General features: G+C 65.1%; 48 protein-coding genes, 3 tRNA genes, 1 pseudogene and 1 riboswitch (1 of these 53 only partly in view). Of the genes and pseudogenes, 26 read left to right on the top strand and 26 right to left on the bottom strand.

Going from position 1 to position 56,979, the window contains the following annotated elements:
- The 4 genes in view from gspD to FVD38_RS12725 are tightly spaced (at most 29 nt apart) and all read left to right on the top strand, a layout consistent with a single transcriptional unit that may run on beyond the window.
- Positions 1-2,391 carry the 3' portion of a type II secretion system secretin GspD gene (gene gspD, locus FVD38_RS12740; protein WP_147935148.1) on the top strand. Its footprint begins 15 nt before the window's first position, so 2,391 of the gene's 2,406 nt are visible here — the last part of the coding sequence; its start codon lies beyond the left edge, outside the window; the stop codon is at positions 2,389-2,391.
- A gap of 11 nt (positions 2,392-2,402) precedes the next feature.
- Positions 2,403-3,824 carry a type II secretion system ATPase GspE gene (gspE, locus tag FVD38_RS12735; protein WP_147935147.1) on the top strand — a complete coding sequence of 474 codons (1,422 nt, stop codon included), beginning with the start codon at positions 2,403-2,405 and terminating at the stop codon, positions 3,822-3,824.
- A 29-nt stretch (positions 3,825-3,853) separates the two neighbouring features.
- Positions 3,854-5,074, top strand: coding sequence for a type II secretion system inner membrane protein GspF (gspF, locus tag FVD38_RS12730; protein ID WP_147935146.1), 1,221 nt, complete (start codon positions 3,854-3,856; stop codon positions 5,072-5,074).
- A 19-nt stretch (positions 5,075-5,093) separates the two neighbouring features.
- Positions 5,094-5,837, top strand: a complete 744-nt coding sequence (locus FVD38_RS12725; RefSeq protein WP_229493625.1) for a hypothetical protein — start codon at positions 5,094-5,096, stop codon at positions 5,835-5,837.
- A 37-nt stretch (positions 5,838-5,874) separates the two neighbouring features.
- Here FVD38_RS12725 and FVD38_RS12720 read toward each other — a convergent pair whose 3' ends face one another.
- The 12 genes and pseudogenes from FVD38_RS12720 to FVD38_RS12665 form a co-directional block, all read right to left on the bottom strand.
- Positions 5,875-6,606: a helix-turn-helix domain-containing protein gene (locus FVD38_RS12720; protein WP_147935144.1), complete on the bottom strand. Its 732-nt coding sequence runs from the start codon at positions 6,604-6,606 to the stop codon at positions 5,875-5,877.
- 185 nt (positions 6,607-6,791) lie between these two features.
- Positions 6,792-7,067: a type II toxin-antitoxin system HicB family antitoxin gene (locus tag FVD38_RS12715; RefSeq protein ID WP_187271574.1), complete on the bottom strand. Its 276-nt coding sequence runs from the start codon at positions 7,065-7,067 to the stop codon at positions 6,792-6,794.
- 132 nt (positions 7,068-7,199) lie between these two features.
- On the bottom strand, positions 7,200-7,403 hold the full coding sequence (locus FVD38_RS12710) for a hypothetical protein (protein ID WP_147935142.1): 204 nt from the start codon (positions 7,401-7,403) through the stop codon (positions 7,200-7,202).
- A 20-nt stretch (positions 7,404-7,423) separates the two neighbouring features.
- Positions 7,424-8,764, bottom strand: coding sequence for an ATP-dependent protease ATPase subunit HslU (gene hslU / locus FVD38_RS12705; protein ID WP_187271573.1), 1,341 nt, complete (start codon positions 8,762-8,764; stop codon positions 7,424-7,426).
- Between the two features lie 13 nt (positions 8,765-8,777).
- Positions 8,778-9,314, bottom strand: a complete 537-nt coding sequence (gene hslV / locus FVD38_RS12700) for an ATP-dependent protease subunit HslV (RefSeq protein WP_109345517.1) — start codon at positions 9,312-9,314, stop codon at positions 8,778-8,780.
- Between the two features lie 425 nt (positions 9,315-9,739).
- A complete protein-coding gene (locus tag FVD38_RS12695) occupies positions 9,740-10,999 on the bottom strand; it encodes an STAS domain-containing protein (protein WP_147935141.1) in 1,260 nt (419 codons plus the stop codon).
- Positions 11,000-11,213: 214 nt separating this feature from the next.
- On the bottom strand, positions 11,214-11,663 hold the full coding sequence (dksA, locus tag FVD38_RS12690; RefSeq protein WP_123068270.1) for an RNA polymerase-binding protein DksA: 450 nt from the start codon (positions 11,661-11,663) through the stop codon (positions 11,214-11,216).
- 263 nt (positions 11,664-11,926) lie between these two features.
- Positions 11,927-12,997: a CobW family GTP-binding protein gene (locus tag FVD38_RS12685; RefSeq protein ID WP_147935140.1), complete on the bottom strand. Its 1,071-nt coding sequence runs from the start codon at positions 12,995-12,997 to the stop codon at positions 11,927-11,929.
- A gap of 154 nt (positions 12,998-13,151) precedes the next feature.
- Positions 13,152-14,072: a tyrosine recombinase XerC gene (gene xerC / locus FVD38_RS12680; protein WP_147935139.1), complete on the bottom strand. Its 921-nt coding sequence runs from the start codon at positions 14,070-14,072 to the stop codon at positions 13,152-13,154.
- Positions 14,073-14,082: 10 nt separating this feature from the next.
- On the bottom strand, positions 14,083-14,748 hold the full coding sequence (locus tag FVD38_RS12675; protein WP_147935138.1) for a DUF484 family protein: 666 nt from the start codon (positions 14,746-14,748) through the stop codon (positions 14,083-14,085).
- A gap of 118 nt (positions 14,749-14,866) precedes the next feature.
- A pseudogene (locus FVD38_RS12670) lies at positions 14,867-16,147 on the bottom strand (porin).
- Between the two features lie 166 nt (positions 16,148-16,313).
- Complete coding sequence (locus FVD38_RS12665; protein WP_147935137.1) at positions 16,314-17,363, bottom strand: porin; 1,050 nt, start codon at positions 17,361-17,363, stop codon at positions 16,314-16,316.
- A 507-nt stretch (positions 17,364-17,870) separates the two neighbouring features.
- Here FVD38_RS12665 and FVD38_RS12660 point away from each other — a divergent pair.
- The gene (locus FVD38_RS12660) at positions 17,871-19,586 is read left to right on the top strand and encodes a tetratricopeptide repeat protein (RefSeq protein ID WP_147935136.1); all 1,716 of its coding nucleotides are present in this window, start codon (positions 17,871-17,873) and stop codon (positions 19,584-19,586) included.
- 86 nt (positions 19,587-19,672) lie between these two features.
- Here the strand turns inward: FVD38_RS12660 and dapF are convergent, their stop codons facing one another.
- The 3 genes from dapF to FVD38_RS12645 are packed head-to-tail and all read right to left on the bottom strand — an operon-like array spanning position 19,673 to position 22,268.
- Positions 19,673-20,533, bottom strand: a complete 861-nt coding sequence (gene dapF, locus FVD38_RS12655) for a diaminopimelate epimerase (protein WP_147935135.1) — start codon at positions 20,531-20,533, stop codon at positions 19,673-19,675.
- 17 nt (positions 20,534-20,550) lie between these two features.
- Entirely contained in the window at positions 20,551-21,414 is an 864-nt protein-coding gene (locus FVD38_RS12650) for an LpxL/LpxP family acyltransferase (protein WP_123068278.1), read from the bottom strand.
- Positions 21,411-22,268 (bottom strand): lysophospholipid acyltransferase family protein, encoded by an 858-nt coding sequence (locus FVD38_RS12645; protein WP_267874128.1) that lies wholly within the window; start codon positions 22,266-22,268, stop codon positions 21,411-21,413. Before FVD38_RS12645 ends, FVD38_RS12650 begins: the two co-directional genes overlap by 4 nt.
- A gap of 179 nt (positions 22,269-22,447) precedes the next feature.
- On the opposite strand from FVD38_RS12645, the gene metK reads away from it, so the two are divergent.
- From metK to metF, 4 genes are all read left to right on the top strand, one after another.
- The gene (gene metK, locus FVD38_RS12640) at positions 22,448-23,614 is read left to right on the top strand and encodes a methionine adenosyltransferase (RefSeq protein ID WP_123068280.1); all 1,167 of its coding nucleotides are present in this window, start codon (positions 22,448-22,450) and stop codon (positions 23,612-23,614) included.
- A gap of 212 nt (positions 23,615-23,826) precedes the next feature.
- Positions 23,827-23,901: riboswitch (S-adenosyl-L-homocysteine riboswitch) on the top strand.
- A 29-nt stretch (positions 23,902-23,930) separates the two neighbouring features.
- A complete protein-coding gene (ahcY, locus tag FVD38_RS12635) occupies positions 23,931-25,343 on the top strand; it encodes an adenosylhomocysteinase (protein ID WP_147935133.1) in 1,413 nt (470 codons plus the stop codon).
- 113 nt (positions 25,344-25,456) lie between these two features.
- A complete protein-coding gene (locus FVD38_RS12630) occupies positions 25,457-25,813 on the top strand; it encodes a phage holin family protein (RefSeq protein ID WP_147935132.1) in 357 nt (118 codons plus the stop codon).
- The gene (metF, locus tag FVD38_RS12625; RefSeq protein ID WP_123070541.1) at positions 25,800-26,630 is read left to right on the top strand and encodes a methylenetetrahydrofolate reductase [NAD(P)H]; all 831 of its coding nucleotides are present in this window, start codon (positions 25,800-25,802) and stop codon (positions 26,628-26,630) included. The genes FVD38_RS12630 and metF overlap by 14 nt, the downstream gene beginning before the upstream one ends.
- A 30-nt stretch (positions 26,631-26,660) precedes the next feature.
- On the opposite strand, the gene FVD38_RS12620 is transcribed toward metF, so the two are convergent.
- A complete protein-coding gene (locus FVD38_RS12620; RefSeq protein ID WP_147935131.1) occupies positions 26,661-27,269 on the bottom strand; it encodes a 5-formyltetrahydrofolate cyclo-ligase in 609 nt (202 codons plus the stop codon).
- Positions 27,270-27,382: 113 nt separating this feature from the next.
- On the opposite strand from FVD38_RS12620, the gene FVD38_RS12615 reads away from it, so the two are divergent.
- The 6 genes from FVD38_RS12615 (at position 27,383) to FVD38_RS12590 (ending at position 34,600) form a co-directional block, all read left to right on the top strand.
- Complete coding sequence (locus FVD38_RS12615) at positions 27,383-29,371, top strand: lytic transglycosylase domain-containing protein (protein WP_147935130.1); 1,989 nt, start codon at positions 27,383-27,385, stop codon at positions 29,369-29,371.
- Positions 29,372-29,386: 15 nt separating this feature from the next.
- Positions 29,387-30,355 carry a complex I NDUFA9 subunit family protein gene (locus FVD38_RS12610; RefSeq protein ID WP_147935129.1) on the top strand — a complete coding sequence of 323 codons (969 nt, stop codon included), beginning with the start codon at positions 29,387-29,389 and terminating at the stop codon, positions 30,353-30,355.
- A 17-nt stretch (positions 30,356-30,372) separates the two neighbouring features.
- Complete coding sequence (locus FVD38_RS12605) at positions 30,373-31,092, top strand: glutathione S-transferase family protein (RefSeq protein WP_147935128.1); 720 nt, start codon at positions 30,373-30,375, stop codon at positions 31,090-31,092.
- Positions 31,093-31,094: 2 nt separating this feature from the next.
- Positions 31,095-32,198, top strand: coding sequence for a tRNA nucleotidyltransferase/poly(A) polymerase-related protein (locus FVD38_RS12600; RefSeq protein WP_147935127.1), 1,104 nt, complete (start codon positions 31,095-31,097; stop codon positions 32,196-32,198).
- Positions 32,199-32,308: 110 nt separating this feature from the next.
- Complete coding sequence (locus tag FVD38_RS12595) at positions 32,309-33,916, top strand: diguanylate cyclase (protein ID WP_147935126.1); 1,608 nt, start codon at positions 32,309-32,311, stop codon at positions 33,914-33,916.
- A 33-nt stretch (positions 33,917-33,949) separates the two neighbouring features.
- A complete protein-coding gene (locus FVD38_RS12590) occupies positions 33,950-34,600 on the top strand; it encodes a GNAT family N-acetyltransferase (RefSeq protein ID WP_147935125.1) in 651 nt (216 codons plus the stop codon).
- A gap of 62 nt (positions 34,601-34,662) precedes the next feature.
- Here FVD38_RS12590 and FVD38_RS12585 read toward each other — a convergent pair whose 3' ends face one another.
- On the bottom strand, positions 34,663-35,172 hold the full coding sequence (locus tag FVD38_RS12585) for an Lrp/AsnC family transcriptional regulator (protein ID WP_147935124.1): 510 nt from the start codon (positions 35,170-35,172) through the stop codon (positions 34,663-34,665).
- 170 nt (positions 35,173-35,342) lie between these two features.
- On the opposite strand from FVD38_RS12585, the gene FVD38_RS12580 reads away from it, so the two are divergent.
- The 3 genes from FVD38_RS12580 to FVD38_RS12570 all read left to right on the top strand — a co-directional run bounded on the left by FVD38_RS12580 (position 35,343) and on the right by FVD38_RS12570 (position 42,615).
- On the top strand, positions 35,343-38,942 hold the full coding sequence (locus FVD38_RS12580) for an indolepyruvate ferredoxin oxidoreductase family protein (RefSeq protein ID WP_229493623.1): 3,600 nt from the start codon (positions 35,343-35,345) through the stop codon (positions 38,940-38,942).
- Between the two features lie 144 nt (positions 38,943-39,086).
- Entirely contained in the window at positions 39,087-40,712 is a 1,626-nt protein-coding gene (locus FVD38_RS12575; RefSeq protein ID WP_147935123.1) for a S41 family peptidase, read from the top strand.
- Positions 40,713-40,845: 133 nt separating this feature from the next.
- Positions 40,846-42,615 carry a M14 family metallopeptidase gene (locus tag FVD38_RS12570; RefSeq protein ID WP_147935122.1) on the top strand — a complete coding sequence of 590 codons (1,770 nt, stop codon included), beginning with the start codon at positions 40,846-40,848 and terminating at the stop codon, positions 42,613-42,615.
- 14 nt (positions 42,616-42,629) lie between these two features.
- Here the strand turns inward: FVD38_RS12570 and FVD38_RS12565 are convergent, their stop codons facing one another.
- The 9 genes from FVD38_RS12565 to FVD38_RS12525 form a co-directional block, all read right to left on the bottom strand.
- Positions 42,630-43,844, bottom strand: coding sequence for a helix-turn-helix transcriptional regulator (locus FVD38_RS12565; protein WP_147935121.1), 1,215 nt, complete (start codon positions 43,842-43,844; stop codon positions 42,630-42,632).
- Positions 43,845-43,982: 138 nt separating this feature from the next.
- On the bottom strand, positions 43,983-44,516 hold the full coding sequence (locus FVD38_RS12560) for a SixA phosphatase family protein (protein WP_229493621.1): 534 nt from the start codon (positions 44,514-44,516) through the stop codon (positions 43,983-43,985).
- A 70-nt stretch (positions 44,517-44,586) separates the two neighbouring features.
- On the bottom strand, positions 44,587-45,798 hold the full coding sequence (locus FVD38_RS12555; RefSeq protein ID WP_147935120.1) for an acetyltransferase domain-containing protein: 1,212 nt from the start codon (positions 45,796-45,798) through the stop codon (positions 44,587-44,589).
- Between the two features lie 206 nt (positions 45,799-46,004).
- A complete protein-coding gene (locus tag FVD38_RS12550) occupies positions 46,005-46,478 on the bottom strand; it encodes a hypothetical protein (protein WP_147935119.1) in 474 nt (157 codons plus the stop codon).
- Positions 46,479-46,490: 12 nt separating this feature from the next.
- The gene (locus tag FVD38_RS12545; RefSeq protein WP_147935118.1) at positions 46,491-47,201 is read right to left on the bottom strand and encodes a hypothetical protein; all 711 of its coding nucleotides are present in this window, start codon (positions 47,199-47,201) and stop codon (positions 46,491-46,493) included.
- A 176-nt stretch (positions 47,202-47,377) separates the two neighbouring features.
- On the bottom strand, positions 47,378-48,079 hold the full coding sequence (locus tag FVD38_RS12540; protein WP_147935117.1) for a 2'-5' RNA ligase family protein: 702 nt from the start codon (positions 48,077-48,079) through the stop codon (positions 47,378-47,380).
- A 78-nt stretch (positions 48,080-48,157) separates the two neighbouring features.
- A complete protein-coding gene (gene ttcA / locus FVD38_RS12535) occupies positions 48,158-49,105 on the bottom strand; it encodes a tRNA 2-thiocytidine(32) synthetase TtcA (RefSeq protein WP_123069481.1) in 948 nt (315 codons plus the stop codon).
- The gene (locus FVD38_RS12530; RefSeq protein ID WP_147935116.1) at positions 49,102-49,500 is read right to left on the bottom strand and encodes a dihydroneopterin aldolase; all 399 of its coding nucleotides are present in this window, start codon (positions 49,498-49,500) and stop codon (positions 49,102-49,104) included. The genes ttcA and FVD38_RS12530 overlap by 4 nt, the downstream gene beginning before the upstream one ends.
- 9 nt (positions 49,501-49,509) lie before the next feature.
- Entirely contained in the window at positions 49,510-50,307 is a 798-nt protein-coding gene (locus tag FVD38_RS12525; protein WP_183407413.1) for an SDR family oxidoreductase, read from the bottom strand.
- 57 nt (positions 50,308-50,364) lie between these two features.
- Here FVD38_RS12525 and FVD38_RS12520 point away from each other — a divergent pair, with 57 nt between their 5' ends.
- The 8 genes from FVD38_RS12520 to FVD38_RS12485 all read left to right on the top strand — a co-directional run.
- On the top strand, positions 50,365-51,513 hold the full coding sequence (locus tag FVD38_RS12520; protein WP_147935115.1) for a class I SAM-dependent methyltransferase: 1,149 nt from the start codon (positions 50,365-50,367) through the stop codon (positions 51,511-51,513).
- Between the two features lie 132 nt (positions 51,514-51,645).
- Entirely contained in the window at positions 51,646-52,608 is a 963-nt protein-coding gene (locus tag FVD38_RS12515; protein ID WP_147935114.1) for a J domain-containing protein, read from the top strand.
- A gap of 165 nt (positions 52,609-52,773) precedes the next feature.
- Entirely contained in the window at positions 52,774-54,420 is a 1,647-nt protein-coding gene (locus FVD38_RS12510) for a tetratricopeptide repeat-containing response regulator (RefSeq protein WP_147935113.1), read from the top strand.
- 14 nt (positions 54,421-54,434) lie between these two features.
- A complete protein-coding gene (locus FVD38_RS12505) occupies positions 54,435-55,979 on the top strand; it encodes an HDOD domain-containing protein (RefSeq protein ID WP_147935112.1) in 1,545 nt (514 codons plus the stop codon).
- Between the two features lie 321 nt (positions 55,980-56,300).
- A tRNA-Tyr gene (locus FVD38_RS12500) sits at positions 56,301-56,385 on the top strand.
- A 38-nt stretch (positions 56,386-56,423) separates the two neighbouring features.
- Positions 56,424-56,497 (top strand) — tRNA-Gly (locus FVD38_RS12495).
- 33 nt (positions 56,498-56,530) lie between these two features.
- Positions 56,531-56,605: transfer RNA gene (locus FVD38_RS12490), tRNA-Thr, on the top strand.
- 86 nt (positions 56,606-56,691) lie between these two features.
- Positions 56,692-56,979 (top strand): GTP-binding protein (locus tag FVD38_RS12485; RefSeq protein WP_229493619.1); only part of this gene is annotated, 288 nt, incomplete at its 3' end.

Below are 56,979 nucleotides of genomic sequence, written 5' to 3'. Positions count from 1 at the left end.
CGCTCCACCTCCGCGCACCTCGACCTGTCGGCCCTGCAGTTGCCGGCCCTGCAGTTGCGGGCCCAGCGCCTGGCCGCAGGCGCCATGCTGTGCTGTGCCGCCACCATGATCGCGCTGCCGCTGCCCGTGCTGGCGCAAGAAAGCGCGAACGCCGCCGCTTTGAGCTTCGTCAATGCCGACATCGAGTCGGTGATCAAAGCGATCGGCCACTACACGGGCATGACCTTCATCATCGATCCTCGGGTCAAGGGAACGCTCACCCTGGTGTCCGAGAAATCGCTGAGCAAGTCCGAAGCCTTCGGCCTGCTCACCTCGACCCTGCGCCTGCAGGGCTTCGCGGTGGTCACCAGCGGCGACGGCTACGCCAAGGTGGTGCCCGAGGCCGAGGCCAAGCTGCAGTCCTCGCCGACCCAGGTCGGCGGCGTGCGCTCCAGCAAGGCCACCGGCGACCAGATCGCGACCCAGGTGTTTTATCTGTCCTACGAGTCGGCCGCCAACCTCACCGCCGTGCTGCGTCCGCTGATTTCGCCCAATAACTCGATCATGGCGAACCCGGGCAACAACACGCTGGTCGTCACCGACTACGCCGACAACCTGCGCCGCCTGGCGCGCATCATCGCCGCGCTCGACGCGCCGGTGGCGGCCGATCTCGACGTGGTTCCGATCCGCAACGCGATCGCCAGCGACATCGCCACGCTCGTCACGCGCCTGATGGAACCGGCCGCCGGCGGCGATTCGGGCCGGGTCACGGTGCTGGCCGATCCGCGCACCAACTCGGTCGTGATCCGCGCGCCGTCGCAGGCGCGCGCCAACCTGGCCAAGAGCCTGATCGCCCGCCTCGATCAAGAAAGCTCGAGCAAGGGCAATATCCACGTCGTCTACCTCAAGAACGCGGAAGCCACGCGCGTGGCCCAGACCCTGCGCGCCGTCGTCTCGCAAGACTCATCGGCCTTGCAGGTGCAGCAAGGCACCCAGGGCAGCTCGATCACGTCCGGCACCGGCAGCCAGGCGGGCCAGGGCGGGCAGGGCGGCCTCGGCGGTGGCCAGCAGGGCCTGCAGGGCGGCACCAGCATTGGCGGCACCAGCAACACCTTCGGCCAGCAGGGCCAGCAAGGCGCCCAGGGCAGCGGCGGCGGCCAGGGCTCGGGCTTCATCCAGGCCGACGCCTCGACCAACAGCCTGATCATCACCGCGCCGGACGCGGTGTACCGCAACCTGCGTTCCGTGATCGACCAGCTCGACGTGCGCCGGGCCCAGGTTTATATCGAGGCGCTGGTGGTCGAAGTCACCTCCAATAAAGCCTCCGAATTCGGCGTGCAGTGGGTGGGCGCCACCGGCGACTCCGACAGCAAATACCGCTTCGGCGGCCTGCAGAACTTCACCGGCGGCGGCTCGGGCAACAGCATCGTCAACCTGGCGCTGGCGGCTTCCCAGGGCACCGGCGGCACCACCGGCACGTCGGTGCCGGTCTTGCCGACCGGCCTGACCTTCGGCCTGTTCCGCCAGGTGGGCGGCGAACTCGGCCTGGGCGCGGTGGCGCGCGCGCTGGAAACCGACGGCAACGCCAACATCCTGTCGACGCCGAACATGATCACGCTCGACAACGAGCTGGCGACCATCAAGGTCGGCCAGAACGTGCCGATCATCACCGGTTCGTTCGCCACCAACAGCACCACCGGCGGCGGCAACCCGTTCCAGACCGTCGACCGGCAAGACGTGGGCCTGCTGCTGCGCGTGCGGCCGCAGATCTCGGAAGGCGGTACCATCAAGATGGCGATCTACCACGAGAATTCGAGCGTGGACGCCTCGACCCGCAATGCCGAATCGGGCCTGACCACGAATGTGCGCGCGATCGAGAGCAATGTGCTGGCCGACGACGGCCAGATCATCGTGCTCGGCGGCCTGATCGAGGACAGCGAAGGCGATGGCGAAGAGAAAGTGCGCGGCCTGGGCGACATCCCGGTGATCGGCAACCTGTTCAAGTACCGCACCCGCAGCCGCGTGAAGACCAACCTGATGGTGTTCCTGCGCCCGGTGGTGGTGCGCAGCAAGGAAGCTTCGAATTCGATCGCAATGGACCGCTACGACTATATGCGCGCGGCCGGCGCCGCCGCCCAGCTCGAATCGACGCCGCTGCTGCGCGACCTCGGCGCGCCGCAACTGCCGCCGCTGGTGGAGGGCCAGCCGCCGGCCGGTGGCGGCATGGCGACCGTGCCGGTCCAGCGCCAGCCGGCGCCGAACGCGGCGCCGGGCGCATCCAACGATGGCGCGGCATCGCGCCATCAGGGAACCGCTCCGGGTGCGGGCGTGTCTGAACCACGATCGGGCACAGTCATGCCCGGCGCGGCAGTGCCAAGCGCGCCAAGCCGTCCGGTGCAGCAAACGAACTGAGAGTAAGCATCATGAACAATCTCTTGCCCTACGCCTTCGCCCGCGACCACGGCGTGCTGGCGCGCGGTAATGGCGAACCGGGCCAGAGCGTCGAAGTACTGGTGTCCAGCGCCACGCCGCCATCCGCCATCGCCGAGGTGTCGCGCCGTTTCGGCCGCATCCAGCTGCGCCGCCTCGATCGCGACGAGCTCGACACGGCCATCGCCGGCGCCTATGCCGGCGGCGGCGGCGATGCGTCGCAGGTGGTCGACGAATTCGACGCCGACCTCGACCTGACCAAATTGCTGCAAGACGTGCCGGCCATCGAAGACTTGCTGGAATCGTCCGACGATGCGCCGGTGATCCGCATGATCAATGCGCTGCTGACGCAATCGCTGCGCGAAGGCGCGTCCGACATCCATATCGAGCCGTTCGAACAGACTTCGGTGGTGCGCTTTCGCATCGACGGCGCGCTGCGCGACATCGTGCGCCCGAAAAAGGCGATCCACGCCTCGCTGATCTCGCGTATCAAGATCATGTCGCAGCTCGACATCGCCGAGAAACGCCTGCCGCAGGATGGCCGCATCACCCTGCGCGTGGGCGGCAAGCCGGTAGACGTGCGCGTCTCGACCCTGCCGACCGGCCACGGCGAACGCGCCGTGCTGCGTCTGCTCGACAAGGAAGCGGGGCGCCTCGACCTGTCGCACCTGGGCATGGCCGAGGGCATGCTGCCGCAGTTCGACCGCCTGATCAACCAGCCGCACGGCATCGTGTTGGTGACCGGCCCGACCGGTTCCGGTAAAACCACCACCCTGTACGCGGCGCTGTCGCGCCTGAACGCGGCCACCACCAATATCATGACGGTGGAAGACCCGATCGAGTACGACCTGAACGGCGTCGGTCAAACGCAGGTCAATGCCCGCATCGACATGACGTTCGCGAAAGCGCTGCGCGCGATCCTGCGCCAGGACCCCGATGTGATCATGATCGGCGAGATCCGCGACCTGGAGACGGCGCAGATCGCGGTGCAGGCTTCGCTCACGGGCCACCTGGTGCTGGCCACGCTGCACACCAACGATGCCGCCTCGGCGGTGACCCGCTTGCTGGACATGGGCATCGAACCGTTCCTGCTGTCCTCGTCGCTGCTGGGCGTGATGGCCCAGCGCCTCGTGCGCAAACTGTGTACGCAGTGCAAGACCTTCGACGGCACCACCTGGCATGCGGTCGGCTGCGAGCGCTGTGGCCATACCGGTTACCACGGCCGGGTCGGCGTCTATGAGCTGCTCGAGACCACCGAGCAAATCCGGGCCCAGATCCACAACCGCGCCTCCGAGGCCGAGATCCGCGACACCGCCGAGGGCACCGGCATGAAAACGATGCGCGACGACGGCGAACGCTGGCTGCTGGACGGCACCACCACACGTGCAGAAATTGTGCGCGTGACCAAGGATTGAATGGGAACCCCGAGGATGGGAACTGACTGATGCCGGCATTTCGTTACGAAGCGGTCGATGCGGGCGGCGCCACCCGCAAGGGCGTGGTCAACGCCGACAGCCCACGCGCAGCGCGCGCCGACCTGCGTTCGCAAGGTCTGACGCCCCTGAACGTCGAAGCCATCGCGGCCCAGCTCGATTCTGCCGGCGTGGCCCGCTCGCGCGGCATCGGCGAGCGCCTGTCGCAGAACGAGCTGGCCCTGTTCACGCGCCAGCTGGCCAGCCTGCTGGAGGCCGGCCTGCCGCTCGAGCAAGCCTTCACCGCGCTGCTGGAGCAGGCCGAGCGCGCCTATATGCGCGACCTGATCGCCTCGATCCGCTCCGAAGTCATCGGCGGCTCGTCATTTTCCACTGCGCTGTCGCACCACCCGCGCGACTTCGCCGAGATCTACCGGGCGCTGGTCTCCTCGGGCGAGCAGATCGGCCAGCTCGCGCGCGTGCTGTCGCGCCTGGCCGACTATATCGAACGCCGCAACGCCCTGGTGCAGAAGGTGCGGCTGGCATTCACCTATCCGGCGATCGTGACCGTGGTTGCGTTCGCGATCGTGATCTTCCTGCTCACCTATGTCGTGCCGCAAATCGTCTCGGTGTTCGCCAACACCAAGCAAAAGTTACCGTTCCTCACCGTGGTCATGCTGGCCGTGTCCGACTTCGTGCGCGCCTACGGCATCTATTGCGCGATCCTGATCGGCGGCGCGTTCTGGATGTGGCGGCGCGCGCTGCGCAATCCCGACCTCAAGCGGCGCTGGCACACCTGGCTGCTGACGGCCCCGATCTACGGCAAGTTCGAGCGCAGCCTCAATACGGCGCGCTTCGCCAGCACCCTGGCGATCACCACTGGTTCCGGCGTGCCCATCCTGCGTGCGCTCGACACCAGCCGTGAAACCCTGTCCAATGTTGCGATGGCCGAGCTGGTCGAGCAGGCCACGGCCAGCGTGCGCGAAGGTGTGAGCCTGGCACGCGCACTGTCTGCGCAAAAACACTTCCCGCCGATGCTGGTGCACATGATCCGCGCCGGCGAGATCACGGGCGAACTGCCGGCCATGCTCGAGCGCGCCGCCAATTCGCAGCAGGCCGACCTCGAGCGCCGCACGCTGACCATCGCCGGCCTGCTTGAGCCAGTGCTGATCCTGGCCATGGGCTTGGTCGTGCTGCTGATCGTGCTGGCGGTGCTGATGCCGATCATCGAAATCAACCAGCTGGTGCAGTAAAACAATGGCAGTCAATAATATGAACAAGCGTTTGCCTCTTCTTCTCAGCCTGCTGGCCCTGATCCTGCTGGCGGCCTCGATCGCCTACTGGGTGCTGCAGCTGTACAAGCCGGAGCAGCGGCCGCTGGCCGCGGCGCCGGTCGCCACCCAGCCCCCGCCGAGCCCCGAAGCCGCGGCAACGCTGTTCGGCGGCCAGCCGACCGCGGTGATTTCCAATTTCCAGCTCACCGGCGTGGTGTCGGCCGGCGCCAACAGCGCGGTGATCCTGGTGGCCGACGGCCAGCCCCCGAAGGCAGTGCGCATCGGCCGCGAGATCGCGCCGGGCGTGACCGTGGCCGAAGTGCACCGACGCTATGTGATGCTGTCGGATGGCGGGGTGATGAAGCGGGTGGAACTGGCGGCCGATTCCGGCCAGTCGACGTCGATCATGCCGCCGGAGCCGCGCATGCAGCAGCAAATGCAGCAACAGATGCCGCAGGCCGCGGTGCCGACCATGGAACCGCAGACCGCGCCGGGCGTGGTCAACCCGCCGCCCACCATGCGCAGCGTGCCGCCACCGGGCGGCGGTCCGCAGGGCACGCCGACCACGCCTGAGAATGCGCAAGTGGTGCAAGAGCAGCAGGCGCCGCAAGACCAGCAGGCGCCGCAAGAGCCGCAGGATCCGCCGCCGGAGCAGGGCGATCCGACCCAGCAGAGCCGCAATGTGCAGATGCCGCCGAATGCCCCGCCGATGAACCAGACGCAGCAGCCGATCACGCAGTAAGCAGTCCCTTTATCGCCTCTTCACCCCACCGAGCCCATCAGCGTCGCAGCGCGGTAAATGCCGCCAGTTCCCACGACCGGAACCCCAGCAACAAGGTATAGCCCTCGCGTTCCCCGGCCGGCAGGCGCCGGTCGTTCAGGTGCAGCCGCGCCAGTTCCGCCGCCAGTTGCTCGATCTTGAGCGACAACTCTCTTGCGCTGGCCGGCGACAGCCGCGCCGGCAGGCACATCAGCGTTTCGCCCGCACCGTCGAAGTGTCCGGCAAAATAATCCTCCACCACGTGTTCGCGGAAGAAGTGCTGCACCGGCCCATCCGGCAGCCAGCGGAATGCGTTCGACACCCGCAGCTGGTAACGGTTCAGCGGCTTGAGTTCGATCAGTCCCAGCCGGTCTAGCTCGGCGAGCAGGGTGATGCACTCGGCCTCGCTCAGTTTGTAGGTGTCGATGACCTGCTCCACGTTCCAGTGGCCGAGGCAGCAGATCGCCATCAGGAGCAGGCGCGGATTGGCCACTAGCGAGCGCTCCTGCGGTAGGCTCAGCGCATCGAGCTGGGGCCGCGTGTCGAGCGCGCCACGCAGCAATTCTTCCAGCGGGATGCCGGTCGCCTGGCAGATCTCGGCCAGTCGCGACAGCGCCATGTCCTTCTGCCCGAACATGCGTTTCACGCTCGATTCGCTCACGCCGATACGCTCGGCCAGCAGCTTGTAGGTGATGCCGGCCGCGCGCAGTCGGGCGCGCAGGGCGTCGAGGATCAGGTCGGGTGAGCTCATAAAATCCGTGATGAATGACGACGGATGACTCTACCGTTGAATGGAAGCGTGAACAAGGCGTATGCGACGAGTAGCATTCAGCGCTGACAAACAGCGCAAAGTAGAATTCGGAATTGTGATTCCTGCTATCAACGGAAGGCAGGCTCAGGAGCAGTGGGGAGATGCCAAAAATGCTATCCCAGCTTCTAGCGACCTTCGAACTTCGATGTATCGATGCTTACAACAGCCCAGATCGCACTAGCGTATTCCTCATCCACAAGGAGATCCTGAATGCTCGACGCATTGATTTGGACCGTCTTACCGTCTCTCGCTAAGACATCACAATGCTGATAAATAGCGGCCCTGGCGTTTTCAATTGCGTCATCAATCGAATGGCCGGACGAATAGCAACCAGGGAGATCGGGCACTGTCACTCCATAAATGCTGTTCTCATCTTTATGTAGTGCAATCGGCAATTCCATGTTGTGCCTCCGTGTGTCTGCGATGAAGTCAATACCTGTAAGCATACGCACGATGTCAGTTTGCGTGGAGCCGTAAAAAAAGCGGACACCGAAGTGTCCGCAAGGAGAAATTCTTGATCGGGCTGGCGCGGCTCAGTCGTCCTCGTCCGCCACCAGCTTGACCTTCCTGAGCGCCTGCTTGGCTTCATGCCGCTCGCTCGACAGCGGCTTGGCATGCGGCCCGGCCGCGCGCGCCTTGGCCAGCGCCGCAAGCGGATTGCGCGGCTTGCCGAACTGCTGCGAGGGCTCGACGCGCAGGCGCATCTTCTGCCGTGTCGACAATGCCTTGTTCGCCATGCGGGCCTCCGCCAGGATCGTTACAACACGTAGCGCGACAGGTCTTCGTTGACCGCCAGCGCGTCGAGCCGCTCGTTGACATAGGCCGCGTCGATCCGCACCACCTGGTCTTTTTCGGCCCCGGCGCTGAACGAGATCTCTTCCAGCAGCTTTTCCATCACCGTGTACAGGCGGCGCGCGCCGATGTTCTCGGTGCGCTCGTTAACCGAGAACGCGATCTCCGCCAGGCGATGGATGCCTTCGTCCACGAACTCGATCTTGACGCCCTCGGTCGCCAGCAGCGCCTCGTATTGCTTGGTCAGGCTGGCATGGGTCGAGGTCAGGATGCTCTTGAAGTCGTCGATCGACAGCGACTCGAGTTCGACGCGGATCGGGAAGCGGCCCTGCAGTTCCGGGATCAGGTCCGACGGCTTGGCCAGGTGGAACGCACCGGAGGCGATGAACAGGATGTGGTCGGTCTTGATCATGCCGTACTTGGTATTCACCGTCGTGCCCTCGACCAGCGGCAGCAGGTCGCGCTGCACGCCGGCGCGCGAGACATCGGCGCCGCCGTTCTCGGAACGGGTCGCGATCTTGTCGATCTCGTCCAGGAACACGATGCCGTTCTGCTCGACGTTGGCGATCGCCTTCTGCTTCAGTTCGTCTTCGTTGAGCAGCTTGCCGGCTTCTTCGTCGACCAGGAATTTCATCGCATCCTTGATCTTGAGCTTGCGCGGCTTCTTGCGCGCATTGCCCACGCCGGCGAACATCGACTTGATCTGCTCGGTCATTTCTTCCATGCCCGGCGGCGCCATGATTTCCATCTGCGGCGCGGCATCGGCCACTTCGATTTCGATTTCGCGGTCGTCGAGCGCCCCTTCGCGCAGGCGCTTGCGGAAGGTCTGGCGCGTCGCTTCGCCTTCCTTCGAATCGGCCGCGCCGTTGCTGGTGTTGAAGCCGAAGTCGCGCGCCGGCGGCACCAGGATGTCGATGATGCGGTCCTCGGCCGCGTCCTCGGCGCGCTGGCGCACCTTCTTGGCTTCGCTGGCGCGGGTCTGCTTGACGCCGATGTCGATCAGGTCGCGGATGATGGTGTCGACATCGCGGCCGACATAGCCCACTTCGGTGAACTTGGTCGCTTCGATCTTGATGAAGGGCGCGTCGGCCAGCTTGGCCAGGCGGCGCGCGATCTCGGTCTTGCCGACGCCGGTCGGGCCGATCATGAGGATGTTCTTGGGCGTGATTTCATAACGCAGGCTCTCGTCGACCTGCTGGCGCCGCCAGCGGTTGCGCAGGGCGATCGCGACCGCCTTCTTGGCCTTGCCCTGGCCGACCACGTGCTTGTCGAGTTCGGAGACGATTTCCGGTGGGGTCATGTTCATGATGCTGCTCATATCAGTCCAGGGTCTCGATGATGTGGGACATATTCGTGTAGATGCACAGTTCGCCGGCAATGGTCAGCGCCTTCTTGACGACTTCGGCTGGCGGCATGTCGGTGTTCTCGTACAGCGCCTTGGCGGCGGACTGGGCGTAGACGCCACCCGAACCGATGGCGCCGATGCCGTCCTCCGGCTCCAGCACGTCACCGTTGCCGGTGATGATCAGGGTCGACTCGCGGTCGGCCACCAGCAGCATCGCTTCCAGGCGGCGCAGCACGCGGTCGGTGCGCCAGTCCTTGGCCAGCTCGACCGAGGCGCGCAGCAGGTTGCCCTGGTGCTTTTCCAGCTTGCCTTCGAAGCGGTCCAGCAGGGTGAACGCATCGGCCGTGCCGCCCGCAAAGCCGCACAGGACCTTGCCTTGATACAGCTTGCGCACCTTGCGCGCCGAGCCCTTCATGACGACATTGCCCAGCGTGACCTGGCCATCGCCGCCCAGCGCGACCTGGCTGCCGCGACGCACACTGACGATGGTTGTACCGTGAAATTGTTCCATTTTGACCTCGTGATGTTCTAGCCAACAGCAGGTGGGGATCGTGCGTGGGATTGCAAGATTAGCTCAGCCTTAATTACCCCTGACCAAGTGTGCGCCTGAGGCTAACAGCGGGCTGTACGCTGTCAGGACGACCACACCATGAACGGCAAACGATGTTTTTCTTCTTTTCCAACAAGCTGGGCTGTCTTGGCTCGATCCTCGTGTCGCTGGTCGTGACCTTGCTGCTGTTGCTGGCCTTTGGCTGGCTCTAAGAACCTATCCCGGTAGGTGGGAGTCGTTCCTGCCGCGCCTGGCAAGCGTGCGCTGCGTTGCTCGTCGTTGCATGGCTAGCCATGCGGCCTCCTCGCGCCTTGCTCACGCTCGCCATGCATCGGCATGAACTTCCCCCCACCTACCGGGATAGGCTCTAAGCGCCTGAAAAAAAGTCAGTAGCGGTGCGGATAAAGCCGCACGCCATCACCCGCGCCGAGCAGGCGCAGCAGGGTGGCGACGAGATGGTTCAGTTCGCGCAGCTCGACCGCGCGGCCGGCGGCGCCGTGTGCATCCAGACGCGCCAGCAGGCTGCCGGCGCCGGCATAGTCGATGCGCGCCAGCCGCGAGCAATCCAGCACCAAGGTCTCGCGCTCCTGGGCATAGGCATCGATGGCCGCCAGCAGGGCGCCGTCCGGACCGCTCACGACAGCCGGCAACATGAAGCGGTCGCCATGGCCGGGCGCTGGCGCGGCGGTGGACACGCGCAGCGGCGCCTCGAACGAGGGCGGCGACACCTCGTAGGTGACGCAGTAATCCATCGCCGCCTCCTCGAACTGTTTTTCGCGGTGCGTCAATTGCAGCAGCTCGAGCAGCAGCAGCCAGGGCGCCGGGCTGGTCGCGCGTTGGCCGATGACCAGCAGCGGGCGCAAGGTGTCGAGCAAGGTGTCGGCGCCGGCCAGCACCAGCTCGCGGCCGCCGGTCTGCTGAAGGCGTAATGTTTGCAATGCCGCCAGCAGGCAGGCGGCGCCGTCGGCATCGATTGCCGTCACCTGGCCGAAGTCCAGGCGCACGACCGGCGCCGTCGCATCCAGCACGCGGGTCAAGCGCGCCGCGACGCTGGCGTCAATCGTGGGGCCGAAGGCCTCGACCGCAGCCAGGCCAGGGCCGGGGCGGGCCGCATCGGGCGCCGCCGGCAGCGGTTTCCAGGCCGGCGGCGAGGTCTCGAAATGGCTGGCATAGTCGATGGCGATGCTTTCGAAGGCGTCTTCGCGGCCATCCGCCTGGTACAGGTCGAACAGCATCCACCACGGCAGGCGCTCGGCGCGGCCCAGGGTCGGCAGGCAGGAGCGCAGCAACTGTTCGGCAGCGTCCGGCTGGCCGTTGGCGTACAGGATGGCGCTTTCGTCGATGGCCGGTGCACTGGCGGGCGCCGCGGCCTGGAGCGGAATGTCTTGTTCCGGATGCGCGCCGCCAGCGGCTGGACGCCGTACGCCGCTGCCCCAGGCCGGCTCGTCGTCGAACATATCGGAAGCGAATGCAAGCTCGATCTCATCGATCTTGGCGGCGGTGGCGCGTGCGATCTCGCGCTGGCGTTCGCGCTCGGCCTCGGTGTCCAGGCGCGACGGCTCGCCGCGCAGGCGCGACTCGGGCGGCGGCCAATCGCGCACCCCTGCATCGTCGTTCTTTCTCTTCAGGAAGGAGAAAAGCCCCATGCTCACCGTTGTCAATTAGGCCAGACGTGCCAGACCATAGCACGAACCTCCGGCCTGTGTGCTGTGCACACGCCGTGCAGGTTAGTGTATCCGATGGGAAACGAGAGGGTATGCATGGCGCGTGAAACGTGCGCGGTCATGCAGAAAAACGGACGCAGATACAAAAAAAGCATGCGATACCTCGCATGCTTTTTTTGATGGCTACAGCGATAAATCAGTCGCCGTACAGCTTTTGCTTGAGCTCACGACGCTGCTGGGCTTCCAGCGACAGCGTGGCGGTCGGACGGGCGATCAGGCGCGGGATGCCGATTGGCTCGCCGGTTTCTTCGCACCAGCCGTATTCGCCGCCGTCGATCGACTGGATCGACTGCTGGACCTTCTTGAGCAGCTTGCGTTCGCGATCGCGGGTGCGCAGTTCCAGTGCGTGTTCTTCTTCGATCGTCGCACGGTCGGCCGGATCGGGAACCAGCACGGTCTCGCGCAGGTGTTCCGTGGTTTCGCCGGCATTTTTCAGCAGTTCCTTTTCGAGTTCCTGCAGGCGGTTCTTGAAGAACGCGAGCTGGGCCGGATTCATGTAGTCGTCATCGCTCATCGCCCGGATCTCTTCTTCCGTCAGGAGGCGATCTTCAGGCTGGGCGGTAGTGGATTTCGTTGTTTTAGTCATGATGCCTTCGATACGACAGAGGTTTTCATTTTATCAGCTTGCCAACAGTTGCACCTAGGAAAGGTGTGCATGAGGCAAGCTGCCTTGATGGCGACCTGGCGCCATCCCTTCTCTGGCCGCGCCGCATATGCAGCAAGGACAGTTCGCTACAGCAGGCTGGCGGCTAGTATATAGCGCACTGGTCAGTCCGGCGAGTCGGTCGCAACAAACTGTCGCAACGGGTCGTCATGCAACCTGAAACAGGCCGGTCAAACCGATACAGTTTATACCAAACATTGTTCAAGTCCGCGGACAAATACGTCTTTTGGTAAATTTTTACCAATAAAGACCATCTTGGTCGCGGGTGTCTCGTTCTCGCCCCATTTCGGTCCCACATCGCTGCCCATGATCTGGTGCACGCCCTGGAATACCACCTTGCGGTCGACGCCTTCCATCCGCAGCACGCCTTTATAGCGCAGCATTTGCGGGCCGAATACCTGCACCAGGCTGCCCAGGAATTGTTCCAGGCGTTCCGGGTCAAAGGCGCGCTCGCTCTTGAACACGAAGGCCGCGATGTCGTCGCTGTGGTGGCCGTGGTGATGATCGTGGTTGCAGGCTTCGCCATGTGCATGGTCGTGGCCGCAATGGGCGTGATCGTGGTCGTGACCGTGCTCGTGGTCATGGTCGTGGCCGTCCTCGACTTGCAGGAAGTCCGGATCCAGTTCCAGCTTGTCGTTCAGGTTGAAGCCGCGCAGGTCGAGCACGTCCGAGATTGGCGCCCGGCCGAAGTCGCTGGTCGCGATCGGCGCACGCGGGTTGATGCGGTGCAGGCGCGCCTTCAGGGCCTCGACTGCGGCGGCATCGACCAGGTCGGTCTTGGACAGCAGGATCTTGTCGGCGAAACCGACCTGGCGCTGGGCTTCCTCGTTCTGGGTCAGCTGGTCCATCGCATGGCGGGCGTCGACCACGGTCACCACGGCGTCGAGCAGGTAGTTGGCGCCCACTTCTTCGTCGACGAAGAAGGTCTGGGCCACCGGGCCGGGGTTGGCCAGGCCGGTGGTTTCGATCACCACCCGGTCGAACTGGATCTCGCCGGCAGCGCGTTTCTGCGCCAGGCTGTTCAAGGCCACGATCAGGTCGCCGCGCACGGTGCAGCAGATGCAGCCGTTGTTCATCTCGACGATCTGCTCGCTCGAATCCTGTACCAGGATTTCGTTGTCAATATTTTCTTGACCGAATTCGTTTTCGATGACGGCGATGCGCATGCCGTGATCTTCCTGCAGGATGCGGTTGAGCAGGGTTGTCTTGCCCGCGCCGAGGAAGCCGGTCAGGATGGTGCTGGGAATCAGGTCCATTGGTACGCTACTCGTGTTGGGGGTTGGACAAAAGAACCGGGGGATTATGCCGCAATTCTTGCAAGCTCACCATCAAGCGTGTTTGGTGTTGATCGAGTTCAAACCAACTACCGGACAATGTGGCTGGAATGGCGCGCCTACGCCGGCCGTGCGATCACTTGGCCTTGGCGCGCGGATGGGCCGCGTCGTACACCTTCGACAGGTGCTGGAAATCGAGTGCAGTATAGATCTGGGTCGAGGTAATGCTGGCATGGCCGAGCAATTCCTGCACCGCGCGCAGGTCGCCCGAGGATTGCAGCAGGTGCGAGGCGAACGAGTGGCGCAGCACGTGCGGGTGCACATGCACCGGGGTGCCGGCGCGCAGTGCATGCTCCTTGAGCCGGTTCTGCACCACGCGCGGCGAGATGCGGGTGTCGCGCGCCGACAGGAACAGGGCGGCGCTGCCGTCGCGCGCGGCGGGACGCACCGCCAGCCAGGCCGCCAGCGCCTCGCGCGCCGGGCCGCCAACCGGCACCCGGCGCATCTTGTTGCCCTTGCCGGTGACCACCACTTCGCCGGCCTGCAAGTCGAGCCAGCCGAGCGAGGCCGGCTGGCCGGCGCGCGCATCCTGCCAGGCGACGTCGAGGCCGGCCAGTTCCGACACCCGCAAGCCGCTCGAATACAGCAGCTCGAACATGGCGCGGTTGCACAGCTCGAAGGGGTCGGCGTGGCCGCGCGTATTTGCATCCATCAATTGCACGGCGTCGTCGACGGCCAGCGCCTTGGGCAGGCTGCGCGGGCGTTTCGGGGCGTGCACCCCGTCGACCGGGTTGGCGGCCAGCGGAGTCTGGTTCGACAGCCAGGCATAGAAGCCGCGCCAGCCGGACAGCTTGCGCGCGATCGTGCGCGCCGACTGGCCGCCGGCATGCAGCCTGGCGGCATAGCGGCGGATGTCGACGTGGGTCAGCCGGGCCCAGTCGTCGTGGCCGGCCAGTGCGGCCAGTTCGGCGAGGTCGCGGCGGTAGGCGTCGACCGTGTGCGGCGACAGCTGACGCCCGGTAGCCAGTTCGCCCAGGTAGCGCGCGACCCAGTCCATGGCCGCTGGCTCAGGCGCGCAGCGGCGCCAGCGCGGTGGTCGAGGTGGCGGCGATGTGGACCAGGAAATCGGTCGACATCGCGGTCGTGAAGCGCGCCGGATCGGGCGAGCCCAGCACCAGCAGGCCGAAGCTCTGGCCCGGCTGGCCCAGCGGCAGCATGACGGTCGAACGGATCGATTCCGCATCGTCCAGCCAGCGCACCGCCTCGAAATCATTGTTGGGGCCGCAATACGGCGCGCGCAGGCTGTTGGCGAAGATGCGCGCGTCGTCCGACACGCCCTGGGCGAACCATTCGCCGGCATGCTCCGGCGCCACGTTCCACAGGCGCAGGGTGACTTGCGGCACGATGAAATGGGTGCGCAGGCCGTCGGCCAGGTCGCGCGCCATGGCGGCGCCGCCCTTGGACACCAGCAGTGCCTGGGTCCAGGCGTGGAAGCGGTTGGCGATGCCGGCGTTTTCTTCGGCGCGGCGCGACAGGTCGGACAGGCGCAGTTCGAGCGCGCGGAATTTATCGCGCATCACTTCCATCTGGCGCTCCTGCAGCGACACGGCGCGGCCGGTCAGGGGGCTGGAGAGTTTTACTTCGCCCAGCAGGCCGGCGTGCTCATGGAAGAATTGCGGGTGATCGATCAGGTATTGCGCGACAGCGTTGGCGTCCAGTGGTGCGATGCTCATGGGGAATTGAGTGAGGGAATGAATCGGACCATTTTACCCGACGCGGGCATGGCGCCGGAGTTTTAACGGGCGACAAAAAAAGACGCCCGCAGGCGTCTTTCCGGGGAGCGTGAAACGGTCAGAAGCGGTGACGGATACCCAATTGCAGTGCGCGGCCGTCGGCGCCCGGCGCTTCGGTGAAGCCGCCCGGGTTGCCCGAGGTGCCGGGCGAATACTGCGCCTCGTTGTCGTTCTTGATGAAGGCCAGCGCGGTGTACAGGTCAGTGCGCTTGGACAGGTAGTAGTTGTAGCCCACCGCGTACAGGTTGGCGTCGCTGTTGGATGCCGTGCGGTCGTTCTGGTGCGCGTACGAGGCCACGATGCGGCCGTTGCCGATCCGGTAGTGGGCGCCGACCTGGTAGCTGTTCGCGTCCTGCTGGGTGTTGGCCTTGATATTGGTCTGGAAAATGCCGAGCAGGGCATTCCGGGTGGCCTCCGGCACGCCTTGTGCGATCAGCGCCGGCACCACGGCCTGGTTCCAGCCGGCCAGGTAATCGGGCAGCAGCGCCGAGTTCTGGTTACGCTGGCTGTGGAAGCCCGCAAAGAATTTCCAGCTCTCGCCCAGGGCGTAGGAACCGCCGACCGTCAGGGTACGCAGGCTCGGACGGTTCTGCATGTCTTAGCCATGGTTGTAGCCGACGCCGACGTCGAAGCCATTGGCTTTATAGGTGATGGCGCCGGCGCGGAATTTCTTGTAGCGGCCGAGGTAGCCCGAATTGCGCGCGCCATACATGACCGAGCCGCCCAGGCCGTTCGGCAGGGCGATGCGGTACTGGATCGCTTCCTGCGAGCGGATGTCGGCGCCCAGCGCGGTGAAGCCGGCGGTGCCGCCTGTGATGTGGCCCCAGGTGCCGGCGGTGCCCGATTCGAAGGCGTCGGCCATATTGAACACCTCGTAGCCCGGGGTGTACATGCGGCCCAGCATCACGGCGCCGATCGGGGTGATCAGGCCGACCATCGACGTGCGGTCGAACAGGGCTTTTTCCTGGTTGACGGCCGGCGCGCCCGGCGGCTGGATCGCCGCCTGCAGACGGTCGCGGATGGCTTGTGGAATCTGGTTCATGCCGCGCAGCAGGTAGACGCCCGGATTGTCGTTCATCAGGGCCGGCTGCTGCGAACCGTTGTCGAGTTCGACACGGGCTTCGACATTGAAGATGGCCTTGTAGCCATTGCCCAAGTCTTCGCTACCCCGGATGCCGAGGCGCGAGCCGTCGGCGCCGCCGCTATAGATCTTGGTCGGACCACCTTTTTGCCACATCACGCCGGCATCGGCGATACCGTAGATCTGGACGCTGGTCTGGGCCAGGGCGGAGCATGCAAACGTAGCGCCGAGCAGGGCGGCGATCAGGCTTTTCTTCATCGTGTCTCCATATTATTTTCTTGTCGCGATGCTTGAGCTCGCTCTGCCAATATGCCATTGCCATGGCGCACTGTACAGAACGCTCGTTCGCGGATGCACCGTGGAGGATCAGGCGTTGTGAAAACACTACATGGAGCGCGATGGGGAGACGCGGCTCCCGCTTGCGCTAGAACGAATGGTTGATGCCGATGTCGTACTGGTTGACGCTGCCGGGGCTGGTCAGCAGCCCCTTCTTGCGCGAAGCATCGATGTAAAGATAGGTGCGCTTCGACAGGCTGTATTCATAGCCCAGCGACAGCTGCCTGACCTTCTCCAGGCCGTCAGTATCTTTCTGGCCATAGCCCGCCAGGAACTTGCCAGGGCCGAGTACATAGTTGGCGCCCAGCACCCACGAGCTGGTCTCGTTGTTGAAGACCCGGGTATGGTCTTCGTCCAGCCTGGTGAACGTGCCCATGAGCTTGAGTTCCGGGGTCGCCTGGACCGAGGCGCCCACCGACCAGACCTTCGATTCGATCGCATTGCGCTCATAGGCCGCCATCAGGGCGGCGGGGCCCTTGCTGTAGGTGGCCGAGACCGAGAACGGATTGGCCGAGGCCTCGGCGCCGGCCGGATATTGCGGCGCGCCAGCGCTGCCGCGGCCGATCACGGCGACGCCACCGTTGTTTTCTTCTGTCGCGATCGCGGTGTTGAGCTGGAAGCCATTGACGACCGGCGAGTTGTACCAGATGGCGTTCGACCAGCGGTTGCCCGAGGAGCCGACCGGGTCGAGCGGCTGCGAGTTGTAGCCGGCGACGCTCAGGTCGGTATAGAAGCCGCCTGCGGTCGGGATCGCGTGGAAGGGTTCGAAGTTGCCGATGGTTTCATGGAACGGGGTCAGGCCGCGGCCGATGCGCAGCATGCCGAAGTCGCCCTGCAGGCCGAGCCGGCTCTGGCCCTGGAACAGCTGGCGCTGATTGCCGCCGGGACCGATCTCGCTGCTGCCGGTATCCGGCTCGTAACGCATCTCAAGGTGGAACAGGGCTTTGAATCCATTGCCCAGGTCTTCGGTGCCCCGGATGCCGAGGGTGTTGGCGGTGCGCTTGCCGATGCTGATGTTCTCGCTACTGCGCTTGACGATGCCGGTATCGAGGTTGCCGTAGACCTGCACCGACGTCTGCGCATGGGCCGCGCCGGCGCAAGCGCCAAGCAGTGCCACGGCCAGGAGAGATTTCTTCATTGTCGGTGTGTTCCCAGGATCGCGGTGAGCGCCTGCAGAGCGTCGGGGCCGGCCGCTCGACTCACCTTGATTGTTTCAAACTTCAGGGCTGGCAGTTGGTCAATTATCAGTGGCGCGCTTGGTAGATCGCTAATAAATCCAATCGTACTGTTGTATTTTTGAAACGTATGCCATATGCATGGCACAAAGCCGGCGGTTTTGCATCCGAGAAAGGGATGGCGGCGTTTTTCCATGAAGCGAGCGCGAGCATGCTTCGATGTCGTGCAGCCACGGTGGCCGGTTTCATCCGCTTGAACCAGCTTTGCGCCCCGTCAACTCATCCCGGAATCGAATCGAATCGCCGGCGGCAGCGGCTTAGACTTTGGCCAAATTTGCATGAGCGGCGACAGCCCCCTGTCAATACCTTGTATATTGGCAAGCCCGCCAGGCCGGATTGCGCCATGGCCAGGCAGTCATGATGCCGTCGCCGCTGCGTGTTGCCGACTCACTTTTTTATGTATTCCAACGATGGCTAACCGCGAAGAACTGGCGATCATTCGCAACGCCCGCGCCGGGCAGGTGGCGGCCCAGCTCGAACTGGGCAAGCTGTATTTGTTCGGCAGCGCCGGACTCCCGCAGAGCCTGCCAACGGCGCTGCACTGGCTTGAACGCGCGGCCCGACAAGACTGTCCACCTGCCTGGCAGTTGATCGGTAACCATATCCCTCTTGAGCTTGCCCAGCATAACGCCACCGCCGTCGCCCAGTGGTACGAGCGCGCCTATGACGACGGCAGCCTGCATGCCGGACTGGTGTATGCGCAGCTGGTGCTCGATCCGGCGGCAGCGCCATCCCAGCAGCATCCGAAGGCCATGCAGGCGCTCGAGGACGCGGCGCGCGCCGGCTTCCCGCATGCGCAATGGCTGCTGTCGCAGCGCCAGGGCAGGCAGCCCGCAGCCCAGCCAGGTACGCGGCCGGCGCCGCCGAGCGGGGCGGCACGGCCGGCGCCTGCTTCCGGCGGCGCCGAGCGCCCGCAGGCCGGCCACGCGGCCCAGGAGCGGGCGCGGCGTCCGCAAGGCGCCGGCGCGGCGCAGTACGCGGCGCTCGACGAGGCATGGACGGCGCACCGTTGGGACGACTATCTCGAGCGCGGGCTGCCGCAGGCGCGCGCGCTGATCGGCGAGCGCGGCGAACAGGGAGAAATGCGTCGTTTTGCCCCCGACGAGATTGCCCTGCTGTCGCGCTGCGCGCGCCTGCTCGACCCGGCGCTCGATGGCGTCAGCGGCCTGCCGGCGAGCGACGCCGGCGCGGCGGCGCGCTGCCAGCCGGGCGAACCCGCCGTGTTCTGGGAGCTTGCGGCGGCCGAGCATGATCCCCATGCACAGCTGGCGCTGGGGCTGCGCTGCGCGCGCATGCGGGTCGATGGCAGGCGGTGCAGCAATGGCGGGACGGCCAGCGGCCCGGTCGCGGATGCGCATGTCGCACACGCGCATGTCGCAAACGCGCATGTCGCCCACGCGCAAGTGGCTAACTTCAAGAAGGCGATTCGTTGGCTGAACCTGGCCGGAGAGCAGGGCCTGGCCGAGGCCTGGTATGCGCTGTCGCGCATCTATATCAAGCCCGAGTTTTCGCAGCGTAACGTGGCCGATGCCCAGCGCTACCTGGAGCGGGCCGCCGAGATGGGGTATCGCGATGCCCAGCTCGAATGCGGCCACAACGCCTGGCGCGCGCGTCGCGAAAACGAGAACAACGACGTGCGCGCCGTCTACTGGCTGCAGCAGGCGGCGGCTCAGGGTTCGCCGGAGGCCGTCGAGCTGCTGCGCAAGATCGCGCCGCGCGCGGCGGCCGCGCCGTACACCGAGACCGGGCGGCTGCTGGCCAGCCACGCCGATGCGCTGGCCGCGCATCCGTTGCTGGCCGCGCGCATCGAGCTGGCGGCGCTGTTCGACCTGTCGCGCGCCGAGGCGCTGCTGCTGGACGTGGGCGCCGCCGACCAGGGCCATTGCCTCGTGATCGACATCCGCGCCAGCTACGGGCGCAGCAAGCGGCGCCTGGTGATGGTGGAATCGGCGCAACAACGCGAGGCGCTGGACCGCATCGTGCGCCTGTTCGAACAGGTCGATTGCGGCCCGACCGGGCCGGAAGGAAATTATCGGCAGCGCCTGTACCGGCTGCGCACCCTGCTCAATGTGGCGATCCCGGGCAACGACGCCGACGGCGGCGCCGACATCGAGCTGGCGGCCTGAAGCCGGCGCATACCCCGCAAATGAAAAGGGCGCCAGCGGCGCCCGGTCTTGCGATGGCGGCGCCCTGGAGGGCGCTTGCCGCGGCGTCAGATCTCGACTTCGCCTTCGAACACCGATACCGCCGGCCCGCTGAGGTAGACCGACTGGCCCGCTCCCGCCCAGGTGATGCTGAGTTCGCCGCCGCGGGCCGAGACGCGCACCGGCGAATCGAGCAGGCCGCGCCGGATGCCGGCCACCACCGCCGCGCAGGCGCCAGTGCCGCAGGCTAAAGTCTCGCCGGCGCCGCGTTCATGGACGCGCAGGCGGATGTGACCGCGGTCGACCACCTGCATATAGCCGGCGTTGACGCGTTTCGGGAAGCGCTCATGGTGTTCGATCAGCGGGCCGGTCTGTTCGACCAGCGCCGTGTCGACATTGTGCACCACTTGCACCGCATGCGGATTGCCCATCGAGACGACCGAGATCTGCGTGGCCTCGCCGCCGACCGGCAGCGGCCACAGCGTTTCCTCGCCTTCCGGCTTGCCGTCCAGTCCTGCGCTGTCGAACGGCACCTCGGCCGGGTCCAGGCGCGGCGCGCCCATGTCCACCGTCACGCTGCCGTCGTCTTCCAGGCGCGGGTTGATGATGCCCGACATGGTCCGCACGCGGATGCTGCGTTCCTGCGTCAAACCCTTCTCCACCACGAAGCGGACGAAGGCGCGCGAGCCGTTGCCGCACTGCTCGACTTCGCTGCCATCGTTGTTGAAGATGCGGTAGCGGAAATCCACGCCTTCCTCGTTCGGGCGCTCGACGACCAGAATTTGGTCGGCGCCGATGCCGAAGCGGCGATCGGCCAGGCGCTGCCATTGGTCAGCGCTGATGCCGTCGACGTCGATCTGCTGGTTGATGGCGTCGATCACGACGAAGTCGTTGCCCGCGCCATGCATCTTGGTGAATTTCAGTTTCATGCTCAGTTCGATCCTGTTCAATCGTACAGCGAAGGTTCACCCGGCGGACGGGTCTTGAAGCGTTTATGGGTCCAGAAATACTGCTCCGGCGCCTCGCGCACGCGTTCTTCGATGAAGGCGTTCATGCGGCGGGTCGCCTCGACCATATCGTCGCCAGGATAGTTCTCCCAAGCGGGATAGAAACGCACGCGCCAGCCCTGGTAGTTCGGCAGATAGGTCGCGATCACCGGGATCACCTTGGCGCCGGTGGTCGCGGCGATGCGTCCCAGCGCGGTCAGGGTCGCCGCCTGCACGCCGAAGAAGGGCACGAATTCGGCATCCTTTTCGCCGAAATCCATGTCCGGCAGCATGAAGTAGGGCAGGCCGTCGCGCAGCGCGCGCAGGATCGGCTTGATGCCTTCCTTGCGCGTCACCAGGCGCACCGGGCCATAGCGTTCGCGGCCATGGCGCAGCAGGCGGTCGAAAGCCTCGTTCTTTTGCGGCACGTACATGCTGCATACCGGGATCACGCGCGAGGCGACGCCGGCCACGTCCAGGCACACGAAGTGCGGGCACAGCAGGATCGTGGGGCCGTCTTCCATCGCGGCCTGCGGCACCGCCGGCTCGACCTTGATCAGGCTGCGCACCCGTTCCTCGGGCGCCCACCACAGGATCGAGCGCTCGAAGATGCTGCGCGCGTAGGCGCGGAAATGCCGTTTCGCGATGTCGCGCCGTTCGCCGTCGCTCAGTTCAGGCATGGTCAGGCGCAGATTGGTCAGCGTGATCTTGCGGCGCTTGCCCATGATCATGAACATCAGGCTGCCGATCGCTTCGCCGAAGCGACCCAGGATGGGTAGCGGCAAGAAATGCAGCAGCCACATGAAGCCAAGCAGAATCCTCATGCACCAACCTCGCTGTCCGGACCGGCCACGCCGTCCGGCTGCTTGTAGCGGTTATAGCTCCAGAAATACTGGCTCGGCGCACGCGCGATCAGCTGCTCCATGGCGCGGTTGATCGCCGCCGCCTGGTCGGTGGCGCTGCCATTCAAATCGCCGTCGAACGGCACGAAGCGTACGATGTAGCCGGCGCCGCCCGGGCGCCGTTCGGCGTACACCAGCAGGATGTCGGCCTTGCCCAGCTGGGCAAGCTTGGCCGGCAGGGTCATCGTATAGGCGTTACGGCCGAAGAAGGGCGCCCACACGCCTTCGCCTTCCTGTGGCACCTGGTCGGGCAGCAAGCCGATCGGCTGGCCGCTCTTGAGGGTCTTGGCCAGGATGCGCACGCCGGACAGGTTCGCCGGCGCCAGGTGCAGGTTGTGGCGCGCACGGGCGCCTTCGACCAGCGGCCGCAGCGCGTCCTTGCGCGGCGGGCGATACATGACCGTCAACGCCGTCTTGAGTGCGATCTGCTGCGCCGTCATTTCGAAGCAACCCAGGTGTGGCGTGAGGAACACAATGCCGCGGCCCGCGTCGAGTTTTTCCTGGACCAGCTCCCAGTTTTCCACCGTGGCATGCCTGGCAACCCGTTCCGGCTTGGCGCACCACACGAAGGCGAGCTCGATCGCGGCCTTGCCGGCTTCGGACACGGCCTGTTTCCAGTGCGCGTCATAGCCGGCCTGGGCCAGGTTGGCGCGCAGGCGGCGCTTGTACGACGGCGACAGCCAATAGACCAGCCAGCCCAGCGCACCGCCCAAGGCGTGCAGCATTGGCAAGGGGAAAACAGATAATATTCGGAAAATTACTACTAACATGTCGATTGATGGGTGTCGAGCGCGGTATGCGTTTCCACACCAAAATTCTTAGGAAGCGTAAAATACCACTTTATGCTGGATCCGCCGAGTTAACAGACAACTTGCGAAGCGGAATATAAATTTCGCTAAAGCGTCGCAGGCAATAGTTGCTGCGGCAATTCTATGAATCAGTAACTGGAGCCTACATGTCGAACGATTACCTCTTCACTTCCGAATCCGTTTCCGAAGGCCACCCGGACAAGGTCGCTGACCAGATTTCCGACGCCATCCTCGACGCCATCCTCGAGCAAGACCCGACCGCGCGCGTCGCCGCCGAAACCCTGTGCAACACCGGCCTGGTGGTGCTGGCAGGCGAGATCACCACGCACGCCAACGTCGACTACATCTCGGTGGCGCGCAACACCATCAAGCGCATCGGCTACGACAATACCGATTTCGGCATCGACTACAAAGGCTGCGCCGTCATGGTCTGCTACGACAAGCAGTCGCCAGACATCGCGCAGGGCGTGGACGAAGGCGCCGGCATCGATCTGGACCAAGGCGCGGGCGACCAGGGCCTGATGTTCGGCTATGCCTGCGACGAAACGCCAGAGCTGATGCCAGCCGCCATTTATTACGCACACCGCCTGGTCGAGCGCCAGTCGCAGCTGCGCAAGGATGGCCGCCTGCCATGGCTGCGTCCGGATGCCAAGTCGCAAGTCACCCTGCGCTACGTCGACGGCCGTCCGGTCGCGGTCGACACCGTCGTGCTGTCGACCCAGCACCACCCGGACGTCACCCATTCGCAGATCGAAGAAGCCGTCATCGAAGAGATCATCAAGCCGACCCTGCCGCGCGAGTGGCTGGATAAAACCCGCTTCCTGGTCAACCCGACCGGCCGCTTCGTCATCGGCGGTCCGCAGGGCGATTGCGGCCTGACCGGCCGCAAGATCATCGTCGACACCTACGGCGGCGCAGCCCCGCACGGCGGCGGCGCGTTCTCGGGCAAGGATCCATCCAAGGTCGACCGCTCGGCCGCCTACGCCGCGCGCTACGTCGCCAAGAACATCGTCGCCGCCGGCCTGGCGCGCCAGTGCCAGGTGCAGGTCAGCTACGCCATCGGCGTGGCGCGTCCGATCAACATCACCGTGTACACCGAAGGCACCGGCGTGATCCCGGACGACAAGATCGCGGCCCTGGTCAACGAGCACTTCGACCTGCGCCCGAAAGGCATCGTCCAGATGCTCGACCTGCTGCGCCCGATCTATTGCAAGACCGCGGCCTACGGCCACTTCGGTCGCGAAGAGCCGGAATTCAGCTGGGAGCGTACCGACAAGGCGGCTGAGCTGCGCGCTGCTGCGGGTCTGAGCTAATCTGCAGGCGCGGTCGCAGTCCGGCAAACGTTCGGGCTGCGCGGCGGACTTGGGTTCCCGCCTGCGCGGGAACGACGTGGGTTGAGGGTGTGAGATGTCGATAAACCGGCTTCGGACACGCACACAAGCACGTCGTTCCCGCGCAGGCGGGAACCCAAGTCATTTGCACGCCAGCGAGGTATCCACGCCCCTCCAGGCGTGCTAAACTACCCCATTCCGAGGAGCGTTGCGACAAAGAGGTCCCTCTTTGCCAGGCTCGGATATCCAAGCAACTGCGCTCACGTTACTTTTTTCTAAACATTGAAAGGAGGGCGTGATGAACGCCGTACTCAAAGATTCCCAAGACTATATCGTTGCCGACATCTCCCTGGCTGCCTGGGGCGAGAAGGAAATCCGCATCGCCGAAACCGAGATGCCGGGCCTGATGTCGATCCAGGAAGAATACGCTGCGACCCAGCCGCTCAAGGGCGCGCGCATCGCCGGTTCGCTGCACATGACCATCCAGACCGCGGTCCTGATCCGCACGCTGGAAGCCCTGGGCGCCACCGTGCGCTGGGCATCTTGCAATATCTATTCGACGCAAGACCACGCTGCCGCGGCCATCGCCTCGGTCGGCACGCCAGTGTTCGCCATCAAGGGCGAGACCCTGGACGAGTACTGGGAATACACCCACCGCATCTTCGAATGGCCTGGCGACAACCACGCCAACATGATCCTGGACGACGGCGGCGATGCAACCCTGCTGCTGCACCTGGGCGTGCGCGCCGAGAAAGACATCTCAGTGCTGGACAAGCCAGGCTCGGAAGAAGAAATCTGCCTGTTCAACGCGATCAAGGGCCGCCTGGCGCGCGATCCGTCGTGGTACTCGAAGCGTCTGCCTGAAATCAAGGGCGTGACCGAAGAAACCACCACCGGCGTGCACCGCCTGTACCAGATGCACCAGGAAGGCAAGCTGGCCTTCCCGGCGATCAACGTCAACGATTCCGTCACCAAGTCGAAGTTCGACAACCTGTACGGCTGCCGCGAATCGCTGGTCGATGGCATCAAGCGCGCCACCGACGTGATGGTTGCGGGCAAGATCGCCGTCATCGCCGGCTACGGCGACGTCGGCAAAGGTTCGGCCCAGGCCATGCGCGCGCTGTCGGCGCAGGTGTGGGTCACCGAAATCGATCCGATCTGCGCACTGCAGGCGGCGATGGAAGGCTACCGCGTCGTGACCATGGACTACGCTGCCGAACACGGCGACATCTTCGTCACCTGCACCGGCAACTACCACGTCATCACCGAGCAGCACATGCTCAAGATGAAGGACCAGGCGATCGTCTGCAATATCGGTCACTTCGACAACGAAATCGAAGTCGCTGCGCTCAAGAAATATGAGTGGGACAACATCAAGCCGCAAGTCGACCACGTCATCTTCCCTGATGGCCATCGCATCATCCTGCTGGCCGAAGGCCGCCTGGTGAACCTGGGTTGCGGCACCGGTCACCCGTCGTACGTGATGAGCTCGTCGTTCGCGAACCAGACCATCGCCCAGATCGAGCTGTTCATGAACACCGCGCAGTATCCGGTGGGCGTGTACACGCTGCCGAAGAAACTGGACGAGAAAGTGGCGCGCCTGCAGCTCAAGAAGCTCAACGCCCAGCTGACCACGCTGACCGAAGAGCAGGCAAGCTACATCTCGGTGAGCCAGGAAGGCCCATACAAGCCGGAACACTACCGTTATTGATCGGTAGCGGTTTGTAGTCATGTGAAACGTCCTTCGGGACGTTTCGCTTATCTAAACACCGTGCGCCGCATTCATCGTAAGGCGGCGCACGCGCACCACGAAAGTCTGTACCGATGCGCTTGCTGATTACCTGGCTGATCAATGCCGCGGCCCTGATGGCCCTGCCTTACCTGATGCACTCCGTCGAAGTTTCCAGCATTGGCACCGCCCTGATCGCGGCGCTGGTGCTCGGGCTGGTCAATACCCTGATCCGTCCGGTGCTGGTGATCCTGACCCTGCCGGTCACCCTGGTCTCGATGGGCCTGTTTATCCTGGTCATCAATGCCTTGCTGTTCTGGCTGGTGTCGAATGTGGTCGGCGGGTTCGAGGTGGCGGGTTTCTGGTCGGCCTTCCTGGCAGCCATCCTGTACAGCATTATTTCGTGGGCGCTTTCAACCTTGCTTCTTTCCGACAAAGATGGAAACTCCTGATTTCAGTATCGAGTTCTTCCCGCCCAAGACGCCGGAAGGCGCCGAAAAGCTGCGCATTGCGCGCGCCAAGCTGGCCGACCTCAATCCGAAGTATTTTTCGGTGACCTTCGGCGCCGGCGGCAGCACCCAGCAGGGCACGCTGGCGACGGTGCGCGAGATCCAGGCCGCCGGCCACGAGGCCGCGCCCCACCTGTCGTGCATCGGCGCCACGCGCGAGTCGATCCGTGACGTCCTCAAGCAATACCAAGACAGCGGCATCAAGCGGGTAGTGGCCCTGCGCGGCGACCTGCCGAGCGGCTATGGCGGCGCGGGCGAGTTGCGCTATGCCAGCGAGCTGGTGGAATTCATTCGCCAGGAAACCGGCGACTGGTTCCACATCGAGGTCGCGGCCTATCCCGAGATGCACCCGCAGGCGCGTTCGCCGCAAGACGACCTGCAAGCCTTCGCGCGTAAGGTGGGGGCCGGGGCGAATGCCGCCATCACCCAGTATTTCTACAATGCCGATGCGTACTTCCAGTTCGTCGACAATGTGCGCAAGCTGGGTGTCGACGTGCCGGTCGTGGCCGGCATCATGCCGATCACGAACTATATGCAGCTGATGCGTTTCTCGGATATGTGCGGCGCCGAGATTCCGCGCTGGGTGCGCCTCAAGCTGGCCAGCTTCGGCGACGACAGCGCCTCGATCAAGGCCTTCGGGCTGGACGTCGTGACGGGGCTGTGCGAACGCCTGCTGGAAGGCGGCGCGCCGGGCCTGCATTTCTATAGCATGAACCAGGCGGCGCCGACCACGGCGATCTGGCAGCGCCTGCGGGCCTGATCCAATAACGGCCGGGTCCAGTCCCGGCCGTTATTCCTCGGTAATCACACTATCGAGGGGTATGTCATGTGCGTCGCCATCGAACGCCACCAATTGGCACGCATACGCGATCCCCACCGTTGCCGGTCTCGGCTCTGGCGCCAGGGTCCGGTCATAAAACCCACCCCCATACCCCACCCGATATCCCTGGGCATTGAACCCAAGGCAGGGCACCAATAAAGCCGGCGGTCGCGCCACCATCCGCAGCTCGCTCGGCACCGCCACGCCCAGCCGGTCGTTCACCGTCGGCTCACCGGGTATCCACTCGGCAAATCCCAACGGCGCATCGCGCTCGACCACCACGGGCAATGCCAGCCGTACGCCTGCCTGAGCCAATTCCGCGTAGGCTGGACGCAAGTCCGGTTCGCCGGCCAGCGGCCAGTACACGCCCAGCGCTTCATGAGGATGCGCCCGGCACCAGGCAATCACCCGTGCGCCGATGCGGTCATCCCAGGCATGCTTGGTGGCCGGATCGATCGCGCGCCGCAGCGCCTTGAGTGTGTTGCGCAATAGCGCCTTGTCCTGTTGCTGGGCAAGTTTGCTCACTGCCGTGTCTGGCAGTGCCCCGTAGGCGCGTGGTATTCTTGGGTCGCCGGTCATGGTTTCAATGCAGCGTAATGTGAGAGTTGTGGATGTATCAATCGAAATTGTCAGCCGGCTTGTGGCCGGCCGCTATTGCCCTTGTTCTGTCCTGCGCATTGCCTGCAGGTGTCATGGCCCAGGAAGACCCCGATGCACCCGCGCCCGACGTGGCGCTGCCGCCAATACCGGCCGGTGCGCCATCCGTTCCGGGCGCCGGCACGGTGGGGGTTCCCGCTGCCGGCGGGCCGACCCTGGTGGCCGACAGCCGCGCCGATGACGACAACTTCCTGCTGCTGCGCGAAGCGGCGCGCCAGAACGACGGCGCGCGCGTCAATGCGATCGCCTCGCGCCTGCCGTCGAATTACTCGCTGGCATCCTATGTCGACTATTATCGTCTGAAACCTCGCCTGCGCGATGCCATCCAGGATGAGGTGGTGCAGGTGCTGCGCCGTCACGACGGCACGGCCGTGGCCGAGCAGCTGCGCGCCGAATGGCTGATGGAACTGGGCAAGCGGCGCGAATGGAATACCTTCGAGCGCGAAGCCGGTACGCTGGCCCAGTCCGGCAGCCTGCAGGTGCGCTGCTACGCCTTGCTGGCGCGCGCCGAACGCGGCGAACGGGTGGCCGACGAAGCGCGCGCACTGCTGAAAACCCCGGCCGGTTATGGCGACGCCTGCAGCGGCCTGATCGCGCAACTGGCGGGCAATGGCCAGTTCACCCAGGCCGACCTGCTGTGGCAGCTGCGCATTGCCGGACTGGACAATACCACCGGGCCCGCGCGGCGCGTCGCCGTGCTGCTGGGCCTGCCCGAAACGCGCGCCGCCCAGGCGGTCGACCTGCCGGCGGTGGCGCTGGCGCGCGGCATCGGCAAGACCCGCGCCGAACGCGAACTGTACCTGGTGGCGGTCGGCCGCATGGCGCGCACCACGCTCAGGATCGCCGTCGCGAGCCTGGAAAAGAACGGGCCGCAACTGTCCAGCGAAGAGCGCGCCATCGGCTGGGCCAGCGTGGCGCTGGCGGCCTCGATCGCGCTGGCGACCGAGGCGCACGGCTACTGGGACCGCGCCAAGGGCGCCACGCTCACCGAATTCCAGATGCAGTGGAAGACCCGCATGGCGCTGCGCCGCGGCGACTGGAAAGAAGTGCGCGCCACCATCGAGGCGATGCCGCCGAACCTGCGCGCCGATTCGACCTGGATCTACTGGCTGGGCCGCGCGATGCAGGCCGAGGGCCGCACGCAAGAGGCGCGCGCGCTGTGGCAGGGCATCGCCGCCCAGACCACCTTTTATACCCAGCTGGCGTATGAAGAACTGGGCAACCAGATCGTCGCGCCGCCGCCGGTCGCGCCGATCACGGCGCCGGAACTGTCGCAGGCGACCAATAATCCGAGCCTGCAGCGGGCCCTGAAGTTCTACCGTTTGAGCCTGCGCGCGGAAGGCAACCGCGAATGGAACTGGGGCTTGCGCGGGCTGTCTGAACGTCAGCTGCTGGCCGCCGCCGAGCTGGCGCGCCGCAACGAGCACCTCGACCGCATGGTCGAGACCTCGCTGCGCACGCGCACCGAGCTAAGCTACGACCAGCGCTTCCCGGCGCCCCATCTCGAGGTCCTCAAGCCCACCGCCCAGGGCCTGAGTCTCGATAAAGCCTGGGTGTATGGCCTCATCCGGCAAGAGTCGCGCTTCATCCGCGACGCCCGTTCCGGCGTCGGCGCCTCGGGCCTGATGCAGGTGATGCCCGCCACCGGCAAATGGGTGGCGGCCAAGATTGGCCTGGATAACTTTGTGCACACCATGCTCAACGACCTGCATACGAATATCACGCTCGGCGCCAATTACATGAATATGGTGCTCGAGAACTTCGAAGGCTCGCAAGTGCTGGCCACGGCCGCCTACAACGCCGGCCCGGGACGCTCGCGCACCTGGCGCGGCCGGCTCGACGCGCCGATGGAAGGCGCGATCTTCGTCGAGAGCATTCCCTTCACCGAGACGCGCGGCTATGTGCGCAACGTCATGGCCAATGCCACCAACTATGCCTCGATCTTCGAGGGCAAGCCGCAATCGCTGAAGGCGCGCCTGGGCACGGTCAGCCCACGCCCTGGCAGCGGTTCGGTCCTGGACTGAACGGAGGGTATCAGCATGAGCGCGCGGCCACTGAACGTGGTGCTGATCGGCGGCACCGGCTTCATCGGCCAGCACCTGGCCGCGCGGCTGTCCGACGACGGCGTGGGCGTGCTGGTCCTGGCGCGCCACTACGAAGGCGCGAAGCAATTGACCATGCTGCCGGGTGTCGACGTCGAGGTGGCGAATATCCACGACGATGCCGTGTTGCGCAAGCTGCTGGCCGGGCGCGACGCCGTGATCAACCTGGTCGGCGTGCTGCATGGCGGCCACGGCCAGCCCTATGGCGAGGGCTTCCGCCACCTGCACGTGGAGCTGCCGCGCCGCATCGCCGCCGCCTGCGCCGACGTCGGCGTGCCGCGCTACCTGCACATGAGCGCGCTCGGGGCAAGCGCTTCCAGTCCCTCGATGTACGGCCGTTCCAAGGCCGACGGCGAACTGGCCGCGCGCAGCCAGCCGGCGGTCGCCGCCACGGTCTTGCGTCCCTCGGTGGTGTTCGGTCCCGGTGACCATTTTTTGACCATGTTCGCGCGCCTGCAGCGCCACCTGCCGCTGGTGCCGCTCGCGGCCAGCCGCGCGCGCTTCCAGCCGGTGTACGTGGGCGACGTCGCTGCCGCCTTTTCCATCGCCCTGGTCCGGCCAGACCTGCGCGACGCCACGATCGAGCTGGGCGGCCCGACGGTGTACACCCTGGGCGAGCTGGTGCACCTGGCCGGCCGCTTCGGCGGCCGCGAGCGCCCGGTGCTGGGTTTACCCGACTGGGCGGCACGCCTGCAGGCGCGGCTGTTCGAACTGCTGCCGGGCGATCCCCTCGTCAGCCGCGACAACCTCGATTCGATGCTGGTCGATAATGTCGTGGCCGCCGACTCCCATGCCTTGACAGCCGAGTCGCTGGGGATCAAGCTCACGTCGATCGAGTCGGCCGCGCCGCACTACCTCAACCGGCATGACCGCCTTGACGCCTACCGCACCCACGCCGGACGCTGACAAACCTACGACCAAATATGCAGACCATCGAACGCGACCCCATCCTTGCACGCACGCTCGACGCGACCCGCAACCCCGGATTGACCCTGATCATCGGCAACAAGAACGTGTCTTCATGGTCGATGCGGCCCTGGGTCGCGGCGGTCGCCTTCGGCATCCCGTTCACCGAAGTAAAAGTCCTGCTCGACCAGCCCGACACCGCCAACCAGATCGCGCGCTATTCGCACGCGGGCAGGGTGCCGGTCCTGATGTCGGGCGACATGACAGTCTGGGACAGCCTGGCCATCATCGAATACCTGGCCGAGCAGTTCCCCGATAAACATATGTGGCCGCAGGACGTGGCCGCGCGCGCGCTGGCACGTTCGATCGTGGCCGAGATGCATTCCGGCTTCGGTGAGCTGCGCACCCATATGTCGATGAATATCCAGGCGCGCCTGCCCGGCCGCGGCCGCACGCCCGGCGCCCAGGCCGACATCGGTCGCATCTGCGAGATCTGGGAAGACTGCCTGTCGCGCTTCGGCCACCACCAATACCTGTTCGGCGAGTTCTCGATCGCCGACGCCTTCTATGCGCCGGTGGTGTGTCGCTTCAAGACCTATGGCGTGGCGCTGGCTCCGGCATTGCAGGCCTATTGCGACCGCGTGCTGGCCCACCCGGCGGTGGCGCGCTGGGTCAAGGATGCCATGGCCGAGACCGATCCGACCCCGCTGCACGACGCCGATTTGCCGGGCGAATGACGATGCGCAGTTATGTCGTCGGGGGCGCCGTGCGCGACGCCTTGCTGGGCCTGCCCGTCAAAGACCATGACCACGTGGTGGTCGGCGCCACCCCCGAGCAGATGATCAAAGCGGGCTTTCGCGCCGTTGGCAAGGATTTCCCGGTCTTCCTGCATCCGCACACGCACGAGGAATACGCGCTGGCGCGCACCGAGCGCAAGACCGCGCCGGGCTACCACGGCTTCGTGTTCCACGCCGCCCCCGACGTCACCCTGGAGCAAGACCTGGTACGGCGCGACCTGACCATCAACGCCATGGCGCAGGCCGAGGACGGCAGCATCGTCGATCCGCACAATGGCAGGCAAGACCTGCAGGCGCGCCTGTTCCGCCACGTGTCCGACGCCTTCGCCGAAGACCCGGTGCGGATCCTGCGCATCGCCCGCTTCGCCGCGCGCCTGCCCGACTTTACGGTGGCCGACGACACCAATGCCTTGATGCGCCGCATGGTCGATGAGGGCGAAGTCGACGCCCTGGTGCCCGAGCGCGTCTGGCAGGAACTGGCGCGCGGCCTGATGGAGCGTCGGCCGTCGCGCATGCTCGAGGTATTGCGCGACTGCGGCGCGCTGGCGCGCATCCTGCCCGAACTGGACGCGCTGTGGAGCGAACCCCTGCTGCGCACGATCGACCACGCCGCCGCGCTGGGTCATCCGCTGGAAGTCCGCTTTGCCGTGCTGATGCGCGTGCTGGCAGCCGTCGAGCCGATCCAGGCCGTCTGCAAGCGCCTCAAGGTGCCCAACGAGTGCCGCGACCTGGCCGTCATGACGGCGCGCGAGCAGGACGAGATCGGCCGCGCCCTGGCGTTGCCCGCCGAGGCCATCGTCACGCTGTTCGAACGCAGCGACGCCTTTCGCAAACCGGAGCGCTTCGCCCAGATGCTGCTGGCAGCCGCCTGCGCGGCTGAAGATATGCGCCAGGGGCCGTACCTGGCGCGCGCGCTGGACGCGGCGCGCGCCGTCAATGCGGGTGAGGTTGCGGCGCGCCACGCCGAGCGCAAGGCCGAGATTCCAGGGGCCGTTCATGCCGCGCGGGTCGAGGCTGTTCAGCGAGTGTTGCATCAAGCCAACTAAATCACCTGTATTGACAGGTTTCTGTTACATGTAGTTACATGGTGCGTGCAGTGCGGCCGGTCGTTTTGCTATCCTTCAATAACTGTAAATTGTTGCGTTGGAGAAAAACGATGTTCACCTTGCTGGCACGGCGTGTTGCAAGCTGGTGCCGGCGCCGTCGCGTGCTGCTGGCAAGCCTGGCGGTCATCTTCATGAGCGCGGTGCTGGTGTTTCTCTATGTCCGCACCGATGCAGTGGACCCGGAAATCCGCAACAGCGTCATGCTCAACCTGCGCGAGCTCGAAAAGCTCGATGCCGAATGGGACGCCAACATCCTGCGCGCCCATACCGGGCGCGTCTCCACGCCGCTCGACCTCAGCTCGCAACTGCCGCGCATGCACGACCTGATGGCGCGCCTGGGCGACACCCTGCCGCTGACCGGCGACAGCGCCGCCCAGGCCGCCTATGCCCAGCTGCGCGAGGCGCTACAGGGCAAGGAGCAACTGGTCGCCCAGTTCGCCAAACACAATCCACCGCTGCGCGCGGCGCTGCTGCACATGCCGCCGGCCGTGGCCGACCTCAAGACCGAGATTTCGGGCATCGAAGGCGCGCTGGCGCCAGGCCGCATCGTGGTGCGGCTCGACACTACCCTGAACGCACTGCTGACCGAGACCCTACGCTACAACATCGCGCCGAGCCCGGCGCTGGCGGCGCGCATCGACGAAATCCTGGGCGACGTGGCGGCCCAGCAGATCGCGTTCTCGCCAGCCGTGAACGACAAGATGGATGCCGTGATCGCCAGCTGCCGCGTGATCCTGGAAAAACGTCCGCTGGAAAACCTGCTTGAGGCGCAGATCGCCGCCGCCGGCAGCGACACCGCGCTGGACCGCCTGGAGCGCGAGTTCGACCGTTCCTTCGACGCTGTGCTGGCCGAGCGCCAGCGTTTTCGCGGCTACCTGTTCGCCTACAGCGCCGTGCTGATGGTGCTGCTGGTATATGCCGGCGCGCGGCTACGCCGCAGCTACCGCATCATCGGCGTCGTCAACCGCCGCCTGCAGTCGGCCAACGAGACGCTGGAACAGCGCGTGGCCGAGCGCACCGCCGAGCTCGAAGCGCAATCGCGCCAGCTCGAGCGCCTGGCCCAGCACGACAGCCTGACCGGCCTGATCAACTATCGCCAGCTGACCCGCCTGCTGGAGCGGGCGCTGGCGCGCGCCGACCGCCGCGACAGCGTGGTGGTGCTGATGTTCATCGACCTGGACGGTTTCAAGGCGGTCAACGATACCTGGGGCCACGCCGCAGGTGACCTGGTGCTGCAGATGGTCGCGCGCCGGGTGCAGGCGAGGCTGCGCGCCGAGGATGCGCTGGCGCGCCTGGGCGGCGACGAATTCGTGATCCTGCTCGAGGATGTGGCCTCGGAGGCCGGCGCGCTGCGCGTGGCGCGCCTGGCGCTGCAGGAAATCGAATCGATCACCGAGGCCGACGGCCACGCGGTGACGATCTCGGCCAGCATCGGCATCGCCAGCGCGCGCGGCCAGGCAGGCGCCGCGCGCGGGCAAGAGGCGTTGCTGGCGGACGCCGACAAGGCCATGTACGCGGCCAAGCAGGCCGGGAAGGGGCGCTTCGTGGTCAGCCAGGAGTCGCAATGGCTGGGTCATGACCATCCAACGGGACTGGCGCAGGACGGCGTCACGCACGACAATACGGACCGCGCCGCCAATGCCGACCCGATCGGCTAGAATCAGGATGTTGCAGTACGTGAAGGTATCGAAATGCTGGACAATCCGTTACGCCGCTGGATCCAGGGCCTGAGAGGCAAGAAGGGCCAGCCGCCGGTGCTGGTCAAGGAGCTGGGCGAGCGCGACCGCCGTCGCGTGCTGCGCCACTTGCTGGCGCTGGACAGCGATGACCGCCTGCTGCGCTTCGGCAGCATGATCCCGGACGAACAGATCACGGCCTACGTCGGGAAGATCGACTTCTCGCGCGATATCGTGTTCGGCGTGGTCAACAATGTCTTCCAGCTGGTCGGGATGGGCCACCTGGCCTTCGCCTCGGCCGAGGGGCGCAAGTCGACGACCAAGCAGCAGGTGGCCGAGTTCGGTGTCTCGGTGTCGAAGTCGGCGCGCGGCCAGGGCGTGGGCACGCGCCTGTTCCAGCGCGCGGCGACCCACTGCCGCAACTCCGACGTCGACACCCTCTACATGCAATGCCTGACCTCGAACCAGACCATGATGCACATCGCCAAGAAGGCCGGTATGCGTATCAAGCGCGAGTACGGCGAGGCCGACGCCCACCTCGAACTGCCGCCGCCCAGCCCGGGCAGCGTGATGGCCGAGGCGCTGGAAGAGCAGTTCGCGGCGATCGATTACACGGTCAAGGCCAATACTCGCGCGGCGATGAAGTTTTTCACGCTTAAGAAATAGTAAGGGCAACTTGGATCCCCGCCTGCGCGGGGAGTCATTTCTGCCAGTGGCAGAAATGACGATCACACCAGCGGCATCGCCGTCGTTTCCTTGATCCGCTGCAGCGCAAAGCTCGACTTCACGTCCAGCACCGCCGGATGCTTGAGCAGGGTGCCCATCATGAAGCGCGAGAAATGGTCCATGTCTTCGACGTGCACGCGCAGCAGGAAATCCATGTCGCCGGTCATCGCATAGCAGGCCACGACCTCGGGCCAGCTTCCTACCGACACCGCGAAATCGTTGCGCGGCGACGTCGCCGGCAAGCCCGGCTGGCGGGTGGCGCTGGCCACCTCGCTGTGCTTTTCCAGCCGCACATTCACATATGCCAATAGCCCAAGCCCGATCTTGTCCGGGTCGAGCAGCGCCACGTACTGGCGGATAACGCCCGCTTCTTCCAGGCGTTTGATGCGGCGCAGACAGGGCGAGGGCGAGAGGCTTACCCTTTCGGCCACGTCCTGGTTCGACAGCCGGCCGTCGCTCTGCAAGATCTCCAGAATCTTGCGGTCTGTTTTATCCAGCTCAATCTTTGACATACCCACCCCAATCAGACTTTTGTATGGCAATTTTATTGCGCAATTCAAGAAGACGGGGGAATTGTTTGGAATTTAATGCTTGGGGGGCAGGACTATACTGGCTCACATACGGTCAGCGAGATGCAGGAAATGCGCCGCGACGTATCCGCCATGAGAATCTTGGAGACACCATGAACGCACCCACGGACCGCGCCCACCTGGCGCCGCTGGAGCCATCCCCGCTCGCGCCTTCGCAGCCCGCGCAGCCCGATCAGCCGCAACACGACATCACGCTCGACGACAAATGGACGCTCGAGCGCGGCCGCGCCTTCATGACCGGCACCCAGGCCCTGATCCGCCTGCCGATGCTGCAGCGCGAGCGCGACCTGAAGGCCGGCTTGAACACCGCAGGCTACATCACCGGCTACCGCGGTTCGCCCGTCACCGCCGTCGACCAGACCGCGATGAAGGCGAAGAAACACCTCGACGCCCACCACGTCAAGTTCCATCCCGGGATGAACGAAGACCTGGCGGCCACGGCCGTCTGGGGCACCCAGCAGACCAATCTCTACAAGGACGCGAAGTACGACGGCGTGTTCTCCATGTGGTACGGCAAGGGCCCGGGCGTCGACCGCTGCGGCGACGTGTTCAAGCACGGCAACAACGCCGGCTCCTCGCAGCATGGCGGCGTGCTGGTGCTGGCCGGCGACGACCATGCGGCCAAGTCGTCCTCCACCGCGCACCAGTCCGACCACATCCTGACCCACTGCGGCATCCCGGTGCTGTACCCGTCCTCGGTCCAGGAATACCTCGACTTCGGCCTGCACGCCTGGGCCATGAGCCGCTATACCGGCCTGTGGGTGTCGATGAAGTGCGTGACCGACATCATCGAATCGGGCGCCGTGGTCGACCTCGACCCGGACCGGGTGCAGATCGTTACCCCGACCGACTTCCAGCTGCCGCCGGATGGCCTGAACATCCGCTGGCCGGACGCCGTGCTGGACCAGGAAGTGCGGATGAGCAACCACAAATGGTATGCCGCGCTGGCCTATGCCCGCGCGAACAAGCTCAACCGTATCATCTGGGACAGCCCGCAGCCGAAGATCGGCATCATCACCGCCGGCAAGAGCTACCTCGACACGCGCCAGGCGCTGGCCGACCTCGGCATCGACGAGCAGGCGGCGCGCGACATCGGCCTGCGCCTGTACAAGGTCGGCATGACCTGGCCGCTCGAGGCCGAAGGCGTGCACGAATTCGCGCGCGGCCTCGAAGAGATCCTGGTGGTCGAAGAAAAGCGCCAGGTGATGGAATACGCGCTCAAGGAAGAGCTGTACAACCTGCCGGACGGCGAGCGTCCGCGCGTGGTCGGCAAGTTCGACGATACCGGCGAATGGAGCAACAAGAACCGCATGGGCCACGGCGACTGGCTGCTGCCGGCGACGTACGAGCTCAATCCGGCGCAGATCGCGCGCGCCATCGCCTCGCGCATCTCGCACTACTGCGCCGGCCATCCGGTGGCCGAGCGGGTCAAGGAACGCATCGCCTTCCTGGAAGCGAAGGAGTTGGTGCTCAAGAGCATTCCGGCGAAACCGAATCCGCAGACCGACCGCATTCCCTACTTCTGCTCGGGCTGCCCGCACAATAGCTCGACCAAGGTGCCGGAAGGCTCGCGCGCCATGGCCGGCATCGGCTGCCATTACATGGTGCTGTGGATGGACCGCGAAACGTCGACCTTCACCCATATGGGCGCGGAAGGCACGACCTGGATCGGCCAGTCGCCGTTCACCGACGAGAAACACGTGTTCGTGAACCTGGGCGACGGGACGTACTTCCACTCGGGGATCCTGGCGATCCGCGCCGCGGTGGCGGCCAAGGTCAACATCACCTACAAGATTCTCTACAACGACGCGGTCGCGATGACGGGCGGCCAGAACGTCGACGGCCCGCTCGACCCGGGCATGATCAGTCGCCAGATCGCGGCCGAAGGCGTCACGCCGATCATCGTCGTCACCGACGAACCCGATAAATACCCGAGCGACTACGCCTGGGCGCCGGGCACCACGGTGCGCCACCGCTCCGAGCTGATGGACGTGCAGCGCGAGCTGCGCGAGATGCCGGGCGTGTCGGCCGTGATCTACGACCAGACCTGCGCGTCCGAGAAGCGCCGCCGTCGCAAGAAGGGCGAGTTCCCCGACCCGGCCAAGCGCGTCGTGATCAACGAGGCCGTGTGCGAAGGCTGCGGCGACTGCTCGGTGCAGTCGAACTGCCTGTCGGTCGAGCCGCTGGAAACCGAACTGGGCCGCAAGCGCCAGATCAACCAGTCCTCGTGCAACAAGGATTACTCGTGCGTGTCGGGCTTCTGCCCGAGCTTCGTCACCGTCGAAGGCGGAGGGCTTAAGAAGCCGAAGAAAACGACGACGTCCGAAGCGGCGCCGCCTGTCTTGCCGATGCCGGCCATTCCGTCGGTCGAGACGCCGTATGGCATCCTGGTCGCCGGCGTCGGCGGCACCGGCGTCGTCACCGTGGGCCAGATCCTGGCCGTGGCGGCCCACGTCGAAGGCAAGGGCGCGATCGTGCTCGACCAGAGCGGCCTGGCCCAGAAGGGCGGTCCGGTGATGTCGCACGTGCGCCTGGCCGAACGTCAGGCAGATTTGCACTCGACCCGCGTCGGCACCGGCAGCGCCGACCTGGTGATCGGCTGCGACCAGATCGTCACCGCCAGCCGCGATGCGCTGAGCCGCATGGGCGAGGGCCGTACCTGGGCCGCGGTCAACGCCAGCGGCGCCACCACTGCGGCCTTCGTCAAGAACCCCGACTGGCAATTCCCGGCCGAAGGTTCGCGCGGCGCCATCCAGCAGGCTTGCGGCAAGGACAACGTCGACTTCATCGACGCCGGCCAGATCGCCACCGCCCTGATGGGCGACACCATCGCCACCAATATGTTCATGCTCGGCTACGCCTTCCAGAAGGGCCACGTGCCGCTAATGGAAAGCTCGCTGCTCAAGGCGATCGAACTCAATGGCGTGTCGGTCGCCTTCAACAAAGCCGCCTTCAACTGGGGCCGCAGCGCCGCGCACGACCTGGCCGCGGTCAGCCGTGCCGCCCTGCCATCGAAGGTGGTTGAGTTCAAGCGCATCCAGACCCTGGACGACCTCGTCAGCCGCCGCATCGAACTGCTCACCGCTTACCAGGACGCGGCCTATGCCGGCCAGTACAAGGCCTTCGTCGACCAGGTGCGCGCGCAGGAAGAGCAGCTCGGCAAGGGCACGCGCCTGACCGAAGCCGTGGCGCGCTACTTTTATAAGCTGATGGCCTACAAGGACGAGTACGAGGTCGCGCGCCTGCATACCGATCCGGCCTTCCGCGAGAAGATCGGCGCCATGTTCGAAGGCGACACCAAACTGAAGTTCCACCTGGCGCCGCCCCTGATGGCCAAGCACGACAAGGAAGGCCGCGCCATCAAGCGCGAGTACGGCCCGTGGATGATGAGCGCCTTCGGCGTGCTGGCGAAGTTCAAGGGCTTGCGCGGCACCGCCTTCGACGTGTTCGGCTACACGGCCGAGCGCAAGATGGAGCGCGCCCTGATCGGGCAATACCGCGAAACGGTGACCGCCTTGCTGCCGAAGCTGACGGTGGACAAGCTGGCGCAGGCGGTGGCGATCGCCAGCATTCCGGAAGACATCCGCGGCTATGGTCACGTGAAGGAGCGTCACCTGAAGGCGGCCAGGGAGAAAGAGGCGGCACTGGTGGCGGCCTTCCATGCGCCGGATGTGACGCCACGGGCGGCTTGATCCGTGGACGCGTGGACGGGGAAACCGTCCACGCGTTTTAAGCGGCGTCAACGATTGTTCCCTTGATATCGTTCGTTGTGCCCTGGCCTCAACCGTTACAGTTGGTTGTATTCGGCCCGGATATCGGCGTCTATAATCGGACGCATGAGCACGCCATCTACCTTCCGCAATACCTCTCCTCTGCGTTTGATTTCCAGCACGCTCGCCGCGCTGCTCGTCCTCGCCGGTTGCGGCGGTGGCGGCGGTTCGCCGAGCGTCGGTGCGCCTCCGCCGGTAGCGCAAGAGCCGGCGCCGACGCCGACGCCGACACCGACGCCGGTCCCGCCGCCACCGGTCGCCACCCCGCCGACGCCGGAAGACCTGAATCCGAACCTGCTGGGCGACGCCTACGGCAGCTACTGGAACAAATGCGCCGTCCCGCGCACGGGCCTGGATGCGAGCGGCAAGCCGTATCCGGACGTGCAGGGCACCCTGCTCGACGAACTGAAATTCCTGCGCGCCTGGGCCAACCAGTACTACCTCTGGTACAACGAAATCCCGAACACCTACAAGATGGCCGACTTCACGAGCGCGCTCGACTACTTCGACGTGCTCAAGACGCCGGCATTGACCGCCACCGGCAAGCCGAAGGACCGCTATCACTTCACCTATGCGACCGCCGAGTGGGATGCGATGCAGACCCAGGGCATCGACCTGGGCTATGGCGTCACCTGGAGCCGCAACGCCGACGGCCTGGCGCCGCGCACCTGGCTGATCACGGCGGTCGAGCCGGATTCGCCCGCCGCCGCGGCCGGCCTGCTGCGCGGCGACATGCTGCTCAAGGTCGATGGCGTCGACTTCGTCAATGCCGAGGACGAAGCCTCGGTCGACCGGATCAATGCCGGCCTGTTCCCCGCCGCGGCCGGCGAGACCCACCGCTTCACCCTGCAGCGCGCCGGCGTGGCCTTCGACGCGACCCTGGCCGGGGCCGAGGTGGTGCTGGCGCCGGTGAAGAACGTCAAGGTGATCGAGACCGCCAGCGGCAAGGTCGGCTACCTGACCTTCGACAGCTTCAACGCCGTGTCCGAGAAACAGCTGTACGACGCCTTCGTCACCTTCCAGCGGGCCGGCATCAACGACCTGGTGCTGGACGTGCGCTACAACGGCGGCGGACTGCTGTACGTCGCCAGCCAGCTGGCCTATATGATCGCCGGCCCGGCGGCAACCAGCGGCAAGGTGTTCGAGCGCTCCAGCTACAACGACAAGACGCCCGCCTACCAGCCGATCATGTTCCGTTCCAGCGCCTGGGGCTTCGCCTCCAGCAATCCGCTGCGCTCCGGCACGCCGCTGCCCAGCCTGGGCCTGAAACGGGTAACCGTGCTCAGCACGCCGGGCACCTGCTCGGCCAGCGAATCGGTGATCAACGGCCTGCGCGGCGCCGACATCGAAGTGATCCAGATCGGCGGCACCACCTGCGGCAAGCCTTACGGATTCACGCCAGTGCCGAACTGCGGCACGACGTATTTCTCGATCGAGTTCCAGGGCGTGAACAACAAGGGCTTCGGCGACTTCACCGACGGCTTCACGCCTACCTGCCAGGCGAGCGACGACCTGTCGCGGCCGGTGGGCGACCAGAACGAAGGCTTGCTGGCTACCGCCCTGGCTTATCGCGCGAACGGCGCTTGTCCTGCGTCGACCACGGCGCGAGCACGCGTCGTGCCGATGCGGATCGTGCGGCCGGAGGTCAAGGAGATCTCGATCCATACCACGCCGGGCGCGCCGCCGCGCTGAGCGGCATGGCTGTATTGACGGGCGGGCAGCGTCGTATGCTGTCCGCCCGTCGTGTTTCCAAGCTTGAACTGTTGCGCTAAGAACACGTCTATAATCGTCGGCTTCCTTACCTAGTCCCTGCCGGAGCTTGTCGATGATCCGTTCTGCGTTACTGCTGGCCCTGTTGTCGGCCATTCCCCTCAGCCAATCCGTCCACGCCGCACCCGACCTGAGCACCGTGTCGGAACGCTCGGGCTTCACCGCCACCGGCCGCTACGACGAGACGATCGCGCTGTGCGCCGCGTTCCAGCAGGCGTATCCGAAGCAGGTGCAGTGCATCGATTTCGGCATCACGCCAGAAGGCCGTCCGATGAAGGCGCTGGTCGTGAACGGCAAGGGCGTGTTCACGCCGCAGGCAGCAAAGCAGGCGGGCCTTCCCGTGACCCTGATGCAGGGCGGCATCCATGCCGGCGAGATCGACGGCAAGGATGCCGGCTTCATGGCGCTGCGCGAAGCGCTCGAAGGCCGCGCGGCCAAGGGCGCGCTCGACAAGCAAGTGTTCATCTTCGTCCCGGTGTTCAACGTCGACGGCCACGAGCGCTTCGGCAAGTGGAACCGCCCGAACCAGCGCGGCCCGGTCGAGATGGGCTGGCGCACCACCGCCCAGAACTACAACCTGAACCGCGATTACCTGAAGGCCGACGCGCCCGAGATGCAGGCCATGCTGGCGCTGGTGAACGCCTGGGATCCGCTGGTCTATGTCGACCTGCACGCGACCAACGGCGCCAAGTTCCAGCACGATATCTCGATCCAGGTCGAGCCGGTGTATTCGGGCGACCCGGAATTCCGCAAGGCCGGTCTGGCGCTGCGCACCAACGTGATCAAGGACATCGCCAAGGAAGGCTCGACGCCGCAGTCGTATTACATGTCGTTCGTGAAGCATGACGATCCGATGTCGGGCTTCATGGACAGCGTGTCCGATCCGCGCTTCTCGACCGGCTACTTCCAGCTGCGCAACCGCATGGCGATGCTGGTGGAAACCCACTCGTGGAAGGAATACCCGGTGCGTGTGCGCATCACCCGCAACACCGTGGTGTCGGTGCTCGACCAGGTGGCGAAGAACGGCAAGGGATGGCAGCAGGCCGCGTATGCGGCCGATGCGCGCGCCGCGAAGCTGGGCAACCAGCCGGTGGCGCTGTCGTACAAGGCCAGCGACAAGAAGGAGATGGTCAACTTTAACGGCTACGCCTACACCCGCACGCCGTCGGAAGTCTCGGGCGCACTGATGACGCGCTACGATGAAACCAAGCCGCAAGTGTGGCGCGTGCCGCTGTGGCAGGACATCGTGGCCGATTTCCAGATCACCGCGCCGCGCGCCGGCTATATCGTGCCGGCCGCCTATGCCGCGATCGTGGGCGAGAAGCTGCGCCAGCACGGCGTCGAGTTCCGCACCCTGGACAAAACTGTCGAGCGCTATGAGGCCGAGACCTTCCGCGCCGACAAGGCAACCCAGGCCGCCGCTTCGGTCGAAGGCCACCAGCGCCTGACCGTCGAAGGCAAATGGAAGCCGGAGCAGCGCTCGATTGCGCAAGGCGCGCTGTTCGTGCCGATCGCGCAGCCGAAGGCGCGCCTGGTGGTGGCGATGCTGGAGCCGCAGGCGCCGGATTCGCTGCTGGCCTGGGGCACGTTCAACACGGCCTTCGAGCGCAAGGAATACATGGAAGACTACGTGGCCGAGGAAGTCGCGCGCGAGCAGATGGCGGCCGACCCAAGCGTGGCCAAGGCCTTCCAGGAGCGCCTCGACAGCGATCCGGCCTTCGCGAAGAACCCGCAAGCGCGCCTGGAATTCTTCGCCAAGCGCCATTCGTCGTATGACGAGCGCCTGAACCTGTATCCGGTGCTGCGCGCGAACGTCGCGCCCTGACGCAGGGCTCCCAGTCAGGCGCCGTCTCCCTCGAGGCGCCGGCTGCCGCCGTCCTTGAGCGCGCGCTGCAGCGTTGACGCCGGCAAGTTCATCAACAGCCGCACCAGCTCGGGCTGGCGGTTGGTCGCGGTCTTCTGGTAGATCGACAGCAGTTGCTTGCGCACCGTGTCGTACTGCACGCCGAGCAGGTCGGCGATGGTCTTGAGCGGCACGCCGTCGGCCAGCATCGACGCGATCCTGCATTCGGCGTACGACAGGCCAAAGGCGGCGGTGAGCAGGGCCGAATCGATCACCTGGACTGAGGTCGGGTGGTAGAAGAACAGCATCACCAGCGGCCGCAGGCCGAAGCTGCCGAGCGTGTGCTCGGGGACCAGCATCGTGAAGAAGGCATACAGCGCATCGGCTGCCGCGCCTGAGGCGGCTTCGCTGCGCATGTGCAGCGCGCGCGATTCCTTGTCGTCGGGCTTGCCCTGCGCGACGGCGTTGCGCACGCGGGTTTCCAGCTCGCCGCACTGCATCAGGAAGGATGTGCGGTAGCGCTGCGGCAGCACCAGCTTGCCATTGACCACCTGCACCAGGCTGGTGGACGCGAGCAGGCTGCGCGCCGCAGCGTTGGCCAATACCACATCGCCGGTCGCGGTCAGAAGCATCACCGGCTGGCGCAGCTTGTCGACCAGCGCATGGCCCACCAGCGCCTGGGTCGAGTACACGAACTGGGCCAGGCCCATGCGCACCGCGCGCTCCATGTGTGGGCGCAGGCGGTCGAGGAAGGCCAGGGCGTCCGCCGGCAGCGGGCCCTCGCCGCTGCTGCGCAGGCAGGAGAAGATGACGGTCGCCTCCGGCGTATCGACCAGCTTGCAGGCCGACACATAGCGCGCCCCATGCGGGATCAGGAATTCCTGGTAGAAGGGGTGGCTGGCGGCGAAACCATCGTCGAAGTGCTCATGGCAGTGCAGCCAGTCGCCCGTGGACTGTTGGCGTAGCACGCCCACCCGCGGGTCGATGAACTGGTATTTCTGGATGTATTCGAGGTCGATCTGCGGCGCCATGGCGGCGCCGTCGCTGTACGACAGCGCGCCGCGCTCGCCGTCGAAGGCCAGCATGTGGACGGCGCGCCCGCCGATCGCCTCATGCAGGCTGTCGAGCATGCAGCGCCAGGCGCCCCGGTTATCGAGCGTGTCGTAGATGAGATTGACGATGCGGTCGAAGCGCGCCTGCGACAGGTCCACAATTCCTCTCCCGACACTTGTTTTGCATAATTACCAATGCTATCGGGCATTCGATTCTTCGTCGATACAATTTTGAGACAATTATTAATTGTGGAAAACGTAAGACACTCGTTATTGTCAGAACGCCGCAATTGCCACTCAGGGCGTGCCGGCGGACGCGGGCAGCGAGCTCAGGACGACCGTCCTGACCGCGCCGCCGGCGTCCGACGTGAGCTGGTAGAGGCGCTCGTATTCGTCGTCCCCGATATCGAGGCCGGGCTCACCGCCGAACAGGCGCACCAGTTCCGGCAGCGTGTTCGAGTGACCGACCACCAGCACCGGGCCGCGCAGCCCCTTCACCTTGTCGACCAGCGCTTTTGGCGTGGCCGGGTCGTACTGCTCGACCTGCAGCCCCAATTGCCGGGCTAGCGGCTGCGCGGTCTGCAGCGTGCGCGCGGTCGGCGTGCTGAAGATGGCCTCGATGCCGCTGCGGTGCAGGATCGTCGCGATGTTTTGCGCGCGCAGCCGGCCTTGCGGCGTGAGCGCAGGGTCCTTGCCGATGCTGGCTTTTTCGCCGTGGCGGACGAGGTAGATCGCGCTAGGCTCGGCGAAGGCCATGCCGGGCACCAGCACGGCGAGGGCGAGGGATAGATTGCGTAGCAGGCGCGCAGGCTGGATCGAGGGCAATGGCATGCGGTTCCCTGGAAAGTAAATTCAGAGCAAGCCTAGCACGACCCTGGCGTTCTTGACCCCTTGTAGTGCTCTAGAAATACTTGAGCCAGGTGATGTCGCGCCGGCGCGCCTTCAGGCGCGAGTACCATGCGGTTGGCACATACAGCACCGGCAGCAGCACCGCGTACCATAGCCAGAGCCAGTTGACGTTATCCAGCCCGAAGCTCACGCCGTGGGTCGGTCCCCAGATCATGAAGGCGACGTGGTACAGCGCGCGCAGCACGTAGATGTGCAGGATGTAGAAGAACATCGGCGCGCCGCCGAACACCGCCAGCGCGTTCAGCCACGGATGGCCTTCCCAGCGTTCGAACAAGGCCAGCAGGATCGCGCCCACGCCCAGCGTTTGCAGCAGGAACAGGAGCGACGGCGGATACTTCGTCAGCGCGATGAAGCCCATGATCGTGTGCAGCGCGGAGTCGCCCGCCACCCACGGCTTGTCGCCATACACGTTCAGCGCGCGCAGCACGACGAATGCCGCCAGCATGCCGAATCCCAGTGCCAGCAGGCGCCGTACACGCCGGCCGCTGTCCGCAGCGCTGCTTTGATCGCGTTCGTACCAGCCGCCGAGCAGGTAGCCGAGCACGATCACGCCGATCCACGGCAGCACCGGATACGAGGTCCTGGCGAAGGCGCCGAACGGCAACGCGATCATGTCGCGCTGGTGCAGCAGCGCCCACGCCACGAACCCGGGCTCACCCGGTAGCAGGCGAATGCCGTCGAGCAGATTGTGGCCGGCCACGATCAAGAGGCCCAGCGCCAGCAGCAGTTTCTTCGGCAGGTAGATCAGGGCGGCCAGCGCAATCATGCACGCGCCGATCGCCCAGATCACCTGGAGCCAGAACGTCATCGGCAGCTTGACCGTCCAGGCGAAGGTGAGCAGGGTGACGTCGATCGCCATCAGGAGCAGGCCGCGCTTGACCAGGTAGGCGGCGGTCTCGGCCCGGGTATGATTCTGGCCATACAGGTAGGCGCCGAGCCCGGTCAGGGCGACGAACACCGGGGCGCACAAATTGGTGACGATACGGATGAAGAACATGACCGGTTCCACGGTCACCGGATTCACCGGGTCCGGCACGTTCATGTACAGGTACCAGTTTTCACGAATGTGGTCGAGCAACATGATGACCATCACGAAGCCGCGAAGCGCGTCCAGGCTCTGCAGGCGACGTCGATTGACGGCGGCTTGCTCTACCGGGGTGATGGGCACTGCTTGATCGAACACGTTGGAGGTGGCTTGTTTCATCGGAGTCCTTTTGTCTTGACGTCCGCATACACGTCGCCTGATCATTTTCAGTGATAATGATACTTCATTATCGTTAATCATTGAAGGCGGGTAAGGGCGGATCCTGGAACTCGGTAGCGACGACAAGGTCGAGCGTGAATTCACCGGCCCACACTGTCGACCGTATGCGCTCAACACGCTTTGGCGCGCATAGACCCAGCAAAAACTCAGGCTTCGATGTCCGGAAGAGGTTCGCCGTAAATCCTGAAGCGCTTGCGAAAGCTGAATAGCCGGGATACACCCCTCGGATCTGAAAAAGGAAGGGATATCACGTCGTGGTCCAGTAGCTCAAGTGTCCAGGTAATGCCGCCAAAGAACCTGAAGTGGAGGGTGTTCGGACGGACCAGTTCAAGATCGGAAAACACTCCTGTCGAATACATCGCCCCCAGAGCGGCGCAGTCGACGATCCTCCATTGGGCGTCCAGAAGGTAAATGCGCAAATACTCTTCGAAAGGCGTGTTGTCGGTAATGAAGAGCAGGTGATGGTTGGCCCACTGCACCGCAGCCTCGAGGATTTCGCCGTTGACGACCCGACCGGTGTCGCGGCCATCGATGATGATCTTGCTGCGAGCGAGCGTCTTTTCAGAAGAAGGGGTCTCCAAAAGGAGTGACACATTGGATGGCGGAAGGCGTCGCATCATCGGTAATCGTCTTTACCAGATAAATCCCATGCCGAAGGCGCTCATTGCGCCGCCGACGAATGCGCCCAATGTCACACAGACTGGCGATGCAGGGCCGCATGCAAGGCCCGCCAGAGCGCCACCGGCGATGCCGCCACCAATACCTGCTCCCGTGATCGTCAACTCCTTGACGGCAGCCGTACTCTTGTCCTGAGATGTCGTAATGTTGTACACGGAAACGCTGAGAGAAAGGAATAGAAGGCCTCTGCCTGCGTGGGAAAGACGTGACATTGCGTTGGAAACGCCCGGATTCGACTTTCCAGCCGATATAACGACGGCTGAATAGATTCTATTCTTCTGCGAGGCCGAGAGGCTCGAAAACACTGCGTTTTCGCCGTGCAGGCGTTGCATGTGAAGAGCGACAAGCTCGTCGAGCAAAATTCCGCCAGGCTTAATTTTCTGCGCAACGGAGCGACCGATTGGCGTGCTCCGCATGCGGCTGATTTCCATGATGAGATTGCGTGTCTCTTGCGCTTGTCTGGCAGCATTCGCCCAAGTGATTTTGCCTGTTGTCGCATCATGGCGTAACTGGTCAGCCATTTTTCTGACCTCGCTGGCATATGCCAGCCGTGTACCCGAGTCGATAGTCATATGGACGCCTGCATTCGCGATTTGGGCCTCCAGCGCTTTGACAGCATTTTCGAAAGCAATTTGGTCCGCACTACTTTTTTCTGCCGCAGCCATGTCGCATCCTGTTTGACCTGAGTGCTATGAAGGGTAGCGAAACCCATTTTCAGCAAATTGCGCTTTGTCAGCTTAGGTTGCCAGCAATTGCCTACCGAGCAGGCCGAAAAATGGGGAGAGGGGCGCCCCTGCAGACCTTGCCTGTCTGCGGCCTGCATGGAACCTGCAGTCCAATGTCATGCGCGCAGCGGCAAGGCCGCCACCCGGACCAGCGACTGGCTGGACATATACCAGTCATTGACCACCAGTTCGGCCTTCTCGATGCGCATGATGCCCAGCGGCTCGTCGCACATCTCGTCGAGCAGGGCGGCAAAACGCGCCGCATCCCGCAAGGGTTCGGTAAAACGAAACAGCGTCATATGCGCGGTCACCAAGCGATAGCGGCGGTCGAGCGCAGCGTCGAGGCCCCGTTCGCGCAGTGCTGTCCTCAGGCGCTCGCGCAAGATTTCCAGCGATGGTCCGCGCGGGACACCGCGCGCCATCACCGCGCCGCGCGACAGCGCGATGCCGCCGAAGTCGATCTCGATCGCCTCGATGCCGTCCACCGCAGCCTTGGCTGCGGCCAGATAGTCGTCCACCAGCGCCGGGTGGATGGCGACGCCGGCGCCGGCGGTCAGCAGCGACAGGATCGTCATGTGCATATCGGCTGCCGGATAGCGATACTGCCGCGGTTCGGCGCCCGCCAGGCGGTCCAGCAGGCCGTCGAAGCGCGCCTGCAGCGATGGGCAGGGACGCGCGATCAGGCTGATGCCGCGGCGCGGATCGGGACCGGCCGCAAGCCGCGTATCGCAGTCGACGTCCCCGTGCGCGATCGCGCCGAAGGCGTGTTCCCACATCGTGTCGTAATGTTCTTGCAGGCTGCCAGAGCTGTCGGTCATCGCTTCGCACAATCGGTACAAAAAAGAGGACGAAAAAAAAGCAGAGGCCCGGCCTCTGCTTTCATCCATACGCGGCCGTCAGAGCTGCGTCAACGAAATCGTATTCGCCACCGGCGTCGAACACGGCTCCTCGTCGAACGCGATATCGCCCAGTGGATTCGGCACGCCATCGGTCTTGAGTCCGACGAAGTCGAACATCCCACGATCCTGCAAATGCGACGGCACCACGGTCGACAGCGACGAGAAGATATTCTCGACCCGGCCCGGATGCTTCTTTTCCCACTCGCGCAGCATGTTCTTGATTTGCTTGCGCTGCAGGTTTTCCTGCGAGCCGCACAGGTCGCACGGGATGATCGGGAAACCCTTCACTTCGGCGTAGCGCTCGGTATCGGCTTCCTTCACATAGGCCATCGGACGGATCACCATGTGCTTGCCGTCATCCGACACCAGCTTGGCCGGCATGCCCTTCAGCTTCCCGCCAAAGAACATGTTCAGGAAGAAGGTCTCGAGGATGTCGTCGCGGTGGTGGCCCAGGGCGATCTTGTTGCAGCCGAGCTCGTCGGCCACGCGGTACAGGATGCCGCGCCGCAGGCGCGAGCACAGCGAGCAGGTGGTCTTGCCTTCCGGGACCAGGCGCTTGACGATGCTGTAGGTGTCCTGGTTTTCGATGTGATAGGGCACGCCGAGCTTGTCCAGGTAGGCCGGAAGGATATGCGCCGGGAAGTTCGGCTGCTTCTGGTCGAGGTTGACCGCGACGATGTCGAAGTGGATCGGCGCGCGCTCGCGCAAGGTGAGCAGGATGTCGAGCAGGGCGTAGCTGTCCTTGCCGCCCGACAGGCAGACCATCACCTTGTCGCCGTCCTCGATCATATTGAAGTCGCCGATCGCCTGGCCCACCAGGCGGCACAGGCGCTTGTGCAGCTTGTGGTCCTCGCGCGCGATCTTCTCTTGCTTCTTCGCGTCGATGCCGGCCTCGGCGGTCGGGAAGTCGTCTTCGACGACGCGTTCAATCACCGTCTCGTTCATGCTGCTTCCTTGATCCTGAATACTTCGACGCCGACGCCTTCGCAATCCGGATAGACGTCCGGCTTCATGGTCGACACGCCGGCGGCGCGCACGCGCGGGTGGGTCAGCATGGCGGCCACCACGTCGTCGCACAGCGTTTCCTGCAGGTGGATGTGGCCTTTGGCGATGCGGCGGGCGATGGTCTCGCGCATGAAATCGTAGTCGACGACTTCTGCCAGCTGGTCGGCCTTCGGCGTCGACAGCTCCAGCGGAATGTACAGCTCGACGTTGATCAGGACACGCTGCTCGCCCTTCTTCTCGAAATCGTGCACGCCGATATTGATCATCACTTCGTAATTGCGCAGGAACAGCCGGCGGCAATCGCGCAAGCTCGGGTGGGACAGGGCGGACAACATGGGATAGCCTTATTTGGTGGAGTTATTCGGTTCGGTCAGGAACATCACGTCGCGCTGCGAGGGCATCAGGTGCTGGCCGCCATCGACCAGCAGGGTGGTGCCGGTCAGCGCGCGCGCCGTCGCGGCGTAGACCACGGCGTCGGCGATGTCCTGCGGGGTCGAGGACCGCTGCAGCGGCGTCATCTGGTGCGCCGCGGCGAAGCCTTGCTCGCTCTGGTCGCCCGAGACCATCGTGATGCCGGGGGCGACGCCGACCACGCGCACCTTCGGCGCCAGCGCCTGGGCCAGCATCGTGGTCGCCGTGTGCAGGGCCGCCTTCGACAATGTGTACGACAGAAAATCCGGGTTGAGATTGTACAGTTTCTGGTCCAGCAAGTTGACCACGACGGCCTGCCGCCCGTCCGGGGTGGCGGCGTGCAGTTCCTGCGCCAGCAGCACCGGCGCGGCCACGTTCGCCTGCATATGGGTGTTGAGCAGCTCCCAGGAGAAGGCGGTGGCGCTGTCGTATTCAAACAACGAAGCGTTATTGACGATGCAGGACAGCGGCCCCAGCGCGGCGCTGGCCTGGCCGACCAGCTGGCGCACCGCCGCCTCGTCGGACAGGTCGCATTGCAGCAGCGTGGCGCGCCGGCCGAGCGCCAGGATGGCGTCGCGGGTCGCGATCGCGTCGCTCTCGGAATGGCGGTAGTGCAGGGCGAGGTCCCAGCCGGCCTGGGCCAGGCCGAGCGCGATCGCGCGGCCCAGGCGGCGGCCGGCGCCGGTCACGAGCGCGACCCGGGGCAGGGAAATCGAAGGGCTATCCGTCATTGACATGGTTGAAGGCTGCAAATTGTTGATAAAAGCTATTCTGGCTACAATGCCGGCATGTCCCTGCCCGCACCCGATACCGACGCCCTGGCCGCGTCCCATTCCCTGCAACAGCTGATCGCCGCCGACATCGAACGGCACGGCGGCGCGATCGCGTTCTCTCGGTTCATGGAACTGGCGCTGTACGCGCCCAGGCTCGGGTATTACAGCGGCGGCGCAGCCAAGCTCGGCGCGAGCGGCGATTTCACCACCGCGCCCGAGATGACGCCGCTGTTCGGGGCGGCCGTGGCGCGCGTGGCAGCCGCTATTATCGCCCAAAGCGCGCCCGACATCATCGAGTTCGGCGCCGGCACCGGCCGCCTGGCGCGCGACGTCCTGGCCGAGCTGGCCAGGCAGGGTGTCGAGGTGCGCTCCTATACCATCATCGAACTGTCCGGCGAATTGCGCGCGCGCCAGCAGGCCAACCTGGCCGACCTGCCGCAGATGCGCTGGCTGGACGCCATGCCGGAGCGGTTCAGCGGCGTGGTGCTGGCCAACGAGGTGCTCGACGCCATGCCGGTCGAGCTGGTAATCCGCACCGGCGACGGCTGGCGCCGGCAAATGGTCACGGTCGAGGACGGCGCCTTCGCCTTCGTCCAGGCGCCGCTCGGCGATGAACTGGCCGACCAGCTGGCGCGCCAAGTGCCTGACCACGAACAGATGATCGGGGGCTATGTTACCGAACTGCACCCGGTCGGCGCCGGCTTCATGCGTTCGCTGGCAGCGATGTTCGCCGGCGGCCGCGGCGCCGCCATCCTGTTCGACTACGGTTTCCCGGCCCACGAGTATTACCTCGACCAGCGCATCGGCGGCACCTTGATGTGCCATTACCGCCACCATGCGCACCCGGATCCTTTTTATTTGCCCGGCCTGCAAGACATCACGGCCCACGTCGATTTCACGGCGATGGCGTTGGCGTCCCAGGATGCGGGCCTGCCGGTGCTGGCCTATATGAGCCAGGCCGCCTTCCTGCTCGGCGCCGGAATCGGCGAACTGTTGCTGGAAAACGACCCCGAGGACGCCAAGCATTTCCTGCCGCAGTCGCGGGCCGTGCAAAAGCTGGTTTCTCCTGCTGAAATGGGCGAATTGTTCAAGGTCCTGGTGGTCGGACAGGACATAGAATTGCCGGATGCAATCGTGCATGCGGACCGCAGCCATCGCTTGTAGACTTTATGATATCTTGCACAGCGGACACAAATCCGGCTAAGCTGTGAGATATTCCCGCGTCTCGTCACATGACGGGCTTCGGCCGAGGACAGACAGAACGCGCAGGGTAGAAGCGGGTAGACTTGACAGATCATGGCCAAGATTCACACACATTATGACAACCTGAAGGTGTCGCGTCATGCGCCCCAGGAAGTCATTCGTGCATCCTACAAGGCCCTGAGCCAGAAGTATCACCCTGACAAGAATCCGGGCGACGAAAAGTCCGCCCGCATCATGGCGGTCGTCAATACCGCCTACAACGTCCTGTCCGATCCCGTCCGCCGCAAGGAACACGACGAATGGATCGCGGCCGAGGAATGGGAAGTCGAGTGGCTGGAAAGCTCGAACGCCAAGGAAGGCCAGCCGCGCAAGAATGGCGAACAATGGGATGCGCAGCCGCCGCCCAAGCCGCGCCGCAAGCGCCTGTGGCGCGATCCGCGCTGGTGGCTGGGCATGTCGAGTTGCTTCGTGGCCGGCGCCGTCGTCGCCGTGCTGACGATCGAACAACAGCCTGACATCATTCCCAGCGCGCTGGCCTGGGGCGGCATCGCCCAGCCAGACCCCGTCAAGACCGGCCGTCCCGATGCCCTGGGCGCCGACGCCAGCAGTGACGACTGGGCCCGCCGCATCGGTCCGGATGGCGCCAAGGGCCCGCCGCCTGCGGTGCGCGCGCTCGCCGTCACCCAGCTGGCGGTACCGGCCCGCGCGCCCGACTGCAGTACCGACCTGCAGACCCTGGCGTCGCCCAGCGGCGATCCGTGGCCGCTCGAGTCTTCCTATGTGCCCGGCTACCCGGTCGGCAACGAGGGGGCAGAGATGCAGGTCGTGATCGACAACAGCGCCAACGCGGCGCCGGTTTTCGTCAAGCTGTACGACCTCGACCGCCGCGCCAACGTCAGGCACGCCTTCGTCCAGCAGCGCTCGAATTTTACTTTCGACAAGCTGGCCGCCGGCAAGTACGAAGTGCGTTACCAGAACGTGGTCGACGGCGCCAGCAAGTCCGAATGCGACAGCCGCCATACGGCCCTGCGCCAGGCCGCGGCCGACATCCAGTAATCCCGTAGCCCCACCTACCTGTCGTTTTTTCGGCGTACTGACACTTTCTCGTGTCAGCACCTTACCCGATTTCATTATTTTCGTTCCGCGCCGTAATATACTGGCCGATGCCGCGTGCCCATGCAGCCGCGGCGCCACGCCCAACGCAGGCTCATACGGACCAATATGAACGAACTGGAAGGCCTGACGGCCCTGATCATCGAGCCCCACGCGGGGATGCGGGCCAGCATCCATAGCATGCTCACGCTGTGCGGCCTGACCCGGATCGAGCACGCCAGCACCTCCAACCAGGCCGTGAAACACCTGGGCCTGCGCCAGTTCGACATGATCCTGTGCGAATACGACCTGGAAGGCGGCCAGGATGGCCAGCAATTGCTGGAAGACCTGCGCCACCACAAGCTGATGCAGCTGGCCACCATGTTCTTCATGGTCACGGCCGAAGGCAACCACAGCAAGGTGGTCAGCGCCGCCGAGCTGGCGCCGACCGACTACATCCTCAAGCCGTTCACCGCCGACCGCCTGCTCGAGCGCATCGGGCGTGCCCTCGACAAGCGCAATGCCTTCCTGCCGGTGTACAACCTGATGGAGGCGGGCGACCAGGAGGAGGCGATCGCTGCCTGCATCGAAGGCCAGCGCCTGCACCCGCGCTACGCGGTCGACTTCCTGCGCCTGCGCGCCGAGCTGCACATGTTCCTGGGCCAGGCCGACCAGGCCGAGCCGATCTATCGCCACCTGGTCGAGATCAAGGCGATCGCCTGGGCCCGGCTTGGCCTGGCCAAGACCCTGTTCGTGCGCAAGCAATTCACCGAGGCGCGCGACATCCTGGAAGACCTGGTCGACACCAACCGCAACTTCGTCGATGCCTACGACTGGCTGGCGCGCACCCACGCGGCGGTCGGCGAATTGCAGAAATCGCAGACGGTGCTGAGCGACGCGGTGGCGGTGTCGCCGCATGCCGTGCGGCGCCTGCGCACCCTGGCCGACACCGCCTTCGAGGCGGGCGACATCGACACCGCCGAAAAAGCCCTGCGCCAGGTGGTGAGCAAGGCGAAATATTCCGAATTCCGCGACCCCGAGGACCACGTCAAGCTGGTGCGGGCGCTGGTCCACAAGGGCGATCCCGTGGGGGCCGCCGCCGTGGTGCGCGACCTCGACCGCTCGATGGGCGGGCGCGCCAACACCCCGCTGTGCAGTGCGATCGCCTCGGCCCTGGTGCATGAATACACCGGCAACGAGCAGCGCCTGGGCGAAGCGCTGGGCACGGCCCTGGCGTCAGCCAAGGATGCGCCCAACCTGTCGGCCGACCTCAAGCTCGAGCTGGCGCGCACCTGCATCGACAATGGCCGCGAAGAAGGCGCTTCCGAGATCGTGCGCGAGGTGATGAGCAATTCCTCGAGCGATGCCATGGTCACGCGCGCCATGGGCGTGCTGGAGCAGGCCGGCAAGGGTGAGCTGGCGCAGACGCTGGCCCAGCAGAGCCGCCAGCAGGTGGTCGACCTGGTCGCCGGCGGCGCCGCGCGCGCCAAGAGCGGCGACTACCAGGGCGCGGTGCGGCTGATGCTGGAAGCGGCAACCAAGTTGCCGAGCAATCCGGCGGTGGCCTTCAATGCCGCGCTGGCGGCGCTGCGCTGCCTCGAGCACGAGGGCTGGGACAACCGCCTCGGCGCCCAGGTGCCGGGCCTGATCGGCAATGTGCGCAAGCTCGACGCGCTCAATCCCAAGCTGCCGGCGCTGGCGGCGCTGCACCAGCAGGTGCTGAAACAGTACAAGCAGGGCGCGCACGCGGCCGCGCCGCTGCGCAAGGCCGGCTGAGCGGATAGGGCGCCATGACCGACATCTCCCAGGACGGCGCCCCGCGCCGCGTGCGACCCGCCCTGATGCGCAAGCTCAGCGGCACCGAACGCATGTTCACCCTGGGCGGCGCCATCATGCATGTGATCGGCATGGGTTATAGCGACGACCTGGGCACGGCCGACCTCGCGTATTACGTGGTGTCCGACGTCGCACTCACCCAGCGCATCCTGCGCCTGTCCAACACGGTCCAGTACCGCACCCTGTCCGGCACGCCGGTGACGACAATCTCGCGCGCCATTTCCCTGCTCGGCTTCGACAATGTGCGCGCCGCCGCACTGGCGATGCTGCTGGTCGATGCGCTCGACACCGCCGAGCACGGCGTGCGGGTGGAACTCGAAGCCGCCCTGTGCGCCAGCCTGGTCGGCCGCGAGCTGGCGCGCCACAGTCCGATCCCCGGCGCCGAGGAAGCGGCGATCTGCGCACTGTTCAAGAACCTGGGCGCGCTGCTGCTGGCCAGTCACGAACCGGAGCGCTACCGCGAAATCGCTGCGATCGTGGCGGCCGGCAAGCACACCCCCAGCCAGGCTGCGCAACTGATCCTGGGCTGCAGCTTCGAGACCCTGTCAGAGGCGATCTTGCGCGAGTGGCAGATGCCGGGCTTGATCGTGCAGGCCCAGGCGGCGCTGCCGCCGGGGCCGCTCGAGGCCGCGCCCGACCGGGACCAATGGATGCGGCAGGTGGCCGCGTTCAGCCGCGACGTGGCGCGCCTGATGGGCCGCCACCACGATCCGGCCGCCGCGCCCGAGACCCAGGAGCTCATCGCGCGCTATGGCGCGGCGCTGGGCGTCGACCATCCGGCCATGGTGGCGCTGTACGACGAGGTGCAGGAAGGCATGAACGGCATGCTGCAGAGCATGAACCTGGAGCGCGCGCCGAAGCACGATCCGAAGGCCGCCAGCAGCCTGCCGAACGTGCTGGCGCTGGCCACCCTGGACGCGGGCGAGGACGACGAAGGCGAGTTCTACCCCAGCGGCAAGCCCAAGAATGCGCGCGACCTGCTGCTGGCGGGCGTGCAGGACGTGACCCTGCTGGGCGGGTCCGGCGCCGGCGTCAACGACGTGATCATGGCCGTGCTCGAGACCCTGTACGGCGCGCTGGGTTTCCGCTTCGCCACCGTGTGCCTGCGCGATGTGCGCACAAAACAGTTCCGCGCCCGGGTGTCGCTGGGCGAGGGCAGCGTCGACCTGCAGGACGGCTTCGTTTTCCCCTGCGCCTTTACGCGCGACGTGTTTCACCTGGCGCTGGAGAACGACGCCGATATGATGATCGCGGACGCCTTCAGCCCCAAGATCCGCGACCTGCTGCCGGCCTGGTACAAGACCCTGCTGCCGGACGCCGAGAGTTTCATCGTGCTGCCGCTGGTGGTCGGCAAGGCCAGGGTAGGCCTGATCTACGCCGACCGCATCTTCACCGCGCCCGAGGGCGTGGCGCCGGACGAGACGGCGCTGATCAAGGCGCTCAAGGCGCAAGTGCTGGCGGCGCTGGCGCCGCAGGGAGCGAATAACCCCCAGACTTAATCAACGTCGTTCCCGCGCAGGCGGGAACCCAAGTCCGCCGCGCCCCGATAGCGCTTCTCTCCGCCGCAGCAATACGCATGAAAACTTGGGTTCCCGCCTCCGCGGGAACGACGTTGATAAGCTGTGCTGATGTGCCAACGAGCCAATTTCAAATCAGTTCATAAAGATTTTTTCGCACTTGGCAAAATCACCCTTGCAGCTTTACAGTCCGACCGTTACAATCACGCCCCGAAGCAACGCTGTCAGGCGAAGTGGAAAAAGTTTCTACCGCAGTCTGATTGACAGTACGTTGAGCTTGCTTCATACTCTGCGGTTCTTCGCGGTGGGGTGGCCGAGTGGTTAAAGGCAGCAGACTGTAAATCTGCCCTCTCTGAGTACGCTGGTTCGAATCCAGCCCCCACCACCAAAAAGAAGATCGTGAAGTCGGATTTGAAGTTGTACCTCGCGGGTGTAGCTCAATGGTAGAGCAGAAGCCTTCCAAGCTTACGACGAGGGTTCGATTCCCTTCACCCGCTCCAGTTAGTGCGGTGGTTTCTACATCGCAAAAATCAGCCCTTGTAGCTCAGTGGTAGAGCACTCCCTTGGTAAGGGAGAGGCCACGTGTTCAATCCACGTCAAGGGCACCAGAATTTCGTACGGCAGTCGCGTTGCACTCGTCCGTCAGGTGTGCCTGGTAATCCCCAAATATATCGTTAGATCTTAGGAGTCTGAAATGGCAAAAGGTAAATTCGAACGGACCAAGCCGCACGTCAACGTCGGCACCATCGGTCACGTTGACCACGGTAAAACCACCCTGACGGCTGCAATCGCTACCGTCCTGTCGAAGAAATTCGGCGGCGAAGCCAAGGCCTACGACCAGATCGACGCGGCACCAGAAGAAAAAGCACGCGGCATCACCATCAACACCGCACACGTCGAGTACGAGACCGAAAACCGTCACTACGCGCACGTTGACTGCCCAGGCCACGCCGACTACATCAAGAACATGATTACCGGTGCT

This window comes from Massilia arenae (assembly GCF_008014745.1).
GTDB lineage: Bacteria > Pseudomonadota > Gammaproteobacteria > Burkholderiales > Burkholderiaceae_D > Telluria > Telluria arenae.
This window is presented reverse-complemented; position numbering and strand designations above follow the sequence as displayed.

Bases quoted from the DNA above. Each gene is read 5' to 3' on its own strand.
- FVD38_RS12525 (WP_183407413.1), bottom strand. From the start codon at position 50,307: ATGACGGATAGCCCTTCGATTTCCCTGCCCCGGGTCGCGCTCGTGACC.
- FVD38_RS12715 (WP_187271574.1), bottom strand. From the start codon at position 7,067: ATGGAATTGCCGATTGCACTACATAAAGATGAGAACAGCATTTATGGA.
- FVD38_RS12560 (WP_229493621.1), bottom strand. From the start codon at position 44,516: ATGCCATTGCCCTCGATCCAGCCTGCGCGCCTGCTACGCAATCTATCC.
- FVD38_RS12600 (WP_147935127.1), top strand. From the start codon at position 31,095: ATGCGCAGTTATGTCGTCGGGGGCGCCGTGCGCGACGCCTTGCTGGGC.
- FVD38_RS12685 (WP_147935140.1), bottom strand. From the start codon at position 12,997: ATGGACCTGATTCCCAGCACCATCCTGACCGGCTTCCTCGGCGCGGGC.
- dksA (WP_123068270.1), bottom strand. From the start codon at position 11,663: ATGACTAAAACAACGAAATCCACTACCGCCCAGCCTGAAGATCGCCTC.
- FVD38_RS12575 (WP_147935123.1), top strand. From the start codon at position 39,087: ATGAGCACGCCATCTACCTTCCGCAATACCTCTCCTCTGCGTTTGATT.
- gspF (WP_147935146.1), top strand. From the start codon at position 3,854: ATGCCGGCATTTCGTTACGAAGCGGTCGATGCGGGCGGCGCCACCCGC.
- FVD38_RS12515 (WP_147935114.1), top strand. From the start codon at position 51,646: ATGGCCAAGATTCACACACATTATGACAACCTGAAGGTGTCGCGTCAT.
- hslV (WP_109345517.1), bottom strand. From the start codon at position 9,314: ATGGAACAATTTCACGGTACAACCATCGTCAGTGTGCGTCGCGGCAGC.
- FVD38_RS12520 (WP_147935115.1), top strand. From the start codon at position 50,365: ATGTCCCTGCCCGCACCCGATACCGACGCCCTGGCCGCGTCCCATTCC.
- FVD38_RS12615 (WP_147935130.1), top strand. From the start codon at position 27,383: ATGGCCCAGGAAGACCCCGATGCACCCGCGCCCGACGTGGCGCTGCCG.
- FVD38_RS12660 (WP_147935136.1), top strand. From the start codon at position 17,871: ATGGCTAACCGCGAAGAACTGGCGATCATTCGCAACGCCCGCGCCGGG.
- FVD38_RS12725 (WP_229493625.1), top strand. From the start codon at position 5,094: ATGAACAAGCGTTTGCCTCTTCTTCTCAGCCTGCTGGCCCTGATCCTG.
- FVD38_RS12605 (WP_147935128.1), top strand. From the start codon at position 30,373: ATGCAGACCATCGAACGCGACCCCATCCTTGCACGCACGCTCGACGCG.
- FVD38_RS12530 (WP_147935116.1), bottom strand. From the start codon at position 49,500: ATGTTGTCCGCCCTGTCCCACCCGAGCTTGCGCGATTGCCGCCGGCTG.
- FVD38_RS12710 (WP_147935142.1), bottom strand. From the start codon at position 7,403: ATGGCGAACAAGGCATTGTCGACACGGCAGAAGATGCGCCTGCGCGTC.
- gspE (WP_147935147.1), top strand. From the start codon at position 2,403: ATGAACAATCTCTTGCCCTACGCCTTCGCCCGCGACCACGGCGTGCTG.
- FVD38_RS12695 (WP_147935141.1), bottom strand. From the start codon at position 10,999: ATGGGGCTTTTCTCCTTCCTGAAGAGAAAGAACGACGATGCAGGGGTG.
- FVD38_RS12590 (WP_147935125.1), top strand. From the start codon at position 33,950: ATGCTGGACAATCCGTTACGCCGCTGGATCCAGGGCCTGAGAGGCAAG.
- ahcY (WP_147935133.1), top strand. From the start codon at position 23,931: ATGAACGCCGTACTCAAAGATTCCCAAGACTATATCGTTGCCGACATC.
- FVD38_RS12720 (WP_147935144.1), bottom strand. From the start codon at position 6,606: ATGAGCTCACCCGACCTGATCCTCGACGCCCTGCGCGCCCGACTGCGC.
- FVD38_RS12545 (WP_147935118.1), bottom strand. From the start codon at position 47,201: ATGGCTGCGGCAGAAAAAAGTAGTGCGGACCAAATTGCTTTCGAAAAT.
- dapF (WP_147935135.1), bottom strand. From the start codon at position 20,533: ATGAAACTGAAATTCACCAAGATGCATGGCGCGGGCAACGACTTCGTC.
- ttcA (WP_123069481.1), bottom strand. From the start codon at position 49,105: ATGAACGAGACGGTGATTGAACGCGTCGTCGAAGACGACTTCCCGACC.
- FVD38_RS12505 (WP_147935112.1), top strand. From the start codon at position 54,435: ATGACCGACATCTCCCAGGACGGCGCCCCGCGCCGCGTGCGACCCGCC.
- metF (WP_123070541.1), top strand. From the start codon at position 25,800: ATGGAAACTCCTGATTTCAGTATCGAGTTCTTCCCGCCCAAGACGCCG.
- FVD38_RS12620 (WP_147935131.1), bottom strand. From the start codon at position 27,269: ATGACCGGCGACCCAAGAATACCACGCGCCTACGGGGCACTGCCAGAC.
- FVD38_RS12580 (WP_229493623.1), top strand. From the start codon at position 35,343: ATGAACGCACCCACGGACCGCGCCCACCTGGCGCCGCTGGAGCCATCC.
- xerC (WP_147935139.1), bottom strand. From the start codon at position 14,072: ATGGACTGGGTCGCGCGCTACCTGGGCGAACTGGCTACCGGGCGTCAG.
- FVD38_RS12550 (WP_147935119.1), bottom strand. From the start codon at position 46,478: ATGATGCGACGCCTTCCGCCATCCAATGTGTCACTCCTTTTGGAGACC.
- FVD38_RS12595 (WP_147935126.1), top strand. From the start codon at position 32,309: ATGTTCACCTTGCTGGCACGGCGTGTTGCAAGCTGGTGCCGGCGCCGT.
- FVD38_RS12510 (WP_147935113.1), top strand. From the start codon at position 52,774: ATGAACGAACTGGAAGGCCTGACGGCCCTGATCATCGAGCCCCACGCG.
- FVD38_RS12540 (WP_147935117.1), bottom strand. From the start codon at position 48,079: ATGACCGACAGCTCTGGCAGCCTGCAAGAACATTACGACACGATGTGG.
- metK (WP_123068280.1), top strand. From the start codon at position 22,448: ATGTCGAACGATTACCTCTTCACTTCCGAATCCGTTTCCGAAGGCCAC.
- FVD38_RS12665 (WP_147935137.1), bottom strand. From the start codon at position 17,363: ATGAAGAAATCTCTCCTGGCCGTGGCACTGCTTGGCGCTTGCGCCGGC.
- hslU (WP_187271573.1), bottom strand. From the start codon at position 8,764: ATGAACATGACCCCACCGGAAATCGTCTCCGAACTCGACAAGCACGTG.
- FVD38_RS12650 (WP_123068278.1), bottom strand. From the start codon at position 21,414: ATGAGGATTCTGCTTGGCTTCATGTGGCTGCTGCATTTCTTGCCGCTA.
- FVD38_RS12610 (WP_147935129.1), top strand. From the start codon at position 29,387: ATGAGCGCGCGGCCACTGAACGTGGTGCTGATCGGCGGCACCGGCTTC.
- FVD38_RS12570 (WP_147935122.1), top strand. From the start codon at position 40,846: ATGATCCGTTCTGCGTTACTGCTGGCCCTGTTGTCGGCCATTCCCCTC.
- FVD38_RS12630 (WP_147935132.1), top strand. From the start codon at position 25,457: ATGCGCTTGCTGATTACCTGGCTGATCAATGCCGCGGCCCTGATGGCC.
- FVD38_RS12675 (WP_147935138.1), bottom strand. From the start codon at position 14,748: ATGAGCATCGCACCACTGGACGCCAACGCTGTCGCGCAATACCTGATC.
- FVD38_RS12585 (WP_147935124.1), bottom strand. From the start codon at position 35,172: ATGTCAAAGATTGAGCTGGATAAAACAGACCGCAAGATTCTGGAGATC.
- FVD38_RS12555 (WP_147935120.1), bottom strand. From the start codon at position 45,798: ATGAAACAAGCCACCTCCAACGTGTTCGATCAAGCAGTGCCCATCACC.